This window comes from Arthrobacter sp. 01T419 (genome assembly GCF_056398865.1).
Genome location: NZ_JBFTQF010000008.1, coordinates 1 through 57,053, shown reverse-complemented (window position 1 = coordinate 57,053; position 57,053 = coordinate 1). Strand labels below are relative to the sequence as shown.

Annotated in this window: 51 protein-coding genes, 2 pseudogenes and 1 riboswitch (1 of these 54 running past the window's edge); of the genes and pseudogenes, 23 read left to right on the top strand and 30 right to left on the bottom strand. The window is 63.1% G+C overall.

What is annotated here, in order from left to right:
- The 3 genes from AC1DLO_RS13365 to AC1DLO_RS13355 form a co-directional block, all read right to left on the bottom strand.
- A protein-coding gene (locus AC1DLO_RS13365) for a MarR family winged helix-turn-helix transcriptional regulator (protein ID WP_184736496.1) crosses the window boundary here: on the bottom strand, nt 1–401 show its 5' portion. 34 nt of this gene lie to the left of the window's left edge; the window shows 401 of its 435 coding nt (coding positions 1–401); its start codon is at nt 399–401; its stop codon lies off the left edge, out of view.
- Nucleotides 402–586: 185 nt separating this feature from the next.
- On the bottom strand, nt 587–1,786 hold the full coding sequence (locus AC1DLO_RS13360; protein WP_476890262.1) for an amidohydrolase: 1,200 nt from the start codon (nt 1,784–1,786) through the stop codon (nt 587–589).
- A 78-nt stretch (nt 1,787–1,864) separates the two neighbouring features.
- Complete coding sequence (locus AC1DLO_RS13355; protein ID WP_184736500.1) at nt 1,865–2,998, bottom strand: mannose-1-phosphate guanylyltransferase; 1,134 nt, start codon at nt 2,996–2,998, stop codon at nt 1,865–1,867.
- Between the two features lie 238 nt (nt 2,999–3,236).
- On the opposite strand from AC1DLO_RS13355, the gene sdhC reads away from it, so the two are divergent.
- From sdhC to AC1DLO_RS13330, 5 genes are all read left to right on the top strand, one after another.
- Complete coding sequence (gene sdhC, locus AC1DLO_RS13350) at nt 3,237–3,617, top strand: succinate dehydrogenase, cytochrome b556 subunit (protein ID WP_265978566.1); 381 nt, start codon at nt 3,237–3,239, stop codon at nt 3,615–3,617.
- A 3-nt stretch (nt 3,618–3,620) separates the two neighbouring features.
- Nucleotides 3,621–4,100: a succinate dehydrogenase hydrophobic membrane anchor subunit gene (locus AC1DLO_RS13345; RefSeq protein ID WP_476890261.1), complete on the top strand. Its 480-nt coding sequence runs from the start codon at nt 3,621–3,623 to the stop codon at nt 4,098–4,100.
- Nucleotides 4,101–4,194: 94 nt separating this feature from the next.
- Nucleotides 4,195–5,994 carry a succinate dehydrogenase flavoprotein subunit gene (sdhA, locus tag AC1DLO_RS13340; protein WP_476890260.1) on the top strand — a complete coding sequence of 600 codons (1,800 nt, stop codon included), beginning with the start codon at nt 4,195–4,197 and terminating at the stop codon, nt 5,992–5,994.
- Nucleotides 5,994–6,776: a succinate dehydrogenase iron-sulfur subunit gene (locus tag AC1DLO_RS13335; protein WP_476890259.1), complete on the top strand. Its 783-nt coding sequence runs from the start codon at nt 5,994–5,996 to the stop codon at nt 6,774–6,776. The genes sdhA and AC1DLO_RS13335 overlap by 1 nt, the downstream gene beginning before the upstream one ends.
- A 114-nt stretch (nt 6,777–6,890) precedes the next feature.
- Nucleotides 6,891–7,655, top strand: a complete 765-nt coding sequence (locus tag AC1DLO_RS13330; RefSeq protein ID WP_476890258.1) for an alpha/beta hydrolase family protein — start codon at nt 6,891–6,893, stop codon at nt 7,653–7,655.
- Between the two features lie 11 nt (nt 7,656–7,666).
- Here AC1DLO_RS13330 and AC1DLO_RS13325 read toward each other — a convergent pair.
- The 8 genes and pseudogenes from AC1DLO_RS13325 to AC1DLO_RS13290 form a co-directional block, all read right to left on the bottom strand.
- A pseudogene (locus AC1DLO_RS13325) lies at nt 7,667–8,386 on the bottom strand (IS5 family transposase).
- 169 nt (nt 8,387–8,555) lie between these two features.
- Nucleotides 8,556–9,137, bottom strand: a complete 582-nt coding sequence (locus AC1DLO_RS13320) for a cadmium resistance transporter (protein WP_476890257.1) — start codon at nt 9,135–9,137, stop codon at nt 8,556–8,558.
- Between the two features lie 224 nt (nt 9,138–9,361).
- Nucleotides 9,362–10,453 carry a PfkB family carbohydrate kinase gene (locus AC1DLO_RS13315; RefSeq protein ID WP_476890256.1) on the bottom strand — a complete coding sequence of 364 codons (1,092 nt, stop codon included), beginning with the start codon at nt 10,451–10,453 and terminating at the stop codon, nt 9,362–9,364.
- A gap of 173 nt (nt 10,454–10,626) precedes the next feature.
- On the bottom strand, nt 10,627–10,863 hold the full coding sequence (locus tag AC1DLO_RS13310) for a hypothetical protein (protein ID WP_476890255.1): 237 nt from the start codon (nt 10,861–10,863) through the stop codon (nt 10,627–10,629).
- 247 nt (nt 10,864–11,110) lie between these two features.
- Complete coding sequence (locus AC1DLO_RS13305; RefSeq protein WP_476890254.1) at nt 11,111–12,028, bottom strand: carbohydrate ABC transporter permease; 918 nt, start codon at nt 12,026–12,028, stop codon at nt 11,111–11,113.
- A complete protein-coding gene (locus AC1DLO_RS13300; RefSeq protein ID WP_476890253.1) occupies nt 12,025–12,894 on the bottom strand; it encodes a carbohydrate ABC transporter permease in 870 nt (289 codons plus the stop codon). The genes AC1DLO_RS13305 and AC1DLO_RS13300 overlap by 4 nt, the downstream gene beginning before the upstream one ends.
- Before the next feature lie 69 nt (nt 12,895–12,963).
- Nucleotides 12,964–14,280: an ABC transporter substrate-binding protein gene (locus AC1DLO_RS13295; protein WP_476890252.1), complete on the bottom strand. Its 1,317-nt coding sequence runs from the start codon at nt 14,278–14,280 to the stop codon at nt 12,964–12,966.
- Nucleotides 14,281–14,450: 170 nt separating this feature from the next.
- On the bottom strand, nt 14,451–15,467 hold the full coding sequence (locus tag AC1DLO_RS13290) for a LacI family DNA-binding transcriptional regulator (protein ID WP_476914494.1): 1,017 nt from the start codon (nt 15,465–15,467) through the stop codon (nt 14,451–14,453).
- Between the two features lie 208 nt (nt 15,468–15,675).
- Here AC1DLO_RS13290 and AC1DLO_RS13285 point away from each other — a divergent pair, with 208 nt between their 5' ends.
- The 3 genes and pseudogenes from AC1DLO_RS13285 to AC1DLO_RS13275 all read left to right on the top strand — a co-directional run.
- Nucleotides 15,676–17,028, top strand: coding sequence for a glycoside hydrolase family 172 protein (locus AC1DLO_RS13285; RefSeq protein ID WP_476890250.1), 1,353 nt, complete (start codon nt 15,676–15,678; stop codon nt 17,026–17,028).
- Nucleotides 17,028–18,272: a glycoside hydrolase family 32 protein gene (locus AC1DLO_RS13280; protein ID WP_476890249.1), complete on the top strand. Its 1,245-nt coding sequence runs from the start codon at nt 17,028–17,030 to the stop codon at nt 18,270–18,272. The genes AC1DLO_RS13285 and AC1DLO_RS13280 overlap by 1 nt, the downstream gene beginning before the upstream one ends.
- Nucleotides 18,273–18,760: 488 nt before the next feature.
- A pseudogene (locus AC1DLO_RS13275) lies at nt 18,761–18,993 on the top strand (IS5/IS1182 family transposase); the annotation flags it as partial.
- Between the two features lie 225 nt (nt 18,994–19,218).
- Here AC1DLO_RS13275 and AC1DLO_RS13270 read toward each other — a convergent pair.
- The 13 genes from AC1DLO_RS13270 to glyA form a co-directional block, all read right to left on the bottom strand.
- Nucleotides 19,219–20,163 carry a YihY/virulence factor BrkB family protein gene (locus AC1DLO_RS13270; RefSeq protein WP_476890358.1) on the bottom strand — a complete coding sequence of 315 codons (945 nt, stop codon included), beginning with the start codon at nt 20,161–20,163 and terminating at the stop codon, nt 19,219–19,221.
- Nucleotides 20,164–20,248: 85 nt separating this feature from the next.
- The gene (locus AC1DLO_RS13265; protein ID WP_476890248.1) at nt 20,249–20,929 is read right to left on the bottom strand and encodes a 2'-5' RNA ligase family protein; all 681 of its coding nucleotides are present in this window, start codon (nt 20,927–20,929) and stop codon (nt 20,249–20,251) included.
- Between the two features lie 4 nt (nt 20,930–20,933).
- Nucleotides 20,934–22,025, bottom strand: coding sequence for a tryptophan--tRNA ligase (gene trpS, locus AC1DLO_RS13260; RefSeq protein ID WP_476890247.1), 1,092 nt, complete (start codon nt 22,023–22,025; stop codon nt 20,934–20,936).
- A gap of 18 nt (nt 22,026–22,043) precedes the next feature.
- Nucleotides 22,044–22,877 (bottom strand): exodeoxyribonuclease III, encoded by an 834-nt coding sequence (locus AC1DLO_RS13255; protein WP_184736529.1) that lies wholly within the window; start codon nt 22,875–22,877, stop codon nt 22,044–22,046.
- A 10-nt stretch (nt 22,878–22,887) separates the two neighbouring features.
- On the bottom strand, nt 22,888–23,460 hold the full coding sequence (locus AC1DLO_RS13250) for a hypothetical protein (protein WP_476890246.1): 573 nt from the start codon (nt 23,458–23,460) through the stop codon (nt 22,888–22,890).
- A gap of 79 nt (nt 23,461–23,539) precedes the next feature.
- Nucleotides 23,540–24,385, bottom strand: a complete 846-nt coding sequence (locus AC1DLO_RS13245; protein ID WP_476890245.1) for an ABC transporter permease — start codon at nt 24,383–24,385, stop codon at nt 23,540–23,542.
- Entirely contained in the window at nt 24,382–25,236 is an 855-nt protein-coding gene (locus tag AC1DLO_RS13240; protein WP_476890244.1) for an ABC transporter permease, read from the bottom strand. Before AC1DLO_RS13240 ends, AC1DLO_RS13245 begins: the two co-directional genes overlap by 4 nt.
- A gap of 52 nt (nt 25,237–25,288) precedes the next feature.
- A complete protein-coding gene (locus AC1DLO_RS13235) occupies nt 25,289–26,218 on the bottom strand; it encodes an ABC transporter ATP-binding protein (RefSeq protein ID WP_476890243.1) in 930 nt (309 codons plus the stop codon).
- 225 nt (nt 26,219–26,443) lie between these two features.
- The gene (locus AC1DLO_RS13230) at nt 26,444–26,743 is read right to left on the bottom strand and encodes an SHOCT domain-containing protein (RefSeq protein WP_441428587.1); all 300 of its coding nucleotides are present in this window, start codon (nt 26,741–26,743) and stop codon (nt 26,444–26,446) included.
- Nucleotides 26,744–26,877: 134 nt separating this feature from the next.
- Nucleotides 26,878–27,543, bottom strand: a complete 666-nt coding sequence (locus AC1DLO_RS13225; RefSeq protein ID WP_476890242.1) for a response regulator transcription factor — start codon at nt 27,541–27,543, stop codon at nt 26,878–26,880.
- Nucleotides 27,540–28,631, bottom strand: a complete 1,092-nt coding sequence (locus tag AC1DLO_RS13220) for a histidine kinase (RefSeq protein WP_476914493.1) — start codon at nt 28,629–28,631, stop codon at nt 27,540–27,542. Before AC1DLO_RS13220 ends, AC1DLO_RS13225 begins: the two co-directional genes overlap by 4 nt.
- 72 nt (nt 28,632–28,703) lie before the next feature.
- The gene (locus AC1DLO_RS13215) at nt 28,704–29,615 is read right to left on the bottom strand and encodes a bifunctional methylenetetrahydrofolate dehydrogenase/methenyltetrahydrofolate cyclohydrolase (protein WP_476890240.1); all 912 of its coding nucleotides are present in this window, start codon (nt 29,613–29,615) and stop codon (nt 28,704–28,706) included.
- An 8-nt stretch (nt 29,616–29,623) separates the two neighbouring features.
- Nucleotides 29,624–30,919, bottom strand: coding sequence for a serine hydroxymethyltransferase (gene glyA / locus AC1DLO_RS13210; RefSeq protein ID WP_476890357.1), 1,296 nt, complete (start codon nt 30,917–30,919; stop codon nt 29,624–29,626).
- 106 nt (nt 30,920–31,025) lie between these two features.
- Nucleotides 31,026–31,111: riboswitch (ZMP/ZTP riboswitch) on the bottom strand.
- Between the two features lie 36 nt (nt 31,112–31,147).
- Between glyA and purU the strand changes: the two genes are divergently transcribed.
- From purU to AC1DLO_RS13195, 3 genes are all read left to right on the top strand, one after another.
- Nucleotides 31,148–32,008: a formyltetrahydrofolate deformylase gene (purU, locus tag AC1DLO_RS13205; RefSeq protein WP_184736550.1), complete on the top strand. Its 861-nt coding sequence runs from the start codon at nt 31,148–31,150 to the stop codon at nt 32,006–32,008.
- A gap of 97 nt (nt 32,009–32,105) precedes the next feature.
- Nucleotides 32,106–32,795, top strand: a complete 690-nt coding sequence (locus AC1DLO_RS13200) for a class I SAM-dependent methyltransferase (protein WP_476890239.1) — start codon at nt 32,106–32,108, stop codon at nt 32,793–32,795.
- Nucleotides 32,796–32,877: 82 nt separating this feature from the next.
- The gene (locus AC1DLO_RS13195) at nt 32,878–33,402 is read left to right on the top strand and encodes a gamma carbonic anhydrase family protein (RefSeq protein ID WP_476890238.1); all 525 of its coding nucleotides are present in this window, start codon (nt 32,878–32,880) and stop codon (nt 33,400–33,402) included.
- Nucleotides 33,403–33,470: 68 nt separating this feature from the next.
- Here the strand turns inward: AC1DLO_RS13195 and AC1DLO_RS13190 are convergent, their stop codons facing one another.
- Nucleotides 33,471–35,195, bottom strand: a complete 1,725-nt coding sequence (locus AC1DLO_RS13190; RefSeq protein ID WP_476890237.1) for a flavin monoamine oxidase family protein — start codon at nt 35,193–35,195, stop codon at nt 33,471–33,473.
- The gene (locus AC1DLO_RS13185) at nt 35,192–36,622 is read right to left on the bottom strand and encodes an amino acid permease (RefSeq protein WP_476890356.1); all 1,431 of its coding nucleotides are present in this window, start codon (nt 36,620–36,622) and stop codon (nt 35,192–35,194) included. Before AC1DLO_RS13185 ends, AC1DLO_RS13190 begins: the two co-directional genes overlap by 4 nt.
- A 204-nt stretch (nt 36,623–36,826) precedes the next feature.
- Here AC1DLO_RS13185 and alr point away from each other — a divergent pair, with 204 nt between their 5' ends.
- The 3 genes from alr to AC1DLO_RS13170 all read left to right on the top strand — a co-directional run bounded on the left by alr (nt 36,827) and on the right by AC1DLO_RS13170 (nt 40,385).
- A complete protein-coding gene (alr, locus tag AC1DLO_RS13180; RefSeq protein ID WP_476890236.1) occupies nt 36,827–38,047 on the top strand; it encodes an alanine racemase in 1,221 nt (406 codons plus the stop codon).
- Nucleotides 38,037–39,644: a PucR family transcriptional regulator gene (locus tag AC1DLO_RS13175; RefSeq protein ID WP_476890235.1), complete on the top strand. Its 1,608-nt coding sequence runs from the start codon at nt 38,037–38,039 to the stop codon at nt 39,642–39,644. The genes alr and AC1DLO_RS13175 overlap by 11 nt, the downstream gene beginning before the upstream one ends.
- A 306-nt stretch (nt 39,645–39,950) precedes the next feature.
- Nucleotides 39,951–40,385, top strand: a complete 435-nt coding sequence (locus AC1DLO_RS13170; protein ID WP_476890234.1) for a hypothetical protein — start codon at nt 39,951–39,953, stop codon at nt 40,383–40,385.
- A 668-nt stretch (nt 40,386–41,053) separates the two neighbouring features.
- On the opposite strand, the gene AC1DLO_RS13165 is transcribed toward AC1DLO_RS13170, so the two are convergent.
- Complete coding sequence (locus tag AC1DLO_RS13165; RefSeq protein ID WP_476890233.1) at nt 41,054–41,863, bottom strand: nitrilase-related carbon-nitrogen hydrolase; 810 nt, start codon at nt 41,861–41,863, stop codon at nt 41,054–41,056.
- Nucleotides 41,864–42,105: 242 nt separating this feature from the next.
- Between AC1DLO_RS13165 and AC1DLO_RS13160 the strand changes: the two genes are divergently transcribed.
- From AC1DLO_RS13160 to AC1DLO_RS13135, 6 genes are all read left to right on the top strand, one after another.
- Nucleotides 42,106–43,296 carry an ROK family transcriptional regulator gene (locus AC1DLO_RS13160; protein ID WP_184736575.1) on the top strand — a complete coding sequence of 397 codons (1,191 nt, stop codon included), beginning with the start codon at nt 42,106–42,108 and terminating at the stop codon, nt 43,294–43,296.
- A gap of 138 nt (nt 43,297–43,434) precedes the next feature.
- Complete coding sequence (mmsA, locus tag AC1DLO_RS13155) at nt 43,435–44,991, top strand: multiple monosaccharide ABC transporter ATP-binding protein (RefSeq protein ID WP_476890232.1); 1,557 nt, start codon at nt 43,435–43,437, stop codon at nt 44,989–44,991.
- A 44-nt stretch (nt 44,992–45,035) separates the two neighbouring features.
- Entirely contained in the window at nt 45,036–46,304 is a 1,269-nt protein-coding gene (gene mmsB / locus AC1DLO_RS13150; protein WP_184736579.1) for a multiple monosaccharide ABC transporter permease, read from the top strand.
- A gap of 51 nt (nt 46,305–46,355) precedes the next feature.
- Complete coding sequence (locus AC1DLO_RS13145; protein ID WP_476890231.1) at nt 46,356–47,456, top strand: substrate-binding domain-containing protein; 1,101 nt, start codon at nt 46,356–46,358, stop codon at nt 47,454–47,456.
- A 201-nt stretch (nt 47,457–47,657) separates the two neighbouring features.
- A complete protein-coding gene (locus tag AC1DLO_RS13140) occupies nt 47,658–49,100 on the top strand; it encodes an ABC transporter permease (RefSeq protein WP_476890230.1) in 1,443 nt (480 codons plus the stop codon).
- 2 nt (nt 49,101–49,102) lie between these two features.
- Nucleotides 49,103–49,804, top strand: coding sequence for an ABC transporter ATP-binding protein (locus AC1DLO_RS13135; RefSeq protein WP_476890229.1), 702 nt, complete (start codon nt 49,103–49,105; stop codon nt 49,802–49,804).
- A gap of 134 nt (nt 49,805–49,938) precedes the next feature.
- On the opposite strand, the gene AC1DLO_RS13130 is transcribed toward AC1DLO_RS13135, so the two are convergent.
- Genes AC1DLO_RS13130 through AC1DLO_RS13120 form a run of 3 tightly spaced genes read right to left on the bottom strand, consistent with a single transcriptional unit; the run spans nt 49,939 to nt 52,993 of the window.
- Complete coding sequence (locus AC1DLO_RS13130; RefSeq protein WP_476890228.1) at nt 49,939–51,120, bottom strand: ABC transporter permease; 1,182 nt, start codon at nt 51,118–51,120, stop codon at nt 49,939–49,941.
- Nucleotides 51,117–51,890 carry an ABC transporter ATP-binding protein gene (locus AC1DLO_RS13125; protein ID WP_476890227.1) on the bottom strand — a complete coding sequence of 258 codons (774 nt, stop codon included), beginning with the start codon at nt 51,888–51,890 and terminating at the stop codon, nt 51,117–51,119. Before AC1DLO_RS13125 ends, AC1DLO_RS13130 begins: the two co-directional genes overlap by 4 nt.
- A gap of 2 nt (nt 51,891–51,892) precedes the next feature.
- A complete protein-coding gene (locus AC1DLO_RS13120) occupies nt 51,893–52,993 on the bottom strand; it encodes an efflux RND transporter periplasmic adaptor subunit (protein WP_476890226.1) in 1,101 nt (366 codons plus the stop codon).
- Nucleotides 52,994–53,140: 147 nt separating this feature from the next.
- Between AC1DLO_RS13120 and AC1DLO_RS13115 the strand changes: the two genes are divergently transcribed.
- The 3 genes from AC1DLO_RS13115 (at nt 53,141) to AC1DLO_RS13105 (ending at nt 56,775) form a co-directional block, all read left to right on the top strand.
- Nucleotides 53,141–54,211 (top strand): Gfo/Idh/MocA family protein, encoded by a 1,071-nt coding sequence (locus tag AC1DLO_RS13115; protein WP_476890225.1) that lies wholly within the window; start codon nt 53,141–53,143, stop codon nt 54,209–54,211.
- 132 nt (nt 54,212–54,343) lie between these two features.
- Nucleotides 54,344–55,348 (top strand): hypothetical protein, encoded by a 1,005-nt coding sequence (locus tag AC1DLO_RS13110; RefSeq protein WP_476890224.1) that lies wholly within the window; start codon nt 54,344–54,346, stop codon nt 55,346–55,348.
- A gap of 119 nt (nt 55,349–55,467) precedes the next feature.
- Complete coding sequence (locus tag AC1DLO_RS13105; protein WP_476890223.1) at nt 55,468–56,775, top strand: hypothetical protein; 1,308 nt, start codon at nt 55,468–55,470, stop codon at nt 56,773–56,775.
- The last annotated feature ends 278 nt before the right edge of the window (nt 56,776–57,053 follow it).

Genomic DNA, 57,053 nt, shown 5'->3' with positions numbered 1-57,053 from the left:
CCCAGGGTGTCGTGAAGCTGCGCAAGCTCGGCGGCGCTCAACCCCGCGGCGTCGGCGAGTCGCTGTGGGACGGCCCCCGCCCGGGCACTGAGGGCGCGGCCTGAGTCAGTCAGGTGGATTTCGACGCGCCGCTCATCTTCGGCCGAACGCCGGCGCTCCACCAGGCCCAAGGCTTCAAGCCTCTTGAGCAGAGGCGACAGGGTGCCCGAGTCGAGTCCGAGCTCTGTGCCCAGTTCCCGGACGCTTCGCGGCTCGTTTTCCCAGAGAACCAGCATGACGAGGTACTGCGGATACGTCAGCCCAAGCTCATCCAGCACTGGCCTGTACACCGCCGTGGCCGCCTTCGATGCGGAGTAGAGGGCGAAACAGACTTGGTGGTTGAGACGGGGAGCTTCACTCATAAAAATAACGATAGCCCACAATTAGATTGTGCACAACTCAATTGGGGCCGCGACCCCCGCTCACAAACAAGCCCAGCCCCGGTAACGCCCGCTCACAAACAAGCCCAAAAGACAGGATCCTCCTGCAAATGATCTGCAGGAGGATCCCAGGGCTTTCGACCAAAAGTGAGCGAGCGACCGCCGTCTTAGAGGTCCCGGATGGTGCGCAATGCGGCGGCGGCCAGGACTTGGATCGCAAAGCCGAGGGCACGTTCGTCCACGATGAAGTCACCGCGGTGGAGATCGTATTCTTCACCGCCAGGCGTGTGGGTTCCGAGTCGCATCATGGCGCCGGGCAGGTCCGCCAGGAACCAGGCGAAGTCTTCGCCGCCCATGGACTGCGGCGTCAGGACGACGGCGTGCTCGCCGAGTTCGGCCCGGGCAGCGGCTTCGATGAGGGCGGTCTCGTGTTCCGAGTTGACCACGGGAGGGACACCCCGCGTGTGCTCAAGGTGGACGTCGACCCCGTATGGCGCGGCAACTTGCTGGACAACGTCATCCAACAGCTCCCCCGCGCTGTGCCATGCATCGCGGTCCAGGCAGCGCATGGTGCCGGCCATGTAACCGTTGGCAGGGATGGCGTTGGGCGCCGAACCTGCCGTGATCTGGCCCCACACCACCGAGACACCGCTGCGGACATCCACGCGACGAGACAGGACGGCCGGGACGTTGATGGCGATCTGGGCCAGCGCGAAGACCAAGTCCTCCGTCAAATGGGGCCGGGAAGTGTGGCCGCCGCGCCCGGTCAATTCGATCTTGATGGTGTCCGAGGCCGAGGTGATGGCCCCGATGCGCGTGCCGATCTGGCCAACATTGATGCGCGGATCGCAGTGCAGCGCCAGAATCCGCGGGACTCCCTGGAGGACGCCCTGCTCGATGCAGGACAACGCACCGCCGGGCATGGTTTCCTCCGCCGGTTGGAAGATGATGCGTACCGTGCCGCCCAGCGGCGATTCCTGGTGCATGGCGTGCAGCACCAGGGCAATCCCGAGCATGCTGGTGGTGTGGACGTCATGCCCGCAGGCGTGGGTCACGCCGTGGTTCTTCGAAGCGAACGGAAGCCCGGTCTCCTCGATGATGGGGAGGGCATCGATATCGCCGCGCAGCGCCGTGGCGATGGGTCCTTCGCCGACGTCGACCGTCACCCCCGAGCCTTCCAGGCGGCGAGGGTTCAGTCCGGCCGCCTCGAGCCGCTCAACGAGTTTGTCCGTGGTGCGGAATTCCTTGAAGGAAAGTTCCGGATGCGCATGGAGATCCCGCCGGAATTCAATGAGTTCCGGCAGGAGATCGTCAAGCCACGGCCTCACCACGGGGGTCGGCTGGGTTTCTGTAGTGAAATTGCGCACTCCACAACTCTAGCCATCCGCGCCCTTCGAATAACGAAAGGGGTCTCTTGGTTACGGACCGTGCCTCAGGCTCGCGAGCTAGAGGACGTCAGTGTCCCCACTTGCCTTGAGCGCGTCCACCGCTCCCTTGACCCGCTGAGCATGCTCCTTGGTGGTGACAAGCAAGGCGTCAGGGGTGTCCACGATCACGACGTCCTTGATGCCGATGAGCGCGATCACACGCTTGGTGTCGGAGACAACCACGCCGCTGGCGTTCTCGGTGAAGACACGCGCGCCTTCGCCGAGGACCGTCACTTCGTCGACGTCGCCGGCATTGTTGAGGCGGCCGATCGCGGCAAAGTCTCCGACGTCGTCCCACCGGAAGGTACCAGGCACGACGGCGACATCCCCCGCCGCTGCGGCGGGTTCCGCCACCGCATAGTCAATGGCGATCTTGGGCAGCGTGGGCCACACCCGGGCCGTCACTTCATCGCGCTCCGGAGTGTCCCAGGCTTCCGCAATTTCCTGCAAGCCCGCAAACAGAACCGGCTGGTTTGCTTCGAGGTGCTTGAGCATGAGTGCCACAGGGGCGACGAACATGCCGGCATTCCAGACATAGTCGCCGGTCTCGAGGTACTTCTTGGCGATGTCCTCGCTCGGCTTTTCGACGAACTCGACCACGGCATGCGCGTTCGGCGCGTTATCCACATTGAGCAAGTCGCCGGTGCGGATGTAACCGAAACCGGTTGAGGGATGCGTGGGCTTGATGCCGATGGTCACGATCTTCCCAGCGGCAGCGGTGTGGATAGCCTCGCGGACAGTCTCTTGGAAGAGGTTGTCCGGGCTGATGACGTGGTCAGCCGCGAAGGAACCCATGATGGTGTCCGGGTTGCGGCGGTGCAGGATGGCAGCCGCGAGGCCGATGGCCGCCCCTGAGTCTTTCGGTTCGCTTTCAAGCACCAGCTCGTCGTCGCCCACTTCGGGAAGCTGGCGGCAGACAGCAGCACGGTGCGCAACGCCCGTGACCACCAGGACGCGATTGCCGGCCAACGGTTCCAGGCGATCATACGTAGCCCGCAGGAGGGTGCTTCCCGAACCCGTGAGGTCGTGCAGGAATTTGGGCGCGGCCGCACGCGAAAGCGGCCATAGGCGCGTGCCCACTCCGCCGGCCGGAATGACCGCATGGAAGTGGCGCAATGGCGATTCAGTGCTTGCAGCGTTGTCTGTACTCACCGCAATACCTTATCGGACACCCGAGCAAGTCCCACTTTGTGGTCTTCGTCTCACCGTCGCCGCGAAAAGACCGGAATTCAGGCGAACACCCGCAACCTGATTACAAGAAGGGGCGCCTAAATTGAATAAGCTGTGAGCGAAGCCTAGATTTAGGCTGAGCTACGAGTGCTCTCGCAGCTGGCGTTCCCCCCGCATGGATCCCGTGCCAGCGCCGCTGTGTTGCAGGAAGGTTTATTCAGTGCCGACAAAACCAGCTGGCACCTTGTACCGCGGCCGTGAAGGCATGTGGTCCTGGGTTGGACACCGCATTACCGGTGTTGTGATCTTTTTCTTCTTGTTGGTCCATGTGCTGGACACCTCATTGGTGCGTGTGTCCCCGGAGGCCTATACGGCCGTCATCGGCGCCTACAAGAACCCCCTCATGGCCCTGGGCGAAACGGGCCTCGTCGCAGCGATCGTTTTCCACGCTTTCAATGGCCTGCGCATCATCGCCGTTGACTTCTGGAAGAAGGGCGCCAAGTACCAGCGCCAGATGCTGTGGGTCGTCCTGGCACTCTGGCTGGTTACCTTCGCCGCCTTCGCCATCCGTCACCTGTCCCTCGCTCTGGGAGGCCACTAAGCCATGAGTACTGATATTCAGAACCCACGCAGTGGAAAAATCAGTAGTGGAAAGATCGCTCCGCAGTACCGCCGCGGAACGGGTTCCAAGGGGAACTTCGAGATGTTCGCGTGGCTTTTCATGCGGCTCTCCGGCGTCGTGCTCGTAGTGCTGATCTTCGGCCACCTGTTCGTGAACCTGCTGGTCGGAGAGGGCATCCACGCCATCGACTTCGGCTTCGTGGCGGGCAAGTGGGCCGACCCGTTCTGGCAGTTCTGGGACCTGGCCATGCTGTGGCTCGCGATGCTTCACGGCACCAACGGCGTCCGCACCATCATCAACGACTACGCCGAAAAGGACGCCACCCGCTTCTGGCTCAAGGTGGTCCTGTACGCGGCCAGCTTCGTCATCATCGTTCTGGGCACCCTGGTGATCTTCACATTCAACCCGTGCCCCGTCGTCAACGGCGTTCAGCTGCCGGGCGGGTTCTGCCCGGCGCCGTAGCGGCTCCGCTGCACCACCGGCAATGTCCGGACGGTGCACAACACGCGGAGCAGGCTCCGCCGACCATCTGACTTAGAGAGAAAGAGCATCTGGTATGCAGGTCCATAAGTACGACGTCGTTATTGTCGGTGCCGGCGGCGCCGGCATGCGCGCCGCGATCGAATCCGGTCAGCGCGCACGCACCGCAGTACTGACCAAGCTCTACCCCACCCGTTCCCACACCGGCGCAGCCCAGGGCGGCATGTGTGCAGCCCTGGCCAACGTCGAAGAGGACAACTGGGAGTGGCACACGTTCGACACCATCAAGGGCGGCGACTACCTGGTTGACCAGGACGCAGCCGAGGTCATGGCGAAGGAAGCCATCGACGCCGTGCTGGACCTTGAAAAGATGGGCCTGCCGTTCAACCGCACGCCCGAAGGCCGCATTGACCAGCGCCGTTTCGGTGGCCACACCCGTGACCACGGCAAGGCTCCGGTCCGCCGTGCCTGCTATGCAGCAGACCGCACGGGCCACATGATCCTGCAGACGCTGTATCAAAACTGCGTCAAGCACAACGTTGAGTTCTACAACGAGTACTACGTCCTGGACCTGCTGCTCGTCGAAGAAGACGCAGTGCGCGAAGACGGCACGCTGTACAAGCAGAAGCGTGTAGCCGGCGTTGTGTCCTACGACCTCGCTTCCGGCGAACTGCACGTCTTCCAGGCCAAGTCCGTGGTCTTCGCCTCCGGCGGCGCGGGCAAGGTCTTCAAGACCACCTCCAACGCCCACACCTTGACCGGTGACGGTATGGGCATCGCTTTCCGCCGGGGTATCCCGCTGGAAGACATGGAGTTCTTCCAGTTCCACCCGACCGGCCTTGCAGGCCTGGGCATCCTCCTCACCGAAGGTGCTCGCGGCGAAGGCGCCATCCTCCGCAACTCGGAGGGTGAACGCTTCATGGAGCGCTACGCCCCCACCATCAAAGACCTCGCCCCCCGCGACATCGTGGCCCGAGCCATGGCGAACGAAGTCCGCGAAGGCCGCGGGTGCGGTCCGAACAAGGACTACGTCCTTCTGGACCTGACCCACCTTGAGCCCGCGCACATCGAGGCCAAGCTGCCGGACATCACCGAGTTCGCCCGCACCTACCTGGGTGTGGAACCGTTCACCGAACCAGTACCGGTGTTCCCGACGGCGCACTACGCCATGGGCGGTATCCCCACGAACATCTCTACCGAGGTGCTGCAGGACAACGACACGATCGTGCCCGGCCTGTACGCCGCCGGCGAGGTCGCCTGCGTTTCGGTCCACGGCTCCAACCGCCTTGGTACCAACTCGCTCCTGGACATCAACGTCTTCGGCAAGCGTGCCGGCATTGCCGCGGCGGAATACTCCAAGACTGCCGACTTCGTCGAGCTGCCGGAGGATCCCGAAGCACACACCCGCACCATGCTGTCCGGTCTGCTGGACGGCAACGGAACCGAGCGTGTCGCGCAGATCCGCAAGGAACTGCAGGAAACCATGGACACCAACATGCAGGTGTTCCGCACCAAGGAATCCCTGGACCAGGTCCTCAACGACATCGCCGAATTCGAAGCGCGATACAAGAACGTGGTGGTCCAGGACAAGGGGAAGCGCTTCAACCTGGATCTTCTGGAGGCCGTGGAACTGGGCTTCCTCCTCGACATGGCGAAGGTCATGACGGTCGGTGCACTGCACCGTGAAGAGTCCCGCGGCGGCCACTACCGCGAGGACTTCCCGGACCGCGACGACGAGAAGTTCATGAAGCACTCCATGGCTTACAAGGACAGCTCGGTCACCACCGAATCGTCAGCCGAATCCGTAGCGGGCATCCGTCTTGAGACCAAGCCCGTTGTCTTTACCCGTTACGAGCCAATGGAGCGTAAGTACTAATGACGACCGAAATGGCTGAGCCGGCCTCCAAGATCGAGCTTCCTGCAGGTATTGGCGGAGGCGGGGAGATCCCCACCTTCAACATCACGCTGCGCGTTCGCCGCTATAACCCCGAGGTCTCGGAAGAGCCCGTATGGGAAGACCACCAGCTGACAATGTACGGCACGGACCGCGTGCTGGACGCACTGCACAAGGTTAAGTGGGAGATCGACGGTTCGCTGTCCTTCCGCCGCTCCTGTGCACACGGCATTTGCGGCTCCGATGCCATGCGCATCAACGGCCGCAACCGCCTCGCCTGCAAGACCCTGCTGAAGGACCTGGACACGTCCAAGCCCATCACCGTTGAGCCGATCAAGGGCCTCCCCGTGGAGAAGGACCTGATCGTGGACATGGAGCCGTTCTTCCAGTCCTTCCGCGAGGTTATGCCGTTCTTGATCAACAAAGGCCACGAACCCACCAAGGAGCGCCTGCAGTCGGTCGAGGACCGTGAGCGCTTTGACGACACCACCAAGTGCATCTTGTGCGCGGCGTGCACCTCGTCTTGCCCCGTGTTCTGGACGGACGGCCAGTACTTTGGCCCGGCCGCCATTGTGAATGCGCACCGCTTCATCTTCGATTCCCGCGACGATGCCGGTGACATGCGTTTGGAGATCCTCAACGACAAGGAAGGCGTGTGGCGCTGCCGCACCACCTTCAACTGCTCGGAGGCTTGCCCCCGCGGCATCCAGGTGACCCAGGCTATCGCTGAGGTCAAGCAGGCCATCCTGGCACGCAAGATCTAGTTTCCGAAGTTAGAGTACGACGACGGTGTCCCCCCTGAGCGGGGTACGCCGTCGTCGTTGTTTAAGAGTCGCACGGGAAAAGCCGGGCAACTCGCAAAGCGAAAGGCGGACAGGGTGTCCAAATCCATGAAGATCAGCTTCGAAGGCAGCACCGGAGACCTCCTGGCGGGGGTCGTGGACGTGCCTGAGGGCCCGGTCCGAGGCTGGGGTGTGTTCTCCCATGGTTTGACCCTCGGCAAGGACAGCCCCTCCGCCTCGCGCATCTGCAAGGGCTTGGCCGACCTTGGCGTCGGGATGCTTCGCTTCGACAACCTTGGACTGGGCGACTCCGCCGGCGAATGGTCCGCGGGATCGTTCAGCGTCAAAGTGGCAGACACCATCCGCGCCGCCGAGTTCATGCGTACCTCGGACAAGGAAATCTCCCTCTTGGTGGGCCACTCCTTTGGAGGGGCTGCCGTGCTGGCGGCCGCCCTCAACCTTCCCGAGGTACGGGCCGTGGCGACGGTCGGCGCCCCGTTCGAGCCCAGGCACGTGGAGCACATGTTCGACGCCGAAGTGAGCACTATCCTCAGCGAAGGCCGTGCGGAGGTCAACCTGGGCGGCAGGCGGATGGAGGTTCGCCGCCACTTTGTGGAAGACGTGGAGCGGGCCGACCTCAGCGACTGCATCCGTACGCTGCACAGACCCCTCATGGTCCTGCACTCCCCCACAGACAACACCGTGGGCATCGACAATGCCAGCGAGATCTTCCAAACGGCAAGGCACCCCCGGAGCTTCGTTTCGCTCGAAGGCAGCGACCACCTGCTGACGGGCAAGGGACAGGCCGCCCGGGTTGCCCGGATCATCTCAGCTTGGGCCGGACAGTACTTAGGCGACTAGGGCGTGTCTCCTCATGCTGTCAGCCAGATGCTGATGGCGCGGAGGACCGCGCCGCCCCGGTAGGTGAAAACGAGCTTGTCGTAGCGGGTGGCGAGCCCCCGCCACTGCGTGAAGGTGTTGAAGTTCCGCTCGACGACGTTCCGGCCTTTGAAGTCTTCCTTGTCAGAGGCCGGAGGTCGTCCGCGATTGACCTTCAGATGCTTCATCAGATAGGGGAACATCGGCGCGTCCCCTCCCTGACCCGGTGCGACCAGCAAGGTCAGCGGCCGGCCCTTCCCGTCGACCAGGGCATGGATCTTCGTGCTCAGCCCGCCGCGGGAACGGCCAATGGCATGATCGGGCCGGTTTAGCAAACAGATTCATGTAATTCGACGGGGCCCCCTATGGCGCGGGGAAGGTTCGTGCCGTGCTGGTAGGCACGGTTCACCGTCGAATCGACCGAGACCGACCAAATCCACCTCGCCCCGGGAATCCGCCACCGTCAGCAGCTTGGCCAGGATCTTCTCCCATGTACCGTCGCCGCTGTAGCGGCGGTGCCGCTTACAGATCGTCTGCCAGGGGCCGAATCCGCCAGGAACATCACGCCATGCGATCCGCACCGATACCGGTAAATGATGCCCTCGACCACACGCCGGTCATCCCGGAACGGACGACCGGCGACCATCGGATGAGGGCAGCAAAGGCTGGATGCGGGCCCACTGCCCATCAGCCGAAACAAAATCACGAGACACCCGTCCAGCATCCGGACCACCAGCCCGGACTTTAGGAGACACGCCCTACGCGCCGGCGCAGGTTCCCCGCGGGACCCGGTCTTGGTGCTCCTCGTACGTCGACTTCGAACAGCTTCCGGTCGTTTGGACCTGATGGCCCAACTGTCTTTGCGCTGCCGGAGTGCTGCGCTCATGTAAGCGAGGAACGGATCAGAGCCGTGGCTCCAATGGCGATGTATGCGACCGGGGCGAGACCTGCCGGCATTCGCCGCGCTGTCCCCGGACCTGGCGCAGCACGGGTGAGGAGGCAGGCAGTTGTGCACCACAAGAGAGTCATTGCCAGGAAGCAGGCCGCTGTCACGACTCCCGCAGCTTCATCGACGCCGTGGAACAGCGGGATGTACAGGGCCATGTTGTCTCCTCCGTTGGCGACCGTGATGCCAACGACTGCGAGTGTGGACCCGGCATCTGTTCTCGGGCGCTCCGCGCGGGGCTGTCTGTCCCGGCGCCGGAGTGACTTGAGTCCGATGACGATCGGGATCAGGGACAAGTACCGGATCCAGGATGTCGGCACGTCGTTCAGGACTTTGGCCGCGAGGAATGCTGCGGCAGTGAGCAATCCGATGCCGATGATCTGGCCCGCCCAGATCCGCACCGTGTTCCTGGCGCCCGTTGCCCGGTCCAGTGCGAAGAGCGCTGTCAGTACCACGAAGTCGTCGAGATTGGTTGCGGCGTAGGTTCCTGCGGCGGTGGCGAGGATACCGGCGTCCATCGCTGCCTCTCAGAGCAGGGCGAAGACGGCGCAGGCGCTGCCTGCAAGGCACCCAACGCCAGCCCGGTCGGTTGAGAAAGCCCGGGCAGAAGCCATGATCTCGACGAGCTGATCCTCGGGCGCGGTTCTAATGGCTCGCTCGCCGCGCGGCATGGTCCGTTTGCAGCCGGGAACCTTCAGGGCGGTGCGCCTGGGCCTGTCGCCGCGCACTAGTCTCAACGTGTTCAGCAGCCCTTGATCAAACGAGCGGGTGCCAGACCGCTCGATGCCTGTGCGAGTCGGGGGCTGTGTTCTGCGATGCGAGCAGGCATTGCCGGCTGGTCTGAGCGCGCGATCTGCAGGTCCATGAGAGTGGGGGGCTCGGCGCCGGCCCGGGAGACCGTGACGGCGGCTGCCTGAGCCGCCAGGGTCCCCGCGGCCGCCAGTTCGGAATTCTTGAAGGGCGGTCGTCCCAGGCTGAGGAGTGCCGTGAGGAGGGCGGACATATAACTGTCTCCAGCGCCTACCGTGTCCTGAACTGTTGTTGAGACTGGCTCGATCCCGATGATGTCGCCGCCGGATACTAGGAAGGAACCTCCGGCTCCTGCCGTCACGGCGACAACAGGACCATTGCCGGCTATCGTTCTGGCCGCCTCTTGCGCAGTGAGGCTTGGGTAGAGGTAGGCGGCATCCTCGTCGCTGAGCTTGACGATATCGGAGAGGGCCACGAGGCGTTCGAAGCGGGCCAATGCGCTGGCCGGATCTCCGGTCAGGGCCGGTCGAATATTGGGGTCGAAGCTGACAGTCGCGTGCTGGCCGAGTTCGCGGACGATCTCCTCTACCCGGTCTGCGCCAGGGGCGAGGAATGCCGCCACCGAGCCGACGTGAATGTGATCAACTTCCGGGAGTGCAGCTTCGACCGGGAGGCACCAGTCCAAATCGAACGTGTAGCGGGCTGCACCATCGCTCTGGATGTCCGCCAGTGCCGTGGACGTCACCGGGAGGGACCAAGACTCGGTCAGGATCTCAACGCCGGAGGCGCGAAGGCGGGCCGCGATCGCCTCGCCGCGTGCGTCTCGGCCCAGAGCGGTGAGGAACGATGTTACGACGCCAAGCCGCGCGAGTCCGAGGGCCACGTTCGCCGGAGAGCCTCCAGGGTGTTCGCTGATCCCTTCGGCGGTGTCGATGATGTCTGTCAGGGCCTCGCCCACAACCAACACTTGCTTTCCTGGCCAAGCCCCGGACGCCATCTTTTGGGTGTTCCCGAGGCTGGTTTCGGTAACCTCCCGGCTCCCGCTATCGGGCGCCCGCTGATCAGCTACGGTCGGGTGTTGCATCTGGACTCCTTAAGTTGAATATGGTTCGAAGGTTGCCGCGGGCTCATGGCGCCGTGAAGGGGATCAGGCCCTCTCACACAAGACGCTGGCTCTCTGCTCCCACCCCGAGGACGCGGCCGTTGGCAGAGGATTCGTCCGGTCTGACTTTTCCGCAGGACGGACAGGCAGGTCCCTCAGGGGTGGTGCGTCCTCAGGTCGCGTTCCACGATTGTTCTGTGTGGAGCCTCTTCGCTCAGCTCTACGGTCAGCGTCTGACGGTCGTGGCGTGAAACAAGGATTCCCAGGCCAGGGTGCCCGTTGACTGCATCGATTGCGGCGTCGATGGCCTGGTCCAGTTTCACGTCAAGGTCCCTCCGTCGTGCCAAATGAATGGAAACCGAATAGATTGCCCCGTCTCGTTGGCCTGCCATTGAACTCCTTCTTCCGTGTGCCGCGCGTTGGGGCGTTGCTCTTTGTATGGCGTCTACGGGACCCGGCTTTTCGGCATAGGGGAATCAAGGCGTGCGAGCTGGCAGATCGCGGGCTGGTCCCACCCCCACGGTGGCTTGTTGGACATGGCTTCTTTGGCAGGACCCTCACGGGTTGTTCTCCGGTCCCCGCACCAGGCCTGCCTAACGGGGCGGGAACCTTCCATTCAATAGCGGCAGTCGCCGGAGTCTAGCCTTTGACCGCGCCGACAGTCATTCCGGCAATGACCTGCTTCTGGAAGAGCGCATAGATGACGAGCTGGGGCAACAGCACGAGAGTCGCGGCCGCCATCATGCCCCCGTAATCGACCGTGTACTGTCCTTGGAATCGCGATACTGCCAGCGAAACAGTCACCATATCCGGATTGTTGATCAGGATGGACGCGAAGGGGAATTCATTGAAGACATAGACCACGTTGAAGATGAGGATCGTCGCGATTACCGGTCGCATCAGCGGCAGCACGACGGTCCAGCAGAGCCTTCCGAGCCCTGCACCATCGATGATTGCCGCTTCCTCGAGTTCGGACGGAAACTCCCTCAGGAAACCGGTCAGCAGCAGTGTATTAAACGGAATGGACACCGCGATGTAGGGCAGGATCAGCGCTGCGTACGTTCCGAATACACCGAACGCCAGGTCGAGGCGGTAGACGGGGAAAAGCAGGATGTAAACAGGCACCGCAAGGCCGGCGAGGATGTAGAAACGCAGGCTCGACTGGACTCTCCGGTGCCGGAATATCATCCGCGTCAATGCAAACGCGGCCGTGAATGAGATCGCCGTTCCGACGGTGACAGCGACGACGGCGATCAGGACGGTGTTCCCGTACATTTTCAGCAGCGGCAGCGACCCGATGACCGTCAGGTAGTTGTCAAGAGTCAGATTGGTGAGTGAGAACGGGTTTCCGAGGATGTTCCCGCTTGGCTGGAATGAGAGCAGGACGATCCAGAGGAGCGGGAGGATGACGAGGAAGGTGATCAAGTAGGCGACGGCGCCCGAGGCGATCGCCGCGGCCCTCCGCCGGGTCCGTTTCGGCTTCTGATGGTCCGGGGTTGTCCCGGCCAAATCGGTGCTCATGGATTCATCGATGATGTCGGTCGAGGTGGTTCTCATGCTGTCTTCCGCTCGCGCGAGAGGGCCAGGTATGCAACGGAAACGACTGCGCCCAGCACCGTGATGATGACGGCCAGGGCCATGCCCAGGCCATATCTCTGGTTGGTGAAGGTGGTGAAGTACATGTAGCTGACGAGGGTTTCGGATCGGTGGACAGGACCGCCGCCGGTGAGCATGTAGACGAGTTCGAATATCTTGAAGACGCTTGTGATCATCAGGATTGTGACGATCGCAAATGTCTCGCGCATCATCGGAATGGTGACGTAGCGAAGCTGCTGAAACCCGGTGGCGCCGTCGAGTTCGCTGGCTTCCATGACATCCTCGGGCAGCACTTGCCGACCCGCGTAGAAGATCGTCATGGCGAAGCCGATGCTGCCCCAGATGAAGACCAGCGCAACCGCGTATGGCGTCAGGGTGTCCCCGCCGATCCATTGGACAGGCCCCATCCCCATGAAACCCAGCAGCCGATTGAGAAGGCCGATCTTCGGGTCGAGGATGAAGACCCAGATCAGCCCGACGAGGATCGGCGCGATGATAGCCGGACCGAAGACGAGGGCGCGAAGAGCCCCGCCGCCGGGGACCTTGCGGCGGAGGAGAAGCGCGAGAGCGAAGGATCCGGGGACCAGCAAGACGATGCTGACGATGAGAATGATGACGGTGTTCTGCAGCGCCCGCCAGAAGAAGGGGTCCTGCCCCAGCGAAATGTAATTCTGGAGGCCGATGAACTCAGGGTTTCCGAATCCTTGGAACTTGGTGAAGCTGAAGCCAAGGGAGTAGATGACGGGGTAGACGAGGAACAGGGTGAAGAGGATCAGCGCTGGTGCGATCATCGCGAGGATCTTCCAGCGGGAACTTATCCATGTCACGGGTTGACACTTTCTGCTGTAGAGGGACTGCCGGTGGCTCTGACCTCGAGAGCCAGAGCCACCGATCAGCTACTTGGACTGGACCGCGGCCTGTACCAGGTCGACGGCCTGCTGGGGCGTGAGTTGGTTCTGAATCACGCCGTAGATGCTGTCATACATTGCGTTGGCGACCGGGGTCGATACCAGGAGGTCAGGCTGGGACTCCGGGCTCGAAACGCCGGGGGCGTTGGCCGCGTCCAGGGCGGCCTTCAACGCACTCTGAGACGACGGGTCCACCTTCGGCTTGTAGGTCGTGACCGGGGGCTGTCCGTTGTCAACAAGCATCTGCTGGGCTTCGTCGCCGTAGTAGAAGGCGATGAACTTCTTGACGGCGGCGAGCTTGGCGTTGTCCTTTGAGACCTTCGCACTGACAACAAGGGGCGCGGAGGCGACGTTCATGATGATGTTCTGGTTGCCGACGCCGTCTTTGAACTGGGGACCGGCCCAGAAACCCACGTTCCCGGCAACGGAAGACTTCTGAATGGCGCCCGAGCCCCAAACGCCCGCGTCGAGCATGGCCGCCTTGCCGCTGGTGAACTGGTCCACTGCCTGCTGGTAGGTCTGGGTCGAGACGTTGGACGCGAATGCTCCTGCGTCCCGGAGCTCGGCAATGTGCTGGTAGAGGCGAAGGAAGTCCGCATTGTTGAAGCTTCCAGTGCCATTGAGGATGCCGTCGATCTTGTCGGCGTAGCCGAAGCGGTCCAGATCCGTGAGGAAGCTCCACACGCTGAAGGCAGACTGATTGGCCCCGTTAGAGATGGTGGTGATCCCCTTTTCCTTCAGCTTCTTGGCAACAGCCAGGAGATCGTCGAACGTGACGGGAACCTGGAGCCCGTTATCCTGCAGGATCTTCTTGTTGTACCAGAGGCCGGTGAGGAGTCCCTGGTAAGGGACTCCGTAGATGGCGTCGCCGGACGTGAAGTTGGACACCGTGCTCTTGGGGAACTTGTCGCTCAGGCCAAGCTCGCTGAGGACCGGGGAGAGATTCATCAGCTTCCCGCCCTTGAGCATGTCTTCGGCGTTGGACTTGTACACCCAGAAGACATCAGGCAGCGTATCGCTCTGCGCGGCAATGGAGAGCTTCTGCAGATGCTCGGCCACAGCCTCACCTGTGACCTCCATTTTGATGTTGGGATTCGCTTTCTCGAAGGCCTGGATGATGGCCCAGGTGGCAGGGTCGGCCGTCTTGACGTCGGGGTTCTGCATAGACAGCGAGATTGTGGTCGGGCCGTCAGATGCCGACGAATTCGACGAACAGCCTACGAGGCTGCCTATAGCGGCTGCAGTCACAAGGACTGCCGCGGCAAGGCGTCGGGCCCGTCCGGCGGTGGTGATTGAGAAGGACACTTTCATCTCCTTTGACGAGTGAGAGGGCGCTGGTGCCCTCTCGAATTCGGGTGGTTGGGTGCCCGCCGAAGGGGGAGTGAACGAGCTACCCAAAGTCCTTTTTGTCGAAACGTTTGCGCGAAACGTTTGTCTGACGTTAGAACGCGGTGCTGTGATTGTCAAGCATCGGACTAGTAGATGGCCGGTTGCCGGCGGTAGTCTTCCGTGGACTCGCGCCATTCGATGCGCTGCTGCAGTCTGACGGTGCGCGGACTTGCCTCGGGGTTGCGGAGCCGCTCAACGAGCAGGTGCACTGCCGCAGCCCCCATGTCGAAGGCGGGCTGCCTGGCGGTGGTGAGTCGCGGCTGGAACAGGTCCGAATTGTCAAAGCCATCGAAGGTTGCGAAAGCGACGTCGTGGGGTGTCGATATTCCCGCACGGGCCATGGTCCGCAGGCTGAGGGCAGCCAGGGGGGTGCTGCAGGCTATGATCGCGGTGATTTGCCCGGTGTGGAGGGAGTTTTCGAGCTCCTCCGCCAGTGCTTCTCTGTCTGTTCCGGTGATGATGAGCTGTTCGTCAGGGGCGAGGCGCCCCTCGTGCGAGGCATCCGTAAAGCCGCCCATGCGTTCCTGGAGCACTGGCACGCGGACGTCTCCGGCCACGAGGGCGAAGCGCCTGTGGCCGGAGGCGATCATGTGCGTTACCAGCTGGCGCATGGTTTCCCGGTTGTCTGCGCCGACTTGGTCGAAGGGGAGTTGGGAGAAGATGCGGTCCAGGAGGATCGTGGGCGGCTTCTCCTGTTCCAGGGCCTGGAGCAGGGCGGGGTCCGACTCCGCTGCCCTGGCGAGGATCAGTCCGTCCACGCGTCGGTTCAGGAGGGTCTGGACGGCTTTCCTTTCCCGGTCGGCGTTCTCGGCAGAGTTCGCCAGAACGAGGGTGAGGCCGTTTTCGACGGCGGCATGCTCGACTCCGTGGACCATTTCGGCGAAGGCCGGCTCGCCGGCATCTGAAACCACGAGGCCGATGGTATCGGTCTGGGAACGCCGGAGTGCTCTTGCCAGTGCATCCTGCCGGTAGCCAGTGGACGCAATTGCCGCAAGGACGCGCTTTCGCGTCTCCGGCTCCACGTTGCGGGTTCCATTCAGCACGTGCGAGACCGTGGATATGGACACCTTGGCCTTGCGTGCAACTTCAACCATGGTCGCCATTGCTCACCTCATCATCTAGCGGCGCATCGTTTGCGCAAGTTTGGCACTACCTTACTCCAGCTCTGGAACCTCCATGTCGCCGGGGAAACGGTGGCCCAGTTGCGCTTGTTACTGGAATGAGCCTATCATCCAGTCACGCAAACGTTTCGATGCTTCCGACCCTTTGCAGAAGGCAGAGACGGACCCGGGAGTACAAGGAAGGACAACGGTGACCGAAAACCACACGCCAGCGGGCATCCTCGGGGATTTGACCCGGGCCCATCGCGCACGCACAGCACGGGCGTCAAGCTTTGACCAGACTGGCCGGAACAGGGACAACTGGATCGTCATGCCCGGTGAGGAAAGGACGCTGGCCGATATTGAAGGCCCGGGGTACATCACTCACATCTGGATGACCCAGTCATGCCGGAACCAGCCGGGGCCCGGACAGATCGATCCGAACGTCGTCGGGGTCCCGATGCTGGAGATCCATAACGCCCTGGGCGTGAGTTGGGAAGTCGTTGACCCTGACTACTACCGGAAGATTGTTCTGAAGATGTATTGGGACGACCAGGAGACGCCGAGTGTGGTCGCGCCGCTTGGTGATTTCTTCGGCCTGATGAACTCCCTCTCCGGCTCGTATGACTCACTGCCGCTTTCTGTCTCCGCCAAGGAACCGGAGCTTCACACCTTCGGCGGGTCCGCAGCCTTCAACAGCTACTTCCGCATGCCCTTCGGAAAGCGTGCGAGGATCGTCGTCGAGAACCAGAACGACATCCCGTATCTTCAGTATTTCTACATTGACTACGAGCTCGTCAAGGAGCCGCTTCCCGAGGACACTCTCTACTTCCACGCACACTGGCGTCGTGCCCTACCCAGCGGCTGGGCACCTGACCTGCAGGCCAACAGCATCGAAACCACCGTGGCGAATCTCGACGGCAAAGACAACTACGTCGCGCTCGAGACTGAAGGCCGCGGCCACTACGTCGGGTGCACACTGGCTGTCCGCCACTTCCAGGGCTCCTGGTGGGGTGAGGGTGACGACATGATCTTCATCGACGACGACACCTGGCCCCCGAGCCTTCACGGAACAGGAATGGAAGACTACTTCGGGCACGCCTGGGGCATGCAGCACAACGCGTACCAATTCAACGGAACCATCGTCCACGAAGAGAACGTTCCCGGGTTCCACCACAGCTACCGCTTCCATATGGTCGATCCCATCCGTTTCGAAAAGCGGATCAAGGTCACTTTCGAGCACGGTCACGGCAACCATCTCTCGGACGACTGGTCGTCAACCGCGTATTGGTATCAGACTCTTCCCTCGCCGATCCTAGGCATTCCCGGTGTGGAGGAGCGGCTGCCGCTGCGGCCGATCGACCGCGTGATCCAGGCTCCTCTTCCGGAACTGAACGAGGAACAACAGCTGGCCCGTGCCGCCGCTGCCAAGCGAATGGAGGATTTCGTGGCCAAGCGCGATGCCCTTCGTGAAGAGCGGCGTCTGCAGGTCGATGAATGGGAGCAGGGAAACGTCGAGATTGCCCGCGCCATCCGGGCCCGTTTCGATGGGGAGGAAAGCTGATGCGGCCGGCATTCCATTTCGTCGCCGAGAGTGGCTGGATCAATGACCCGCACGGCATCACCGTCAAAGACGGTGAATACCATCTCTTCTACCAGTATGTTCCCGACAGCACCATTTGGGCCCCCAACTGCCACTGGGGTCACGCCCGTGGATCGGACCTGTTCTCGCTTGAACAGCTGCCGGTCGCGATCGAACCAGGCGACGGCGACGAGGGTATCTGGACGGGCTCTCTCGTCACCGATGACAACGGAGATACCCGCATCTTCTACACCTCGACGGCACAACCGAACATCGGCATCGGCCGCATTCGAGTCGCTTCCCCCGTGGACACGTCTTGGATCGAATGGCAGAAGGGAGACTTTGTCGCCGACGCACCCCCGGGCCTCGACATCGTCGCGTATCGAGACCCGTTCCTCGTCAAAGAGGCAACAGGCTGGCGGATGTTCGTTGGAGCGGGGTCATCTGATGGCACCGCCATGGCGCTCAGCTACAGCTCAGCCGACCTTGATACCTGGGAATACGAGGGTGTTGCCCTCCACCGTTCGACCGATGATCGAGAGCCGGTATGGCTGGGGGCACTGTGGGAATGCCCGCAGATCTTCGACATCGACGGCCGCCATCTGATGGTCTCCTCGGTCTGGGATGATGACGTACTGCATTACGCAGGCTATGCCGTGGGCAGTTACGCCGACGGACGCTTCGAGGCGAGTTCCTGGGGTCGCCTTACCTACGGCCCCAGCTACTACGCGCCGTCATTCTTCCGTGATGCACAAGGCCGGCCGTGTCTGACGTTCTGGATGCGTGGCGTCGCCGATCTGGATTCGGGCTGGGCAAGTGCCCACAGCGTCCCTCATGTGCTCACCCTCGAGGAGAACCGGCTGGTCGCGACTCCGCATCCGGACCTCGAGAAGTACAGATCCTCAGCCGTTGTCGGTGGCGATCTTCCCGGACTTTCCGGGGACATCGTATGGTCTCCCTCGACCGGGGAATCGCTGCGAGTCACATCGGCCGGGATAACCGTCTTCGTTCTCGACGCCGATTCCCAGAATCTCATCGCAAAGACCGAGGCCGAAACCTTCGAAGTCCCCTACCTTGGGGGTGATGTCCGGATCATCCTCGACGCTCAAGCAATCGAGGTCTCGTCGACGTGGGGAATTCTCGCGTTCGCAGCTGCGCCAGAGGGCCCAACGTACAGCGTGGACGCGCTCGACGCGACGGTCTACCCTCTAGTCCGCCGGGGATGAGCGACGGCCACGGCAAGTCGTCATCATTGTCTGGAACACCCCCGGCGTCCGCCGACAGGCACGGACCAGCCGACAAGAGGGCGTCCTCCTGGCAAGAAAGTCCGCAAAAGCAGCCGGTAGCACAGGCCCGAAGAATGGACACACAGGGCTGACCCACGGAAGGGGTGGGTTGGCATGGTCGTTGCAACACCCAGAAATTTTGGGTCTTGCAACGACCATGCCTCGTTAAAGATTCCGGAAGGGGGATGCCCCGAATTCCGCTCACGGCTTCCTCCCATTAGACAACGCCACGGGGACTAACGTCGGGACGCCCTGTCGGAGGATCTTATATCCAATGTTGTCTCGGGTCCGGCGGTTCCTGCACGGAACCGACCTTGTTTATGGGCTGGTCTTGTCCACGTGCTTCCGCATCCAGCCTTTGCTGCCCTCATCCGATGGTCGCCGGTCGTCCGTTCCGGGATGACCGGCGTGTGGTCGAGGGGTGGATTTGGTCGGTCTCGGTCGATTCGACGGTGAACCGTGCCTACCAGCACGGCACGAACCTTCCCCGCGCCACAGGGGGCCCCGTCGAATTACATGAATCTGTTTGCTAAACCGGCCCGATCATGCCATTGGCCGTTCCCGCGGCGGGCTGAGCACGAAGACCCATGCCCTGGTCGACGGGAAGGGCCGGCCGCTGACCTTGCTGGTCGCACCGGGCCAGGGAGGGGACGCGCCGATGTTCCCCTATCTGATGAAGCATCTGAAGGTCAATCGCGGACGACCTCCGGCCTCTGACAAGGAAGACTTCAAAGGCCGGAACGTCGTCGAACGGAACTTCAACACCTTCACGCAGTGGCGGGGGCTCGCCACCCGCTACGACAAGCTCGCCCTCACCTACCGGGGCGGCGCGGTCCTCCGCGCCATCAGCATCTGGCTGACAGCATGAGGAGACACGCCCTAGGCCCTACTTGCCCCTCGCGGGGAAGGAATGGGGCGGAAGGTGCCGAGATCCGAGGGCGGCCTTGCGGTGCGGCTCGTGTGCGTCCGCGTCCACTTCCCTGATGGTCGACCACGCCGCGGACACCAGATAGACCTGGCTGACCAGGTTGAACCAGATGAGAAGCCCGATGATGATGGCGAAGGGTGCGAGGACGGGGTTCTGCCCCGCGCGGGCCAGGAGTTCGGTGCTGAAGACTTGGAGAGCGGTGGTGCCGACCGCGGCGATGACGGTTCCCTCCAAGAAGGCCTGCCGCCCGAGCGGAAGGCCCCCGGCAAGCCGGAACAGGATGGCCGCCGTCGCCCAGTTCAGCAGCAATGGCACCACCAGTTTCACGACGCCGATCACGGGTCCCGCTATGCCTTCGTCCAAGCCGAGCAGGGCAATCATCCAACTGGCCGCCGTCCCGAAGACCAGGGAGACACCTGCGCTCAGGACAAGCGCCACGCCGAGCAACAGGAGCGTCCCGGCGTCGAACAATTTAGCCAGGACCGGGTTGCGTGGAAGGGGCGGCAATTCCATGACCCCGCGCAATCCCTCGCGCACGCTCGCGATCCAGCCCAAAGAGGTAAGCACCGTGACCACAGCGGCGATGACCGCGGTCCAGCCCAGGCCGTTCGGATTGAGCAGGTCATGTGGATTGACCAGGCCTTCGCCACCGTCTACCTTCAAGAGTCCCGGGGCACTCTTGGATATGTTCGCGATGATGGCGTCCACCAAGAACGGTTGGCCGCTCAAGACGAGTCCCGCAACGGAAAATCCCGTGGCCAGCAACCCGGTGATGGAGAAGAACATGGTGAACCCGATGCCGGCGCTCATGAGCGGCCCGTGCCGCAAGGCGTAGTGCTGCCACGCCCGCATGGGCCGGAAGGTGTTCAGCCGGGCAAGGAACAACTGCACGAAGGCCATCAGCTTCGGCACGGTGCCGGCGTTGGAGCGCCGCGCGTGGCCCCAGTCGAGCCTGCGGTGGATGAGTTGCAGCCTGAGTTTGGCAAGCTCAGTTGGTTGGGGAGGAGTCTCCGCTGTTGGCTGTGCTTTCCCGTGCTTGATCTGTGTCCCCGCCAAAATCGAGCTCTTCCCGTAGCTGCCAGATGCCATTGTTGTCGTGCTCGTAAAGTCCCATGCTAACCACAGGGAAGGTGGCGGTGTAGTTCTTGAGAACGGTTTCGGCCTCATCCAAGCTTTCTGGAGCGACGTCGTGGGCTACCGTCACGTGGGGATGGTAAGGGAAAGGAAGATCCCGTTCGAGGGGACCTGTCTGCAGTTGTTCGTGCAGGCCCACGCACTCCGTGAAGCCGTCTTCGACGTTCAGGAACACCACTGGGGACACGGGACGGAAGGAGCCCGTGCCGGAAATGGTGATCTTGAACGGCGCCTGGCGCCTGGCGATCTCCCGAACGTGCTCCCGTGTGGCTTCCCAATCCTGCGCCGGCGTGGTGGTGACCAGTGTGATGTGGGCAGGGATGACCTCGGCCATGGGATCACCGAAGGAGGCGCGCCACTGCTGCAGCTCCTGCGCCACATCCGGGGGGAAGCCCAGGATGACACCCACGCACATGCTGTCGCCGCACGGGCTGGCAGACTGGTGTGCGCCCGCGTCCGGGCGGGCATCAGCGGCCCGGCCGGCTCCCCCTCTAAGGGAGCCAGCCTGGACGCTGAGCTTGCCAGCCGCGCACATGGGTTTAGCGGATTCCCTGTGCCCCGCCGTAAGGCAGGAAGCCCACCTTGGCGTAGACGTCGGCTAGGGTGGCCGAGGCGATTTCACGGGCTTTGTCCGCCCCATGAGCCAGGAGCCGATCGAGCTCTGCCGGGTCCGCGAGGAGTTCGTTGGCGCGGTCCCTGATGGGCCCGAGGTGGCCGGCAACGAGTTCGGCGAGATCGACCTTCAGGTGGCCGTACATCTTGCCTTCGTAATCCGCCACGATCTTTTCCACCGGTTGCCCACTGATGGACGAGTAGATGCTCAGCAGGTTGGAGACGCCGGGCTTGGCCTCACGGTCGAAGCGGATTTCCGTCTCGGTATCCGTGACAGCGGACTTGATGCGCTTGGCCGTGACCTTCGGATCATCCAGCAGGTTGATCAAACCGGCCGGCGACTCTGCGGACTTGGACATCTTGGCCGTAGGGTTCTGGAGATCGTAGATCTTGGCCGATTGCTTCTGGATGAAGGCCTGCGGCACCTGGAACGTCTCGCCATAGCGGCTGTTGAAACGCTGGGCCAGGTCGCGGCTGAGCTCAATGTGCTGCCTCTGGTCTTCACCCACGGGCACTCCGTGCGGCTGGTACAGGAGGATGTCGGCTGCCTGCAGGATCGGGTATGTGAAGAGCCCGACGCTGGCGTGATCCGAACCATGTTGCAAGGACTTGTCCTTGAACTGGATCATGCGCGAGGCCTCGCCGAAGCCGGTGATGCAGCCCAGGACCCAGGCGAGCTGGGCGTGTTCAGGAACCTGGGACTGGACGAACAGCGTGCACTTCTTCACGTCTACGCCGCCGGCGATGTACTGGGCAGCAGTGACGCGCGTCCGGCGTGCCAGCTCGGCGGGGTCCTGCGGCACAGTGATCGCGTGCAGATCCGGGATGAAAAAAATGGCGTCGTACTCGTCCTGCATCCGGACCCAAGGGACCAGGGCGCCCAGGTAGTTCCCCAAGTGCAGAGAGTCCGCGGACGGCTGCATTCCCGACAGGACGCGGTGCTTGGCACCGACTGGGAGTTTGGTGGATGATGCCTTGGCTGCGGCTGCAGCGGGTTCAGTCGTGGTTGAACTGGTCATGAGGAAACTTTCGAAAGCCTAGAGCTGGTAGTCGACTACCAGCGGTGCGTGGTCGGAGAAACGGGTGTCCCACGACGGCGCCCGGTCAACGACGGCCGAAAGAGCGGCTGCCGCGAGTCCAGGAGTGGCCATGTGGTAGTCGATGCGCCAGCCTGTGTCAGTGTCAAAGGCCTTACCGCGCTGGGACCACCAGGTGTAGGGGCCATCGACATTTCCTGCCAGGCCCCTGTGGACATCCCTCCATCCAATCTCGTCGCCAAAGAAACGATCGAAGTACGCACGCTCCTCGGGAAGGAAGCCGGCACGCTTGGTGTTGCCCTTCCAATTCTTGATGTCGAGCTCCGTGTGGCCGACGTTGAGGTCGCCAACCACCAAGGCGTGGTCACTATGCTTGGCGAGCTCGGGGAGCCGCGTGATCATGACATCAAGGAAGCGGTATTTGTCCACCTGCTTGGGGGTGTCTACCTCGCCGGAATGCACATAGGCGCTGACGACGGTCAGGGTAGTGTCCTTGCCGCCGCCATCCCGAACGACGTAGTCGGCTTCCACCCAGCGCCCGGTGGTGGCGAAGTAGTCGTCGCCAATACCCACGCGGGTAGCAGTGGGTTCCTGACGGGAGGCAATCGCTACGCCGGCGCGGCCCTTGGCCTCGGCTTCGGCGTGGAGGATGTGCCAGCCTTCGCCGATGAGCTGGTGAACCACCTCATCGGGCGCGCGGACCTCCTGCAGACAGAGGATGTCGACGTCGCGCGGCTCCAGCCACTCCGCCATCCCCTTCTTGTAGGCGGCGCGAATGCCGTTGACGTTGACCGTTGCGATGCGAAGGAAGTCCTTCTTCAATGCCGAGCTCACCCCGCCTACTCTAGTCGATGATGGTGCCCGAGACGGGCTCGTCGGTTCCGCCGGACGACTTGATCATGTCCCTGGCGTTGCTTGACGTGATGGCGATGGTCTCCAACGCGCGGTCGATGGTGTCCTGATCAGCTGATTCGCCTTTGGCACGCTCCGCCTCCACCACGCGAACCTGCACCTGGACGATCTTGAACGAGTGGTCCAGTTTGAGGTCACGGATTTCATCCGCTTCGCTGCGTTCCGCCACCACCCGTGTGCCGCCGTGGTCGGCGCTCGACGACGACGGCGCCCGGCCGGTTGCCGCGTTGAAGGCGTTCTGCGCTTCGGTGAGTTTCTCTCCGGCCCGCTTGGCAGCCTTCTGGATGCTGAAGACCACGAAAGCGGCGAGGGCGAGCCAGCCAAAGGAAACTACGGCGACGATCCAGCCGACCACGTCGTTCTGGTTGGCCGCGAAGATCACGGCCACTAGGAAAGCGATGAGCACCACAGTCATGCCCAGTCCACCGATGCGGAAGCCTTTGAAAGGGCTCTTGGCGGAAGCGGACGGGGGAACAGATGACGGGGAGTCGCCGAGAGATTGCATGCACCCATTGTCGCAAACTCCGCAGGGCGAGCCAGCCGCTTCCACCCCCGGCGAACAGCGCGGTCTTCGAGGGTCGAGGCTATTTCAGGAAGAGTTTCCGCAACCGCCCGGTGGTGAGCATGATGCCGAGTGCGATCATCACAAGGTAGTAGGCGATATGGACCGCCGTGGCAGGGCTGAAGGAACCAATGCTGATCTGCCTCAAGAGCTCCACGCCATGCCACAGCGGCATCGCCTGGATGAGCCACTGAATGTACTGCGGATAGACGGTTATCGGGTAGAAGGTGGCGCTGAACAGGAACATGGGCAACATGAAGAAGTTGATCCAGTCCATCTGCTGGAAAGTCTTCATGAAGCTCGTGATGCCCATGCCGAAGCTCGCGAAGCCGAAAGCGATCAGCACGGACGCCGGGACAACCAGGATGGCCCAGGGCGTGGTGATGAGACCCATGATGCCCATGACTGCGGTGAAGCCCGTTGCGTACAGGAGTCCACGCAGCAGGGCCAAAAAGATCTCCCCGATGGCTACATCCAACGGCCCCAGGGAGGTGTAGAGCATGCCTTGGTACAGCTTGGCGAAGTTCATCTTGAAGAAGACGTTCCACGTTGAGTCGTAGACGGCGCCGTTCATCGCAGACACCGCCAGGAGGGCTGGCGCAATATAGGCCGCGTAACTGATTTCCTGGCCGCCCGGCCCCGCCACGGTACCCACGATCGGACCCAGTCCAACGCCCATGGAGATCAGGTACAGCACCGGTTCGAAGAACCCGGAGACCAGGATCAACCAGGTACTGCTTTTCGCCGCCATGAGCCCCCGGGCCACAACGGCAAGTGCATTGCGGGAGTACAGCGGGCCAAAGGTGCGTTCGCGGGCAGCGTCCGTGGCGCTTTGCGGTCCGGTCTGGCCTTCAGCCAGGGCACTCATGCCCCCATCCTCCTAACGAACTGCCGCCGCGTCAGCGTCCACCCGGTGGCGGCCGCGCCAACAAGGAACAGGACGTGGATCAGGGTCAGCACAGGGCTCTCCTCAAGACCGTAAGTGAAGACGCGGCCCAGCTCCGTGCCGTGCCACACCGGAGAGATCCAGCCGATCCAGCGGACCCCTATCGGCAGCGAGTCCAGCGGGAAGAAGGTCCCCGAAAACAGGAACAAAGGCACCACGATGAATCGCTGCACGAGTGCGAACTGGCCGGCGTCCTTGGTGATGGTCGACGCATAGGCCATGAGCGGCAGCCCGAAGGACAGCCCGGCTACCGTGGCAACCACGGCCGACACCCAGCCCCAAGGGCTCGGCGAGGCGCCGAACATGGCCACGATGACGAAGTAGACCACCGATTGCACGAGGAACTTCAAGGCACTGGCCATGATGTGGCCCGCGGCAATCTGCTGGGGAACGAGCGGGGAAGCGTGCGGGCCGTAGAACACACGGCGCCACTTGAAGCCGTCCATGATCGGGTAGGAAAAGTCCCCCGATGCCGTCATGACCGCGGATGAGACCAGGAGTGCGGGCGCAATGAAGGCCAAGTAGCTCACACCGCCGAATACCGCCGCACTGTTCGCGTCCACCAGGCTCGCCAGCCCGATGCCCATCGCGAACAGGTACGCCACCGGCTGCCCCACGCTGTACAGGAACACGGACCAACCGTAGCCACGCATCACTCGAAGTGCCTGCTCCGCGTAGAAAAACGATCCCCAGCGTCGCGCCCGGCTGGCCGAGACGGCCGGCGAGTGAGCGCGTAAGGGATGAACCGCCGTCGGGAGCTGCGCGTCAGTCATGTGCCCTCCTCGTCTGCTCTCCGCTCATCAACTGTCCCAAGCCAACCGCCCGCTAATCAACAAGGCTCCGTCCGGTCAGCCGGAGGAAAACGTCCTCCAACGAAGAACGCCGCACCAGCGAGGTCAGGGGGCGGAGCCGGCGCGCGGAGACTTGCTCCAAGGCCGATTCACCGTCGTCCGCGTAGATGAGCACGCGATCAGGCAGCGTCTCGACGCGTTCGCCGACGCCTTCGAGCTCGACGCCGATGGTGGCATTGCGCTCAGAGCCGAAGCGGAGCTCCAGGACCTCTCGCGTGGAGTATTCGCGGATCAGGCTGGCGGGCGATCCTTCGGCCATGATCCGGCCCTTATCCACCACGATCAGCCGGTCGCAAAGCTGTTCGGCCTCGTCCATGTAGTGGGTAGTGAGGATCAGCGTCACGCCCTGTTCCTTGAGCCTGAACAGCCGGTCCCAGAGGATGTGGCGGGCTTGCGGATCCAGGCCCGTGGTGGGCTCATCCAGGAGTAGGATCTTGGGCTCGTTGATCAGCGAGCGGGCAATCGTCAGGCGCCTTTTCATGCCGCCCGAGAGGGCATCGACCCTGGACTTGGCCTTGTCCGACAGTTGCGCAAACTCAAGCAGTTCATCGGCCTTGGGACGCAAGTAGCTCAAGGGCAGCCCGAAGTAGCGGCCGTAGACGATCAGGTTTTCGCGGACCTTCAGTTCCTCGTCCAGGTTGTCCTGCTGGGGCACTACGCCCAAATGCGCGCGGACTTCCGGGCCGTGGGTTTCCGGGTCCAGGCCCATGATGCTGAGCTTCCCTGACGTGCGCTGGGAGACTCCGCCGATCATCTTCATGGTGGTTGATTTGCCGGCGCCGTTGGGCCCCAGCAGCCCGAAGGACTCCCCCGCCGAAACCTCGAAGGAGATGCCGTCGACGGCGGTGAGCTCACCATAGGTCTTGGTGAGGTTTTCGGCTGTGATGACTGCGGGTGGGTTCATCTGTCGGCTGGCTGACGTGGAGAAAGAGCGGGTGGCTTCATTGTGCACCCACAGCAGACTAGTAGAGCCAACGAATACGTGAAAGAGGTATTGCGCAATTTTCTGGAATAACCCGGCAACGTGACATTTTGCTGGATCATCCCACGCGTCAAGCCCCGAAACCGCGTGTTTCGGGGGCTTGACGGTTGAGCGAAGGCGAATGTTCCAGCAGAATCCGCCGGCGCCTCACTTCGTCGGATGTGCCCGCAGCACTTCCAGGCGTTGGCGGTACTCCGTCTCGTCGATTTCGCCCCGCGCGTAGCGTTCCCTCAGTACGCTTTCGGCGCCCTGGGTTGCGGCCCAGTAGTGGTTCCGGCGCCACATGCGGCGGCCAAAGAAGATGAAGAATCCGATGACCAGGATCCAAAACAGCGGAATCAGGAGGAAAAACGGCCAGAAGACGAATCCGTCCCCGGGTCCATGGACGACGTCGGCAGGCAGCTGGGCGGCCGCGGCGCCGATGGTGGTGCTTAGTGATGTCAACATGTCCAGTCCCAAACTCTCAACAGGCCGTATCTCGGCTCTGGTTCCAGTCTGGTTTTTGGCCCATCGAAACGCGTCGGCCACCGGGAGGCACTTGCGTCCGGCCGCCTACTCCCCCGGGAGACTGCGCGGAACGGCTAGCTGCTCCACCCGGGCCGGACCAAGCCTGATTCGTACGCCAGGACCACCAATTGCGCCCGGTCCCGCACGAGCAATTTGGTCATGATCCGGGAAACATGGGTCTTTGCCGTCAGTGGGGTGATGAACAGTCTTTCGGCGATCTCCGCGTTGTTCAGGCCTTCGCCTACCAGCGCCAGGACTTCCCGTTCGCGCTCGGTGATTTGGTCCAGGGGTATTGTCTTTGACGCCGCCTTGCTCTGCACGGCGAGCTGGGCCATGATGCGGCGTGTCACCGAAGGCGAAAGCAGGGCATCGCCTTCGTGCACCACCCGCACGGCGCGGATCAGTTCCTCCGGTTCGGTGTCCTTGACGAGGAAGCCGGCGGCGCCCGCGCGCACCGCCTCAGCGATGTATTCGTCCAACTCGAACGTGGTGAGGATGATGATGCGCGTGTGCGCGAGGCGGGGGTTGGCCAGGATTTGCCGTGTCGCGGCCAGTCCGTCGCCATCAGGCATGCGGATGTCCATCAGGACGACGTCGGGCGCCTCACGCTCGGCCAGCCTGACGGCATCCCGGCCAGTACCAGCTTCCGCGACCACTTCCATGTCCGGTTCAGCGTCCAGGAGCGCCCGGAATCCCGCCCGGATAAGGTTCTGGTCGTCGGCCAACAACAAACGGATCATGCCTGGTGTCCTCCTTGGTTGGGGTTCAGCGGGAGGTTCGCTTCCACACGCAGCCCGGGCTCCAGCGGCGTCAGGCTAAGTGTCCCGCCCAAGGCGTCGACGCGCTCGTGCATACCTGTCAGCCCGTTGCCGGCGGCCGCTCCCCGCATGCCTGCACCGTCGTCGTCGATCCTCACCCTCAGCGCGTTCCCCGCCAATTCGAGGAGTACGACGGCGGACGCCGCGCCTGAGTGCCTGCGGACGTTGCTCAGCGCTTCCTGGACAATCCGGTAGGCCGTTTCCTGTTGTACCGTACCAACTCGTTCCGGGGACACCGAGTTTTCGAGTCGCACCTGCAGGCCGCCGCGCCGTGCGTCCTCCACGAGTTCCGGGATCCGCGCCAGACTTGGTGGTGCCGCAGGACTCAACGGAGCGTCGTCGCGCAGTACGCCGAGGAGCTGACGGACCTCGGCCAAGGATTCCTTGCTGGCTGCCTTGATGGCTTCCAGCGCCGGGCGGAGCTTCTCGGGATCGTTGGTGCCCAAGTGGAGCGCCACGGAGGCCTGGACGTTGATCATCGACAGGGAGTGGGCCACCACATCGTGGATATCCCGGGCGAGCGTGAGCCGGTATTCGTCCCGTTCGGCCTGTTTCGCGGCCTCGCGCCGTCGCCGGTATTCGGCCATCCGCTCGCCCCGCCGTCGGAAGCCTTCACCGATCAGCACGAGGATCGCCGCCCACGCGACACCGGCGGAGGACCGGACAAGCCCCGCCTCATCCCCGGCAATGACGGCAAACAGCACGATGGCCGCCGCGCAGATCCCTGCCCCAATCCAGGCCTGCCAGCGCAGCCCCGCCGCCGCCGTCAGGATGATCGACAACGCGAGGGACAACACGATCGGGCCCCAGGCGTAACCAAGGAGCACATAGCTGAACGTGGCCGCCAGGGTCACGGGCAGCATGACCACGGGCCTGCTGGTCCGGAAAGCCAAGGCCACGGGTCCTGCCAGCAACAGGATGAAGGCGAGCGGGTCCAAGGGACGCAGTGCAGTCTGGTGGCTCGCCGAAAAGACGGTCCCCAGGACCTGGATCAGGGCCACCGCGATCACGATGAAACTCGTGGGGGGACCCTCGCCTACTCCGGAGGGAGTAGGCGCCCTACACGCTGGTGGGGAGCAAAATCAGGCGACGCCGGAGACGCTTCCCGCTGCCAATTGGCGTTCCGCGGCTTCGACGACGTTGGTCATGAGCAGCGCCACGGTCATGGGACCAACGCCACCGGGGTTCGGCGAAATCCAGCCGGCTACATCGGCAACGGCGGGATCGATGTCGCCGTGGACCTTGCTCTTGCCCGTCTCGGGGTCGGTTTCACGGGTGACACCGACGTCCAGCACGGCCGCGCCCGGCTTCACGTCCGCAGGCTTGACGATGTGCTTTGCACCCGCCGCGCCTACAATCACGTCCGCCTGCCGCAGCAGCTCCGAGAGGTTCTTGGTGCCGGTGTGCGTCAGCGTCACGGTGGCGTTCACGGCCCGCCGGGTGAGCAGCAGGCCGATCGAGCGGCCGATCGTGACGCCGCGGCCGACTACCACAACGTGCTTACCTGCGAGGCTGTAGCCGTTGCGCTCCAGGAGCTCGATGACGCCACGGGGCGTGCAGGGCAGCGGCGAGGTGATCTCTCCGTTGACGTTGAGCACCAGCCGGCCCAGGTTGGTCGGGTGCAGGCCGTCGGCATCCTTGGCGGGGTCGATCCGCTCGAGGATAGCGTCGGTGTCCAGGTGCTTGGGCAGCGGCAGCTGCACGATGTAACCGTGGCAGGCGGGGTCCGCATTGAGTTCGTCGATGAGGGCCTCAACCTGGGCCTGAGTGGCATCCGCCGGAAGCTCACGCTGGATCGAGTTCATCCCGATCTCCACAGACTGCTTGTGCTTCATGGACACGTAAAGCTGCGAGGCAGGGTCCGCACCGATGAGCACAGTGGCAATGCCCGGAGTCACGCCGCGGGCCTTCAGCGCAGCGACACGCTCAGTAAGCTCAGCTTTGATGGCGGCGGCGGCGGTTTTGCCGTCAAGGATCTTCGCGGTCTGCGCCATGGACGGGTTCACCACTGCTCGTGCTGCGGGTACAGCGGGAAGTCAGCGGCGAGCTTGTCGACGCGGGCCTGCAGGGCTTCAACATCGGTAGCGGAACCGGACTTCAGCGCCGAAGCGATGATCTCGGCAACCTCGGTGAACTCGGTAGCACCGAATCCGCGGGTAGCCAGTGCCGGGGTACCGATGCGCAGGCCGGAGGTGACCATCGGGGGGCGGGGGTCGAACGGAACGGCGTTGCGGTTGACGGTGATGCCCACCGAGTGCAGAAGGTCTTCGGCCTGCTGCCCGTCCAGCTGCGAGTTGCGCAGGTCCACGAGGACCAAGTGGACATCGGTGCCGCCGGTCAGGACCGAAATGCCGGCTTCGGCAACATCAGCCTGGTTGAGGCGATCGGCGATGATCTTGGCACCTTCGAGGACGCGTTGCTGACGCTCCTTGAATTCCTCGCCCGCGGCGATCTTGAAGGCAACGGCCTTGGCTGCGATGACGTGCATGAGCGGACCACCCTGCTGGCCCGGGAAAACGTTGGAGTTGAGCTTCTTCGCCCATTCTTCCTTCGCGAGGATCACACCGGAACGGGGTCCAGCCAGCGTCTTGTGCACCGTGGAGGTGACGACGTCGGAGTGCGGCACCGGGCTCGGGTGCAGGCCTGCTGCCACGAGGCCGGCGAAGTGGGCCATGTCCGTCCAGAGGAGGGCGCCAACTTCGTCGGCGATGGAGCGGAAGGCCGCGAAGTCGAGGTGGCGCGGGTAAGCGGACCAGCCGGCGATGATGACCTGCGGCTTCTCGGCAATCGCTTGCTCGCGGAGCTTGTCCATGTCCACGCGGAAGGTGTCCTGCTCCACCTGGTAGGCAGCCACGTTGTAGAGCTTGCCGGAGAAGTTCAGCTTCATGCCGTGCGTCAGGTGGCCGCCATGAGCCAGGGACAGGCCGAGGATCTTGTCACCGGGTGTGATCATGGCAGACAGCGCTGCGGCGTTGGCCTGTGCACCCGAGTGCGGCTGGACGTTGGCGTACTCTGCATCGAAGAGAGCCTTAACGCGGTCGATGGCCAGTTGCTCGGCAATGTCCACGTATTCGCAGCCACCGTAGTAGCGCTTGCCCGGGTAGCCTTCGGCGTACTTGTTGGTCAGGACCGAGCCCTGGGCCTCCATGACGGCGCGGGGCGCAAAGTTCTCGGAAGCGATCATTTCCAGGGTGCCGCGCTGGCGGCCGAGTTCCTGTTCCAGAACCGCTGCGATCTCGGGGTCGAGTTCGGCAAGCGGCTGGTTGCTGATGGTCGCGGAGGTGATGGTGGTGGTCACGAAGATCTCCTGGATAGGCAACGGGTATTTCTACAGGTCAGGCTACCGGCTGCGTTTTTTCCATGTCCTTTGATTACGGGGCATGGCACAGCGACAGTAAAACGTGACCCTCGGCCCAGGCGTACGATCCGTGGTCTTCATCAATGCCGCTCCCTGGTGGTACACCACCCAACGCCAGTCGCGACGACTTAAACAGTACAACAGGTGCGCAACGGTAGGCTTGACTGTGTGACTGACTCCACCCTGCCCACGTCTTTTGTTGTAACCCTGTCCTGCCCGGACCGGCCCGGAATTGTGCACGCCGTTGCAGGCGCCTTGTTGGAGGCTGGCTGCAACATCGCCGATTCCCAGCAATATGGCAGCCCCACCACGGGAAACTTCTTCATGCGGGTGGAAGCCACCACGTCCTCTGCCCAGGCTGAACTGGGTTCGGCACTGGCCCCGGTGGCCGAAGAATTCGGCATGAAGTGGCAGATCAACCCGGTAGGCCAGAAGGTCCGTACCCTGATCCTGGGTTCAAAAGACGCGCATTGCCTCAACGATCTGCTCTTCCAGCAGCGTTCCGGGACCCTCCCCATCGAGGTGCCGGCCATCGTGTCCAACCACCGGGACCTCGAAGGACTGGCCGAGTTCTATGGCATCCCCTTCCACCACATCCCGGTCACCCCGGACACGAAGCCGGAGGCCGAGGCGAAACTCCTCGAGCTCATCCGTGAACACGGCATCGAGCTGACTGTCCTGGCGCGCTACATGCAGGTCCTCTCCAACGAGCTCTGCACCGAGCTCAACGGCAAGGCCATCAACATCCATCACTCCTTCCTGCCGTCCTTCAAGGGCGCCAAGCCCTACCACCAGGCACATGCCCGCGGTGTGAAGATCATCGGCGCCACCGCCCACTACGTCACGGCGGACCTCGATGAGGGTCCCATCATCGAGCAGGAGGTCATCCGTGTGGACCACGCCCGCACCGCTGAGCAATTCGTGCAGATGGGCCGCAACGTCGAGGGTCGCACGCTCGCACAGGCCGTGCAGTGGCACGCCGAACACCGCGTCCTCCTGGACGGCACCCGCACGGTGGTCTTCAACTAGCGCCCCCCGCCGCACCCAACTGACTCGCAGTAGATGTCGTTTTGACGCCTCATAACGACATCTACTGCGAGTTAGTTGGGTGTCCTACGCTGGGTGCATGGACGGGACCCGGAGGGCATTCAGCGACGAAGCCGACAATCACGAAGCGGACCTCGCCGCGTTCTACGACCGGCAGGCCCCTCTCCTGCACACCCGCGCCCTGACGCCGCACCGGGTGGAATGCCGCGATTGGTTTATCCGTCTACTCAAGGACGAGCACAGGCATTCGCTGTTCGAACTGGGCTGCGGGACCGGAATCGAGGGCCTCAAGTTCGTGGAGGCAGGAATCCACTACACGGGCGTCGACCTTTCCGAGGAGAGCATCCACGTCGCCCGTGCCAAGGGCTTGGACGCCAGCGTGGCGAGCGGCCGGTCCCTGCCGTTCGCCGACGCCACTTTTCCTGCCGTGTGGACCATGAGTACTCTCCTCCATGTCCCCAACACTCGAATCCACGACGTCCTCAGCGAACTCGTGCGGGTCGCGGCGCCCGGTGCGCCAATCGGCGTCGGGCTCTGGTCGGGTGACGATGAGGAAGTTCTCAATCCGGAAGACGAAGACGAGCCGCGACGGTTCTTCAGCCGGCGGAGCGACGCCGCCGTGCGCCACATCTTCGGTGCGCACGGCACGGTGGAACACTTTGAGACCTGGCCCGAAGGCACGGGTGCAGAGTCCGGGCCGGGTGCGGGAAAATGGATCCAGCACTACCAGTTCCTGGTCCTCCGGACGCCTTCCGGCCCAACTGGCTAGCAGTAGGTGCCGTAATAAGGCGTCAAAACGACACCTACTGCGAGTGAGTTGGGCTGGGGCCAGCATGTTCTAGGCTTGGCCCATGGCTCCCATTTACTCCTTCGCCGGCGACACCCCGGTCATCCATGACACTGCCTTCGTGGCTCCCACGGCGTCCATCATCGGCAAGGCCACCCTTGGCGAGGACTCCAGCGCCTTCTACGGTGTGTCCGTCCGGGCAGACACCGCTGCCATCAGCGTCGGCGCCGGCTCGAACCTGCAGGACAACGTGGTCCTGCACGCCGACCCCGGCTTCCCCTGCGCCATCGGCGAGCGCGTCAGCGTCGGGCACAGCGCAGTCGTGCACGGATGCACGGTGGAGGACGACTGCCTCATCGGCATGAGTGCCACTATCCTGAACGGCGCCGTTATCGGCACCGGTTCGCTCGTGGCGGCGGGCGCCGTCGTGCTTGAGGGGACTGTCATCCCGCCGCGATCCTTGGTTGCCGGCGTGCCTGCCAAAGTGCGTCGCGAACTGAGCGAGGAAGAACTCGACGGCGTGAAACACAATGCGGCCCACTACCGGGAGCTGGCAGCTGCCCACCGAGAGATGCATGCACAGGATTAAGAGCGAAATGCCCGGCAGGAGGGTTCTCCTGCCGGGCATTTTCGTGTCCGAGATAGGGCCGGATACGGCTAGTCCAGGCTGATCGGCCCTAGTTCGTCCAACAAATCACCGGGACCGGGGTTGCCTGCCACCGACGATCCACCCAGGTGGTTCACCACACCCCACACAGCGTTGAGCCCTGTGGTGACGGCGCCTTCGGCCCAGCCCGCGGTGAACGAGACGTCGTCGCCGGCCAGGAAGATCCCGCGCTGGCTCTCGGGCAGCTTGTCCTGCTTGAAGTGCGTGAACAGGCGCTGCTGGTAGCGGTAGTGCCCGGGCAGGTTGGCCTTGAAGGCACCCATGAAGTTGGGGTCGGCCTCCCAGGAAACGGTGATGGGCTGGCCTACGATGTGGCTCGCGATGTCCACGCCCGGGTAGATCTGCTCGAGCGAGTGCAGCATGAGTTTGACGCGTTCCTCGGCGCTGAGCGAGAGCCACTTCAGGGCGTCGTCGTTCCACGTGTAGGAGAGCAGGATGACGGCAGGCTTGTCCGGGCCGTCGTCGAGCAGGTACGTTGCCCGGTTGAGCCGGTCGGTCAGGGTCATGGACAACACTTCGCGGCCCGTTTCGGGGTCGATGTCCTTCCAGAACGGCCGGTCCACCATGACGAAGGTCTTGGACGACTGCATGTAGTGCGAGCGCTCGATCGCTGTCCATAGTTCCGAGGGGAACAACGCTTCCTGGGTGTGGATGCGAGTGGACAGCAGCCAGGACTGGCACGTGGTCACAACGGCGGGGTAGCCGGTTTCTCGGCCCCAACGTTCGCGCACCATGAGGTCGCCGTTCTCTCCGCGCTCGATGCGGTCCACGGCTCCGCGCGGGGAACCGGAATGCAACGATGCCAGCGAGGTGCCCTCGGGCCAGTGAGCCATGCCCGACGGCGCGTGGTGCCAGAGTGCCTCGGGGAGCCGTTGCGCTCCTCCCGCGATGAGCCGGTGCTGGTCATCGGCGTCGGTGTAGACGACGCGCAGGATTTCGAGGATCGAGTTGGGGAAGTCGGTGTCCCAGCCGCCTGTGCCGAAGCCCACCTGCCCGAAGGCCTCGCGGTGCGCGAACCCGGCCTCCTTGAAGGACTTGCTCGCGGCGATGAAGCCGTAGAAGGTCTGCTCATCCAAGAGCGGCAGCAGCTCGTTCCACAGTTCCTTGATCCGGGTAGTGTCGCGGGCCCGGATCGCCTCCTGCATTTCCTGGAACGCAGCGCCGTCATTTACTGCGGCCTTCCAGGCTGCGGCAACCTCGTGGAAGAACTCCGGCAGGTCAGCAGAAGTGGCAGCGTAGTGCTTTTGCCCGGCCAGCTCGATCACTGTGCTTGAAGTTGCGGGCGCGAGCGGGTTGGGGAATTCCTGGGTGTCCAGGCCAAGGAGATCCACGTAGTGGTAGAACGCCTTACCTGAGACGGGGAAGCGCATGCCGCCGAGGTCTGCCACCACTCCTGGAGCGGAGGGGAAGCTCGCAGTGCGCAGCCGCCCGCCGATCTGGTCAGCCTCATAGACCACGGGGCGCAGCCCGAGCTTCATGAGCTCATAGGCCGTGACGAGTCCGGACAGGCCTGCACCGATCACCGCGACCTCCGTGCCGTGCAGTTCCGGCGGAACAACCGCCAATCCATCGGGGTGGGCCAGGTAGTGGTCGTAGCTGAACGGGAAGTCCGGATTCAGCATAGTGATGGGAGCGTCGGCCGGCGTTGCTTGGGAAATTCCCGTGTCCCCTGCGCGGGGTGTGGGTTCCGTGGGCAATTCGGTGGCGATGGTCATGAAAGTTCTGCCTTCACAGTTTCCGGGTCGGCGACCCTGGCGGATAGTTCACGGTATTCCTGTTCGGTCAGGGCCGCTACCTTGGAGTTCCGGCGTCCATAGCCGAAGTAGAGCGCGATCCCCACGAGCATCCAGCCACCAAACACCACCCAGGTGTCGGCGCCCAAGTTGGCCATGAGGTAGGCACACATCAGCGTGCCGAGGACGGGGGTGATCGGGTAGAGCGGCACGCGGAAGCTGCGCTTGAGCTCCGGGCGGTTGCGCCGCAGGTAGATGACGGCGACGTTCACCAGCGCGAACGCGAAGAGGGTGCCGATGCTGGTGGCGTCGGCCAGCGCGCCGAGCGGGACGAGCCCCGCGGTGAGTGCGACGGCGGTGCCCACGATCAGTGTTCCGGCCACCGGAGTGCCGGTTCGCGGGGAGATACGGCCGAAGACCTCCGGTACCAGTCCGTCGCGGGACATGGAGAGCAGGATACGGGTCTGGCCGTAGAGCACGGTCAGGACGATGCTGGCAATGGCGAGCACGGCCCCGATGGAGAAGACGAGCGCGATCCAGGGCTGGTGGGTGGTTTCCTCGAGGATCTGGACGAGGGCCGCCTCGGTGCCGCCGAACCATTCCCACGGCCGGGCGCCGATGGCTGCCACAGCGACCAGGACGTAGATGCTGGTCACGATCACCATGGAGAGCAGGATGGCGCGTGGCAGGTCGCGCTTGGGGTTGCGTGCTTCTTCGCCGGCGGTGGAGGCGGCGTCGAAGCCGATGTAGGAGAAGAAGACCCTGGACGCAGCGGCCGAGACGCCTGCGGCACCCATCGGCATGAGGGGTTCGAAGTTGCCGGCGTTGAACGCGGTGAAGGCAACGGCGCAGAAGAACAGCAGGATGACAATCTTGATGGTCACGATCGCGGTGTTGATCCAGGCGCTCTCCTTGGCGCCGCGCACCAGCAGGATCATGGCGAGGACCACGATCGCCATGGCGGGGACGTTGACCACGCCGCCGCTGCCCGGCGGCTGGGACATGGCGTCCGGCAGGACCTGCCCGAACGCTGCCAGGGTCTCGTTCACGTATTGCCCTGCGCCGACGGCCACAGCAGCTACGGAGACGGCGTATTCAAGGACGAGGCACCAACCACAGATCCAGGCCATGCCCTCGCCCATCGTGGCGTAGGAGTAGGAGTAGCTGGAGCCGGCCACAGGCACGAGGCCCGCCATTTCCGCGTAGGCCACGGCGGAGAACAGGGCAGCGAGGCCCGCCACCACGAAGGAAATCCAGACCGCGGGGCCGGCCAGCGGCACGGATTCTCCCAGGATCACCAGAATTCCCGTGCCCAGGGTGGCGCCAACGCTGATCATGGTCAGCTGGAGGACACCGAAGCTGCGGACCAGTGGCGTTCCGCTTTTGCTGCTTCCGGCTTCRCTGACCATCTGACCGATGGGCTTGCGGCGCAGCAGTTGCGCACCGAGCCCCGGACGGCGAGCGGCCTCTGCGGCATGTATTGGCTTGGTCTGGGTGGTGGTAGGCACAGTCACCGTTGACGTCCCTTCAGAGTAGTTTGCGGTTTCCCCTGTCCACCGTAAGCCTGTGAGCCAGCTCTCAGGACGGTGCAAAATGACCTATAGTGATCAACCATGAGACGTATTGCACAATCAGAAACGACGCCGGAAGCGGCGCTTTCGGGGCAGGTCGGCGTTGACCTGTCCGCGATTTCAGACAACATCAAAGCCCTTAAAAAGCGCACGGCGGCGCCGCATTTCATGGCCGTCGTCAAGGGGAACGGCTACGGGCACGGCCTCGTGGATGTGGCCCGCACCGCCGTGGAGGCAGGGGCAGACTGGCTGGGAACCGCCCAGTTGAGCGAAGCCATCACCTTGCGCCAGGCGGGCATCGCCGTGCCGGTCTTGTCCTGGCTCTATCTGGCATCCCAGACCAGCGCAACCATCCGTGAGGCACTTGAGTACGACGTCGACGTTTCGCTTGGGAGCGTCCGTCAACTTGAGGTCCTGGCGGGGATCGCGAGGCAATTGGGCCGCCCCGCCGTCGTGCACCTGGAGCTGGACAGCGGCCTCAGCCGCGGCGGCGCGCGAAAGGAAGACTGGCCAGAGCTCGTTGCCCACGCACGCGAGGCTGAACAAGACGGCACCGTGCTGGTCCGCGGTATCTGGACCCACTTGGCGTGGGCCGATGTTCCCGCCCACCCCGGCAACGCTGCAGCCGTAGCGGAATTCGAAGACGCCGTTCTCGAAGCCCGCACCGCCGGCCTGGACCCACAACTGCGGCACGTATCCAGCTCGGCAAACATCCTGGACCGGCCCGAATTCCATTTCGACATGGTCCGTGCGGGACTGGCCATCTATGGGTTGGCCCCCGCTGACCACCTGAATCCCGCCGACTTTGGACTGCGCCCCGCCTTGAGCGTCACCGCACCGCTCGTCATGGTCAAGAAAGTCCCGGCGGGGACGGGTGTCAGTTACGAACACCAGGCCATCACGCACGAGCCGCGCTTTCTCGGACTCATCCCTCTCGGCTACGCGGACGGCATCCCCAAGGGCATCAGCGGCCGGAGCCTGGTACAAATCGCCGGACGGAAAGTTCCCGTGATCGGCAAGGTATGCATGGACCAGTTCATGGTGGACCTCGGCCCGGATGCTTCCGGGATCGACGTCGGAGATACGGCGGTACTGTTCGGCGATCCGGCCGGAGGGGCTGCGAGCGCCGACGATTGGGGCGCCGCGATCGGCAGTCACGGAGACGAGATCATCAACCGGATCGCACCGCGACTCCCCCGTGTGTATGAGTCCGGTGCCTACGAGTGCCCCGACTACCAGGAGGCAGCGAGCGATGTCTCCTGAGCCGACCCCCGGCCGCCTGAGTTTCGTCACGCTTGAGCAGTTCCTGAAGCAGCTGCCGCCCGAGTTGGAGATCCTCCACGACGGCGGCAGCGGCGGGGAGTTGCTGCGCTGGGTTGAACCCAGCGAACTGGACGATCCCACGCCCTACCTGCCGGACGGGGAGTTCCTGCTGACCGCGGGGCTCCCTTTCCTGGGTGCTGGCGGGTCCAGGGAGAACGTCGACGCCTATGTGAAGCGGCTGGTGGGGGCCAAAGTGGCGGCGCTGGGGTTCGGGATCAGGCCGTATTTCGATGCCGTCCCGGCCGAGCTACTCAAAGCGTGCCGTCGGCACAAGCTCACCCTGATCGAGATTCCGGAATCCATCCCGTTCGCAGCGATCGGGCTGGAGTTCTCCCAACTCCTGGAATCGGACAATGCGAAGGTCTTCCGCCAACTCGCGGAGACCAACAGGCAACTCATGCGGGCAGTCCTCTCCCCTCGTCCGGAACACGAACTGCTCGCCGCTCTGGTCCAAAAAGCGCCTGTCTGGGCCCTGCTGATCGGCGCGGACGGGCGGATCCGTGCACGCGCCCACGCCGCCGGCGGCAGCACCGGCGTCGAGCATTCACTGCTGGACCCGATGCTGGAACGGCTCCTTTCGGGCAGCGGACCGCGCGTTGAGGTGGACGGCTTTGAGCAGCCGGGCTCCGCGATGGTCTTTGGCCACCCGCTGCGGAGCACCAAGGACGCCAACCTCGGCGCCCTGATCCTCGGATCCGACGTTGCGCTGACTCCCGCCCAGAACAGTGTGGTGCAGTCTGTGGTGGGGCTGCTGGAGTTGCTCGTCCGGCAACGGACCAGCGGCTCGCTCGCGCCGAGCCAGCTGGCTACAGCGTTGCTCCTGCACCCGGAGAGCCTTGCCACTGGGGGTACGCGGCACATCAATGCACTCAAGGACCTGCTTGCGCAAAGCCTGTCCTCCACGCGTTCCGCTCCCCTGCGCGTCGTGCAAGGCATCAAAGTGGACTCTCCGGAATGGCCCGCGGGCGACAGCCCTGTGCGCGAGCTGCTTCAATGGCGGCGCCTCTTCGACACCAAGCTGGTGGAAATCACCGATTACGGATTCGCCGCGATCACGCGTTTGAAGGTTGATGACTCTTTGCTGGGCGACGTCGAGAAGCTGGGCTGGCGCTTAGTCATCGGAGATCCCACGGAACTGACGGGGCTCGCGGCAGCGCACCAGCGGGTGACATCGCTCCGCAGCCGAGTGCAATCGAGTGGCAAGAGCGCCAGGGTGGACGAAGTGACATGGTCAGTGACCGGACTCCTGGGGCGCGAAGCGGGGTCCATGTTGGCGGCGCGGCTTCTTGAACCGGTGCTCTCTTTGGAAGCCGACCGGCGCGATCCGCTCTTGGCCGTGCTCCGGGGCTGGTTAAGCGAGAACGGCAGCTGGGATGCCTCAGCCAAACTGTTGGGCCTACACCGCAACAGCGTGCGCCGCCAGATTGGCCTGCTCGCGGAACTGCTTGATACCGACCTGAACCAGGCCCAGGTGCGGGCAGAACTATGGATCGCGCTGCAGTACACGGACGGGTTGGTGGGCGGAGGGGACGTCTAGCGATCCTTAATCAACCACCCATCCACAAGTGTCAAGCGTTTTTCTCATTTTGAGTGGTGATTACCCGAAATTGAGTACATAAAGACCTCAAATTGAGTGTTGTCAAGATCGGGATTGAGTAGTGAGTAAAACTGCCCGAAAGATCAAACATTTCTGATTTTAGAGTCTTTAAATTAAATCCCTCTGACCTGTTATTAAAAGGTCTTGACTTATTTATATCGCCTGTGAGAATGTCAATTTGATTCGGGTACGGTCAAGAAACGACGACGTAGGGATTATCCCCTTGTCGCATCGTAAGGAGACGAGATGAAACTGAAATCGCGAACTCTGATTGCTGCGGTGCTGGGTCCGTTGTTTGCACTTTCAGCGACAACGGCGTTAAGCGGCGGCGCGCAAGCAGCACCCGCCGGGGGAAGCTCTTACCAGGATCCGCTGACCGTGGTGGAGCAACAAGGGTTGGTGGGGCCTGCAACAGTTGCGGCCAAGAACGCTGCTGACACGCGGGACAAGGCGGCAAAAGATGCCGCATCGAACGGGACTCCTTCCCATCTTCAGCCAGTCGCCTTGACTGCACACATTCCTGAAGCACAGAATGCCACGCAGGATGGAGTGATCGTTCATCGGGCTCCCAAATGGTCAGCAGATGAATTACATTCAGCCAGCCTGGGCCACGGACTCCAATGGGAACCAAGTATCGACCCGATACGCGGTATCTGGGAACGTGATCACGCAGACAGTTGACCACAAGGGGGCGCGGTACCCTGTAACAGCGGATCCTCAGACCGGGTGTGGCATCGGTTGGTGCTCGATTTACTTCAACAAGTCAGAGACGAAGGACATCGCAACGGCGGGCTTTACCGCGCTGGGTGGCGCTGCGGTTGCCTGCGCTATCGGCGGTCCAATGGCTGCAGCCGCTTGTGCTCTGGCGGCCGGATCCGTTGGTTCAACGGCCCAGTACGCCGAGAATCATGGCCAGTGCGTAGGGCTCTCGTTCTGGGGCGTGTACCCGGCCGTTGGATGGAATCCGTTCGCGTATACGGGCCCCCAGCGCCAGTAGTGACTCAGACCAGAACGGATAGCATCTTGAACATGCCTCTAAAACAAGAACGACGCATACTCTTCATTCTCTGGGCTATCACTGTTGGCGCGGGTATATTCGGGGGCCCATACCTTGCCTCCGTAACTGGTCAGCCTGGCTGGGTGTTTTTCGGACTGATGATCCTGGCGGCAGTCCTGGGCCTTTGGCACAGCAGTTTCCGTCGACGCACTCGGGGGCTCACTAGAAGAACCGAACAGCGGGAAGCTTCTTAACAGCAGTAAGTATCGGCCGCAACCTGAGGTCCTGGGGAAAAGCCCGGCTGGCTGACTTACGCCCCGCCGTGGTCCGCTAAGCGGTCGCCCTTCGTGCCTCAAGCGTTCCCGGCAGAGTCTTCCCACCCGCGGTACAGCTCCGGGCGGCGTTCGCGCAAGTAGGGCACCTGTTCCCTGGCCGTCTTGACGCTTTCCGTGGAAATCTCCGCGAACAGCAGCGCAGCTCCCTCCCCGGCAGCAGCAAGCAATGACCCGTCCGGACCAGCGACCACGCTTCCGCCGAGGAAGTCACAGCCATCCTCGTGCCCGGAATGGTTGGCGTAAGCCACGTTGAGCTGGCTTTCCAGAGCCCGCGCACGGATCAGTAGCTGCGGTACGGCGTCGAAACCCGCAGATAGCGCAGTCGGCACAAGAAGAAGTTCCGCACCGCGCGTGGCTACGGCCCGGACAGTTTCGGGGAATTCCACGTCGTAGCAAATCAGCAGCGATGTCTTGATGCCGTTGAAGTCCACGACGGCGGGGGCTACTTGGGCGGCGGAGAACGCCTTGCGCTCGTCCCCACCGAAGAGGTGCACTTTTTTGTAGTCCAGGAGCGCGCCTCCATGTGCGTCCAGGAGAGTGGCGGAGATGTGCCAGCCGCCATCGGCGGCCGGTGCCGGGAGGCTGTAGACCAGTCCGATTCCGTGCGTGCGGGCAATGCCGGCAAGGCGTTGCCGGATGCCGGGAAGGGCCGCCGGGTCAAATTCACTGTGGAGCCTGAGAGGCGCATATCCGACGGGGAAGAGCTCCGGAGTCAGCAGAAGAGCGGACCCGGCCGCGGCAGCACGTTGTGCCGCGGCGTCGATTGTCTCCAGATTGGCGTCGATGTCTAGGACAACAGCGTTGGCCTGCAGGACAGACAGCAGCATCTTTACCACCTCAATAGCACCTTGCATCCCCCGGCAAGCATTCTTTGGGAGCCGCACCCGGGATTCCTCGTGATTCCAGCGTAGCCAGCACGCCGGCCGGTCCCGGAGGACAAATGGACCTGCGGAGGGGCGAACGGGGATGGTTCGTACACATCGGGGGCATAGTGCATGATGACAACGCAAGTTTAGAACGTTGCGTTAACTTCTTGACTGCAACTGTGATTTGGGGCACGCTTCATGTCATGCCTGCAACATCCCGCTCGACGAAGAGCCACCGCAAAAACCCTGGCTCGCAATCAGCGCTGCGCCACCTGAACCAACAGCGGCTCATCGAATGCCTGCTGAGCGGCCCATCCACCCAAGCCGAGCTCGCCAGGCAAACCGGTCTTTCCACGGCCACGGTGTCCAACATCGTCAAAATCATGCAGGACGCCGGGCTTGTCTCCACGGAACCGATCACCAGCTCCGGACGGCGTGCGCTGAACGTCAGGCTCAACAGCAACGGCGCCGTGGCAGTTGGAATCGATTTTGGCCGGCGCCACCTGCGGGTGGTCCTGGCGTCGCTGGGATATCACATCATCATCGAGGAAACAGTCACTCTGCCCCTTGGCCACCACGCCGAACAGGGCATCAGCGCCGCCGTCGCGCTCCTCGACAAACTGCTGCTGGAAAGCGGTGTTGACCGAAGCGCGATAGTAGGCGCCGGCGCCGGCATCGCAGGCCCCATCGACCGCCGTTCCGGTACGGTGGCGCAGGGTGCCATCCTGCCCGAATGGGTGGGAATCCAGATCCTCGAACGGCTCGAGGAAGCCCTCAATCTGCCCGTGTACGTTGACAACGACGCCAATCTGGGCGCCCTGTCCGAGGTCACTTGGGGCCCTCATAGCGGGATCAGCAACCTCATGTTCCTCAAGATCGGCTCCGGCATCGGCGCGGGCCTCATCATCAATGGTGCACCCTACTACGGGGCTGTGGGAATCACGGGAGAGATCGGCCATGCGACCATCCACGAATACGGTGCCATCTGCCGCTGCGGCAACCGGGGCTGCCTGGAAACCATGGCCTCCACCACCACCATGATCGAACTGCTCGGCAAGGGTTCGGGCCTCCACCTCGAGCCCGGGGACATCGTCCGAAACGCCCTGGCCAGGGATCCCGCGACCCTCCGCGTGGTGGATGACGCGGGACTCGCAGTGGGGCGCGCGCTGGGCAATGTGGCCAATCTCATCAACCCGGAAGTCATCGTGGTGGGCGGTCCCCTGGCCGGCCTCGGGGACGTCCTCCTCGACCCGATCCGGCGCGGCCTCGTCCGCCATGCGGTGCCCGTGATCGGCGAGACAACGCACTTGGCCATGTCATCGCTCGGCGCCCGGGCGGAGGCCCTCGGGGCGGCCGCTTTGGTGTTCCAGCACGCCGGAATCAAGCAGTCCTGAATATTTCGTTACCACGCTGTTATCGCCGTCTTGCGTTAAAGTCTTGACGACAAGCGGTGTGATCCAGTTTACTTTCACATCAGGTAGGCTCGCCATCCGCGGGCCGACAACGACGTCAAACATTGGAGGCGCGAGGGTATGTCGACCCCCACAACGCACCCGGACCCGATCCTTCTCGAAATGCGGTCCATCACCAAGGAATTCCCCGGCGTGAAGGCGCTCTCGGACGTTAGCCTCCGGGTCAAGGTGGGCGAGATCCACGCTATCTGCGGCGAAAACGGCGCAGGAAAGTCCACGTTGATGAAGGTGCTTTCAGGGGTCTACCCCTACGGCAGCTACGACGGCGACATCGTGTACCAGGCAGAAGTCCAGCAGTTCAGGGACATCCGGGCGAGCGAGCAGGCCGGAATCGTCATCATCCACCAGGAACTCGCGCTGATCCCGGAACTGTCCATCACGGAGAACATCTTCCTCGGCAACGAGCCCGTCCGACGCGGAATCATCGACTGGGCCGAGGCCCGCAAACGCTCAGTCGAGCTGCTCGCCCGGGTTGGTCTGCGCGAGGATCCGGACACCCCCATCAAGGAAATCGGCGTCGGCAAACAGCAGCTGGTGGAAATCGCCAAGGCCCTGAACAAGTCGGTCAAGCTGCTCATCCTGGATGAGCCCACTGCCGCCCTCAACGAATCAGACTCCCAGCACCTTCTGGACCTCATCCTTGGCCTCAAGGGACGGGGCATCACGTCCATCATGATTTCCCACAAACTCAACGAGATCGAGCAGATCGCGGACGAGATCACCATCATCCGCGACGGCAAATCCATCGAAACGCTCAACGTGAAGGAAGACGGCGTCGACGAGGACCGGATCATCAAGGGCATGGTCGGCAGGACGCTCGAGTCCCGCTTCCCGGACCACACGCCGAAGATCGGTGAGGTGTTCTTCGAAGTCAAGGACTGGAATGTCGGGCACCCCCAGATCCAGGACCGCTTGGTCTGCAAAAACTCCAGCTTCCATGTACGCCGCGGCGAAATCGTGGGATTCGCAGGCTTGATGGGCGCCGGACGCACCGAGCTTGCCCGCTCCGTCTTCGGCCACTCCTACGGCCGGTTCATCTCGGGTCAGGTGTACAAGGACGGAAAGCCGATCACCATGCGCAGCGTACGCCAAGCGATCGACGCCGGTCTTGGGTACGTCACCGAGGACCGCAAAAGCCTGGGGCTGAACCTTTTGGACGACATCAAGACCACCACGGTGTCTGCCAACTTGAAGAAGATCAGCCGGGGAATCGTTGTGGACACCAACAAGGAATTCATGGTGGCCGAGCAGTACCGGAAGTCGCTGCGGACCAAGACCCCGTCGGTGGAGGAAGGCGTCTCGAAGCTCTCGGGCGGCAACCAGCAAAAGGTTGTCCTTGCCAAATGGATGTTCACCGATCCGGACCTTCTCATCCTGGATGAACCGACCCGCGGAATCGACGTCGGGGCCAAGTACGAGATCTACGGAATCATCCAGCAGCTGGCCAACCAAGGGAAGGGCGTGATTGTCATTTCATCCGAACTCCCCGAGTTGCTGGGCCTCTCGGACCGCATCTACACCATCTTCGAGGGCTCCATCACTGGCGTACTGAACAAGGACGAAGCCAGCCAGGAGAGCCTCATGAAGCTTATGACATCCAGCCGCAAAGCCGCCTGACCCCGGTCATCTCCAGAACCACACGGACACAAGGACCCAAAACAATGAACGCGCTCAAGAAGCTATTCGGTGGCAACACCCGCCAATTCGGCATGATCTTCGCCCTGGTTGCACTCGTCATCTTCTTCCAGATCTTCACCTCGGGCCGCACGCTCACCCCGGGCAACGTCATCAACCTCTTCAACGGCAACTCCTACATCCTGATCCTGGCTATCGGCATGGTCCTGGTGATCATCGCCGGCCACATCGACCTCTCCGTAGGTTCGGTTGCGGCCTTCGTCGGTATCTCGGTGGCACTGGCCATCAGGGACTGGCACCTCCCCTGGTACGCAGCTGTGCTGTTCGGGCTCCTGCTCGGTGCCCTGATCGGAGCCTGGCAAGGATTCTGGACGGCGTACGTTGGCATTCCGGCATTCATCGTGACCTTGGCGGGCATGCTGCTATTCCGCGGTTTCAACCAGTTCGTCGGAAAGTCCAACACCGTTCCGGTCCCCGAAGACTTCCAGTACTTGGGCTCCGGCTACCTGCCCGAAGTGGGGCCAAGCACCGGGTTCAACAACCTGACGGTCCTCTTGGGGCTCATCGCCGTTGCCTTCGTGATCACCAGTGAAATTCGTTCCCGCCGCACCGCCCAGGCATTGGGCGCAGAAGTTCCTGAAGCCTGGGTGATGATCACCAAGCTTGTCCTCGTCAACGGAGCCATCCTCTACGCGACGTACCTGTTCGCCACAGGCCGCACCGGCACTTCGTTCCCGATCCCTGGCCTCATTCTGGCCGTGCTGGTCCTGATCTATGGTTTCATTTCCGCCAAGACCGTCATTGGCCGCCACATCTATGCTGTCGGCGGCAACCGCCACGCGGCCGAGCTCTCCGGAGTTCAGTCCAAGAAGGTCAATTTCATGGTCATGATGAACATGTCCATCCTGGCCGGACTCGCAGGCATGATCTTCGTTGGCCGCTCCACCGCTTCGGGCCCGTTCGACGGCGTCGGCTGGGAACTGGATGCCATTGCTGCTGTCTTCATCGGTGGCGCCGCCGTCACCGGCGGTGTGGGTACCGTGATCGGCTCGATCGTCGGTGGTCTGGTCATGGCTGTCCTTAATAACGGCCTTCAACTCCTCGGCGTCGGTGCAGACCTGACCCAGATCATCAAGGGCCTGGTGCTACTCGCCGCAGTCGCCTTCGACGTCTACAACAAGACCCAGGGCAAGAAATCGATCATCGGAATGATGATGAAGAACTTCGGCCGGAGCAGCGAAATCGCTCCGGACGAGACGACCTCAACCAAGGAAGTCATCTCGAAGGAAGCCTGATCGGCTTCAGGACAACTTGTTCCATCCACAACAAAGAAAGCGAACCAAGTTATGCGAATGTTTGGTAAAGCAGGAAAGGCAGCAGCAGTAGCTGCGATCGCGGCACTGGCGCTGACGGCCTGCGGCCGTACGGACAGCGGCAGCTCCGGTGGTTCATCAAGCGGCGGTGAGGCATTCCCCAAGGGTTCCTCGATCGGCGTCGCGCTCCCCCAGAAGACCAGCGAGAACTGGGTCCTGGCGGAGAAGCTGTTCAACGACGGGCTCACGAGCGCAGGCTTTAAGCCGGATGTGCAGTTCGCCAACGGCGGCGTTTCGGAGCAGCAGAACCAGATCAGCGCCATGGTCACCAAGGGCGACAAGGTCATCATCGTCGGTGCCATCGACGGCGCACAGCTTGGAACACAGCTCAAGCAGGCCAAGGACGCGGGCGCTACGGTCATTGCCTACGACCGCCTCCTGCTGAACACGGCAAACGTGGATTACTACGTGGCCTATGACAACTTCAAGGTCGGCGTGCTTCAGGGCCAGGCCCTGCTGGACGGGCTGAAGACCAAGAAGGCGAGCGGCCCCTACAACATCGAGCTGTTTGCTGGCTCCCCCGATGACGCCAATGCGAAGGTCTTCTTCGACGGCGCCATGAGCATCCTGCAGCCGAAGATCGACGACGGCACCCTCAAGGTGGTATCCGGACAGAAGACGTTCGAACAGGCCGTGACCCAGGGCTGGAAGGCAGAGAACGCCCAGAAGCGCATGGACACCCTGCTCGCCGGCACATACACCAGCGCCTCCCTTGACGGCGTGCTGTCCCCGAACGACACCTTGGCCCGGGCCATCCTGACCTCGGTCAAGGCAGCTGGCAAGCCGCTTCCGATCGTCACCGGTCAGGACTCGGAAGTCGAGTCGGTCAAGTCCATCCTTGCAGGTGAGCAGTACTCCACCATCAACAAGGACACCCGCAAGCTCGTTGAGCACGCGATCACCATGATCAAGGACCTGCAGGCAGGCAAGCAGCTGGAAATCAACGACACCAAGTCCTACAACAACGGTGTCAAGACCGTCCCGGCATACCTGCTGCCTCCGGTTATCGTGACCAAGGACAACGTGAAGACGGCCTACGTGGACGATCCGGTACTCGGCCCGCTCACCAAGTAGTACTACCGCTTCAAGCACCACAACGACGGCGGCCATCCCCACTGAGGGGGTGGCCGCCGTCGTCGCGTCCGGATCCATCCGCCGCTCGGGCAAAGCTTCACAGGCCCCGCATAGCAACATCAGCACATCAGCACAGCCGCGATGAGCACTGTTAGGTGAGCAGGCGCGCCGCTGGGGCGGGCCAGGTCCAAAAGGAGAAACGTGAGCGTCCTCGCCCGGAGCGTAGGCAATGCCTTCCGCAACAAGATAAGAACCGCGGCAGTAGTGGCAGTGCTGGCCGTCGCGATCGGCCTGGCCCTGGCGATGCTCGTGGCCAACCAAGCCGTTGGCGGCAAAGTCCAGGAGCTCAACGCGTCTGTGGGCACGGTCCTGACCGTGAACCCCGCCGGTGCACAGGGCTTCGACGGCGGCGGCGAGCCGCTCACCACGGCCCAGACAGCGACGGCGGCAGCCGTTCCGAACGTCGTTTCCGTCGTGGGCACGAAAGCACTGCGGTTGCAGACCGAACCAGCAGCTTCAAGCTCAACTACCGGCACGACGACGCAGCAGGCCGGACCGGGAGGCGGTCCCGGCGGCGGCACCAGCGTAGTCACAAACCTCCAGGCGGCCATCGACGCCGGCACGCTCGGCAATCGCAACAACACCAGCGGCAGCACCGGTACGGGAAGCACGGGCACCACCGGAACCGGTAATGCTGGAACGGCGCCCGCGTTCTCACTGCCCATCACCGCCACCGGTATTGGCGCCGAGGTGGACACCGCCGGCAAGGCCCTGAACATCACCAGCGGCACAGGCCTGGGCGACTACACCGTGGCCAGCACCAAGGCCCTCATCGGCACGACGCTCGCGGAGAAGAACAGCCTCAAGGCCGGCTCTACGTTTACCATTGCCGGCACGACGTTCACGGTGGCAGGCATCTTCGATGCAGGCACCACCTTCGGCAACAACGCCGTCTACACGACCTTGGCAGAGGCCCAAGCCCTCGCCGCAACTCCAGTCGAACTCTCCAGCATGGTGGTGACAGTCAACAGCATGGAGAACGTAGACGCTGCCAAGACGGCGTTGCAGGCAGCCCTGGGATCAGGCAAGGCCGACGTGACTCAAGGCCAGCGAAACCTCCAGACCGCCGTGAGTTCATTGGACAGCGTCAAGAACATTTCCCTGGTAGCCTTCATCGCCGCCCTCGGCACGGCGGGCCTGATCATCTTGCTCATCATGGTCATGCTGGTCCGCGAGCGCCGTCGTGAGATCGGAGTCCTGAAGGCCATCGGCGCGCGCAACCGGACCATCGGCGTGCAGTTTGTGCTCGAAGCACTGGTCCTCGTGGCGCTCGGCAGCGTCGTGGGTGCTGCCATCGCCTCGTTCGCCAGCGGCGGCATCGCATCGGCGCTGATCAGTTCCAACAGCACGACGGCGGCCACGAACCAGCGCGGCCCCGGGGGCGGAGGCTTCGGCGGTGGCTTAGGTGGCGGCGGTCCCTTCGGAGGGGCATCCCAGTTGCTCACCTCGGTTACCGCTAGCGCATCCCCCGGCGTCATCGCTGCCGGAGTCGCCGCGGTCTTCGGCGTCGCCGTCGTGGGCGCCTTGGTACCAGCGCTTCTCACAGCCCGCATCCGCCCCATCGAAGTCCTCCGAGGAGAATAGCCATGATTGAAGTCAAAGACCTGGTCCGCCAATTCAAATCCGGCGACCGAACCATCAAGCCCGTCAACGGCGTGAGCTTCGAACTCGAAAAAGGCACCCTCGCCTCAATCGTGGGCAAGAGCGGCAGCGGCAAGAGCACCCTGCTCTCCCTGCTCGGCGCGTTGGACAAACCCACCAGCGGGGACGTGGTGGTGGATGGCGTCAGCCTCGCCGGACTGCCCGCCAGCAAACTCACCGAGTACCGCCGCCGAGATATCGGCTTCGTTTTCCAGCAGTTCAACCTGATCCCCAACCTCTCCGCCGTGGACAATGTGATGCTGCCCATGGAGTTCGCCGGAATGCGGAAAGCTGCCCGCTTGGAGCGGGCGCGGTCGCTGCTGGAACAAGTGCAGCTGGACCCGGAGAAGCAGTCCCGCCGCGTCAACAAGCTTTCGGGCGGTGAGCAGCAACGTGTTGCGATCGCCCGTGCGCTGGCCAACGAGCCCAAACTCATCCTGGCCGACGAGCCCACCGGCAATCTCGATGAGCAGACAGGCGAGCACATCATCGAACTGCTCAGTTCGTTGAGCCGGGACCACAACACCACCATCCTTGTGGTGACGCACGACCGGAGCCTGGCGCAGAAAACCGAGCGCAGGTTCAGGCTCCAGCAGGGCAAACTGAGCGAGGAAACTGTGCGGCCGAGGGTCGACGCAGGGGCCTGAACACGTTTCCCAAACAACGGAAAGAGGCCGGGAATCGGATGGTTCCCGGTCCCTTCCCGTCCGCCCGGGCAGACCAGGACGGACCAAGGCCGACCAGGGCTGCCAGGGCTGCCGAGCGCGTCCCTGGATGTCCCTTAGAAGCGAATGGCGTCAATGACCTTGACGCGCACCGCTACAAGCGCGGGGATGGCACCGGCCAATGCACCCACCAGCACAGCTGCCCCGAAACCGAGCATGGCCGCTTCGATGGGGAACGGCGGGTACTGGCTGAGTGCCGGGGCAACGATTGACTGGATCCAGGGGTGTTTGACCACCGCCACAGCCAGCATGACGCCCGCCAGTCCGGCTACCGCCGTAGCTACGACGGACTCCATCATCACGCCCAGGAAGATCCGCCCGGAGGTCGCTCCGAAGCTCCTCCGGATCCCGATTTCCCGCACCCGGTAGCGGACGGTGACCATCGAGATGTTCAACATCCCCACCGCGCCCAGCAAGAGGACCAGGCCTGCAATACCGCCCACCACAAGCTGCACGGGAGCCAGCGGATCTCCGTGGGCGGCAAAGTCCATCCGCTGCGCCATGATGTTCATTTCCGGGAACTGCTGCGCCAAATCGGATTGGATGGCTGCCGAGAGCATTTCTGCTTGCGCGTCCTGCACCCACACCTTGAATTGCCCACCGAGCTGGTTGACTCCCATTTGCTTGGCGGCGCCGGACAATATGTACGCCGCCGGGGGCGCTTCCCGCCAAGTGTCCGGCACGACGCCGATAATCACCGTATTCGCTTCCTGCTCGCCTGCTGTCTTGATGCCCGGTTGCAAGGTCAGATCGGGCCTCCCGGCCGCGTTGTAGAACGCTTCAGAGACGACGACGGCGGGGGCGAGCCGCTGTTCGTCGTCGCTCGCAAACCAGGATCCCTGCTGCAGTTCCAGACGGTGGATGACGCCATACCCGGGGTCCACTACCGTCAATTGAACAGACTGGACACCGCGGGGGAACTGGAACGGCTGCTCGGCATGAACCTCGTGCGAGGAGAAGGCAATACCGTAGCGCTCAACAATGGACTGATAGGCCGCATCCAGACGCGCTGGCTCCGGCTGGCTTGGACCGTTGACTCCGAGTGCGAGGGTGGCCGAGCGTCCGCCGGTTCGCTCGGACGAAGCTTTGAAGCCCTCGCGCGCGAGATTGCCGACGCCCACCACGGAGGTGAGTGCCGCGACAGACAACGCTACCCCCAGGAGAGCCAGCAGGATCCGGACTTTGTTGATCCGCAACTCTTGCCAGGCCTCCACCATGGCGGACATGAAGCCGGTCATGGACGGACCGCCGACGTGACCGGCTCAGACTGGGGTGGTTCCAACCGGACTGGATCCGACGTGACCGGCTCAGGCGTTGTCAGGCGGTCAAGGGGCTGCAGAACGCCGGAGTCCAGACGGAAACGGGACCTCGCAAGTGCAGCCACATTGCTGTCGTGTGTGATGGTCACGAGTGCCGCTGCAGACTCTGTGGCGACCTGGTCCAGAAGTGCCATGACCGATTGTCCGGTCTCCACATCGAGCGCGCCCGTGGGTTCGTCGGCGAGGATCAGCCGGGGCTTCCTGACGAGGGCACGGGCGATCGCCACCCGCTGTTGCTCACCGCCCGAGAGCATGTTCGGCATGGTCCGCGCACGGCCAGCAAGTCCCACGCGGTCCAACATGTCCATCGCCAGTTCACGGCGCCGCAGGAAATCGCGGCCGCGAGCGTAAAGAAGGGGCGTGATCACATTGTCCAAGGCGCTGCGGCCCGGCAAGAGGTTGAATTGCTGGAACACGAAGCCCACAGTGGAGCCTCGCAGCCGGGCGCGTGCGTTGCCACGGAGTTGTAGCACAGGTGTGCCAAGAAACCGGAGTTCACCGGACGTCGGCACGTCCAGTAAACCCAGGAGGTTGAGCAGCGTGGACTTTCCGCATCCGGATCGGCCGATGATCGCGGTGTGGTCACCACGGGAAATCTCAAGGTCGATTCCGCGGAGGATATGAAGCTTCTGCTCGTCGGGGAGCACCACAGTACGGGTGACTCCGCTCAGGCTGACGAGGGTTTCCATGCCTAGCCGCCCGCCGGACCGTAGGGTACCGCGCCTGGCCCGTAACCTTGCTGGGAGGGGGCGGCCGGAGCGCCGGGGACGAATTCAAGCACCCGCTCGCCTTCGGCGAGGCCAGAGAGCACTTCCACTTTGGAGCCGTCGTTGAGGCCCAGCTTCACAGCCCGTTGTTCTGGCGCTTTTCCCTCGACCACGACGCCGGCCATCCAGACAATGCCTTCTTTGACGCTGCCCTTCACGGAGGTCAGCGGAACGGTTACCACGTCCTTGGCCTCGCCCGCGCTCACCGTCATGGTTGCGCCCAGGCCGGCGAAGACTTCCGTTCCGGATGGAACAGGGCAACTGAGCGTCCCGGTGCTCGCGCCGCCATTCTGTGTTTCCCCGCCCGGTCCAGCCGCGGCCAGCGGTAGTGCGGCAGCTGGCGCGGCCATCCCAACGCCGCCGGTACCGTTCCCTCCGGCAGTGGCTCCGGCGTCGTTGGCGTTGTTCTTCAGCGTCACCGCAGGGCAGGCGAACGGAGCTGGCCCGCCCACCAGGGAGATCTGCGCTGAGCCCGGCTTGGCAAGAAGCCGATATTGCTGGGCGGCGTTGACCGGACCGAAAACCGTGAAGGTCCCGGGATCGACCTTGCCCACCGCCTGGCCCACGCTCAATTGCTGGTCGAGGAGGGCTGTCAGTTCATTGAGCTTTCCGGAAGCGGGAGCAAGCACGTCCGCGTAAACGTACACGGGTTCTGACGCGGCCTTCTCTCCTGGCGTAGTGGCAGTAGTAGCAGGCTTGGTCCGCTCGGCCTTGACTTGGAAGAGCTGGTCCCCCTTGGCCACGGCCGCGCCGGACTCAACATAGATATGGACAACCATTCCCTCTGCCGTGCTCCGGACGCCGATGACGGGGTCGCTCTGAACGGTAGCTTTGACCTGGACGGTATTGGTGACCGTTGCGCGCGCGGCGGGCACAACCGGCGTCTCCACCCTGGCCATCGGGGCCGGCTCGGCACCCTGCGGCTTGAGCCCATCCACAAAGGCGATCTTCACCAAGGCCACAGCGATCACTGCAAAAACCAGCAGCCATGCCACAGGCAAAATGACGCGTCGAAAAACACCCATCCCTGCTCCATTCGGTAACTCCCCACAGAACCTCTCTGCGAGGGATGATGCCCCTTAGCCTAGGCGATGGCTCCGACGAAATTGAGATGGCTCGTGACTTGGGCGCGTGCTGTATGACCCATGCGGCGGAATGAGAGGATAGGGCGCATGAGTCTGCATATCGCCAAGCCGTGGTTGTTCAGCCAGCCGAACCAGGATCCCCGCGCCGCCACCGGCAAGGCCCTGAACTGGGGCATTATCGCCACGGGAGGGATTGCCAAAACCGTGAGCGGCGACCTCGCCCAGCTCGAGGACGCAAACCTTTACGCTGTGAGTTCCCGGCGCCAGGAATCCGCGGATGCCTTTGCTGCCGCGCATGGAGTCACGAAGTCCTACGGGGACGACGGCGGTGTGCCGGGCTACCAGCGGCTACTCGCCGATGACGCCGTCGACGTGGTCTACGTGGCCACCCCGCACGCCCAACATTTCAACATCGTCAAGGATGCCCTCAACGCCGGCAAGCACGTCCTGTGCGAGAAGGCCCTCACCATCAACGGCCGCGAGGCGGCAGAACTGGTCAGCTTGGCCCGGGAACGGAAATTGTTCCTCATGGAGGCAGTATGGAGTCGCTTCCTGCCCAGCATCCAGAGGGCATTCGCCATTGCCGCGTCCGGCGAACTGGGCGAAATCAAGTGGGTCAGCGCAGACTTGGGATTCCCCGCCCCCTATGACCCCGCCGCCCGGATCTGGGCCCCGGCAGACGGCGGCGGGGCTCTTCTGGACCTCACGGTGTATGCGCTGCTGTGGCCTTTGGGCACCCTTGGTTTCCCGCAATCAGTCAGCGCTGTAGGCGCTTTGACGGACGACGGCGTCGACTCCCAGAATGCGCTCACTCTGGCCTACGACGGCGGCGCCATCGCCCAACTGACCTCTTCGCTGTTGGCCCATGGGCCAAGATCGGCTTCCGTTGCTGGTACCCTGGGGTTCCTCCAGACGCAAGGGTCCATCAACAATCCGCGCGAACTACTGATTCGAACCGGCTGGGATGAGCCGCGGACCGAACGCTTCGATGCGGTCGGGATCGGCTACACCTACGAACTGCGCGAGGTCACACGCTGCGTCCAGCAGGGGTTGACTGAGAGTCCGGTGATGCCCTTGGACGATTCACTGAACACGATGCGCCTCTTCGACGGGGTGCGCTCCCAGCTCGGAGTGCGTTATGCGAACGACGCACGGTGACCGAATGACGACGTCGTCCATGTGAGCCGATTCCATACCGTCGGTTGGTTTTTGTCACGTTTCCCTGCCTGCGTGACAGTTGTGGTAATTACCCGTCCGACGTCTGGACTAATTAACTAGTCCAGTCCTACGATGGGAGCGATCGTCAATCCAAGCGGACGCCTGGGGGGTGTCGAGATGGAAGCTGAGCGGGGAAAACCGCGCGTTCTTCATGTTCTCCGCTCCGTCATGCTGGCTGGCGCCGGAGCCGTCGTTTGGCTGGCCCTCTCTTCGACAGCTGCCAACGCTGATTCCAGTAGCGTCAACAACCACACGCTTCTGGGCGGCGCAGAATCCGCCGTAACAAACGTTGCGCACAACGCGACCTCGGGGATTACTGAACCTCTCGGCAGCGCCGTTTCGGTGAGCGTCGCGTCCTTGCCGGCTCCGACGATTGCTTCCACTCCTGCTCCGGCAGTCCATCTACCTGTGGTCCAGGCACCAGTGGCTGTTGTGCGCCAACTATCGCAACTGACTGAGGCAATCGACCGGAGCGTGGCTAGTACGCCCATCGTCGACGTCATCATCCCTGAAGGCACCGTTGGCGCCGTGACCGCACCTGTTTTGTCTCCGGCGGCCAATGCGATTGATGGAGCTGGATCAGGTGTTGGCTCCTTGGTCGGAGGCGTTGTTGCCCCCGCCTTGGGTGCAGTCGGCTCTACCGTGGATGCGCTTCCGATCGGCAGCCTGCCTGCAATCCTCCCCGGCGAGCCCGTGTCGGTTACGGATGCTTTAACGACTTCCACAACCTCGTCGCTTGCGCAGGCCGTCGCGGTTCCGTTAGCCGGCCTCGCTGGAACCTATGGCCCGCCGGGCCTGGGGAAGGCGCCTTGGAATGCGACGGTCCAATACGTCGGTTACAGGAATCTTGAAGCGCCCGCGTCTCCGTATATGGGGATATTCCCCGACGGCGTTCCAGGCAGCAGCGACGCCGGAAACGGCTCGGCGGCCCTTCCAAACAATCCTTCGGGAGCGGCTATCGCCTGGCTCCCGAGCATGAACCTGATTTACCCACTTGCCGGTGCCCTCGTGCCCCTGGCTGATCCCGGTAGAGTTCCGGCCCCGGTGTCGTTTGACCCGGGTTCTTCTCCTGACTAGTTCCGAGCCTCGCCGCTTTCCCAGAAGCCAATTCTGGACGGCGGCAGAAGGCCGATCGGGGCGTACACGCAGGCTTCTGCGTACGCCTTTAGGAACTATTCGTTCAGGAGAAAAACAAAATGCACAGCATTGTTCGCAAGGGGCTGCTCGGCACCCTCTTTGCCGGTGGGCTGATAGCCCTCGGCGCGACTGCCGCGAATGCGGCAGACGCCACTACAAGTGCACAAGGCACAGCCTCAGGCACTCAGGTCGTTGCACCGGCGTCAATTTCGGTCAACATCGGCTCGACATCGCTCACGCTACTTGGAACTTCGAGCGCTACGACCGCCACCCCTGCACTCGCCCAGGTTGAGGCCTCGGCGACTAATTCCGGCGGACCAGCCGTCCCGTCCGGAACCCAGGCGGTGGCTCCGATATCGGTCCCTGTTAATATCGGAGCCGCCTCTCTGGCAATTCTTGGCAATTCCGCCCCTGGAACAGCCTCTGGCACGCAGGTCACCGAACCAGTCACCGTCGGCGACACCTCGGTCAACCTCCTCGGAACCACCCCGGCAGGCACCACCACCGGCACCGGCATCACGGCACCGGTCACGGTCGGCGACACCTCGGTCAACCTCCTCGGAACCACCCCGGCAGGCACCACCACCGGCATCACCGCMCCGGTCACCGTCGGCGACACCTCCGTCAACCTCCTCGGAACCACCCCGGCAGGCACCACCACCGGCACCGGCATCACGGCACCGGTCACCGTCGGCGACACCTCGGTCAACCTCCTCGGAACCACCCCGGCAGGCACCACCAMCGGCACCGGCATCACGGCACCGGTCACCGTCGGCGACACCTCCGTCAACCTCCTCGGAACCACCCCGGCAGGCACCGGAGACCTCGGATCCCTCCTGAGTACCGGCATCACCACACCCATGGATCTCCTCGGCACCGTCCCGGCGGGCACCGGAGACCTCGGATCCCTCCTGAATACCGGCATCACCACACCCATGGATCTACTCGGCACCGTCCCGGCGGGCACCGGAGACCTCGGATCCCTCCTGAGTACCGGCATCACCACACCCATGGCCGTGCCGATCACCGTAGGCACCGCCTCGGTGGGCCTGGGACTGCCTTCAGTAATCGTGAACCCACCGGCCATGAATCCGCCGGCAGCCAACCCGCAGGTTGCTCCTTCCGGAATAGTCGAGCCGACTACCGTCGTTCCTTCGGTTGAGACACCGTCGCTTGTTGTATCAGGCGCTGCGACGCAAGCCGGCGTCGCAGCGGCAACCACAGCAGTGGTTGTTGGAGCGGGAACTGCTGTTCTCGCTAGCACTGGATTCAATGGCCTCTGGTTGCTGTTCGCAGCTGCCCTGCTGCTAGGCGGACTCATCGTGTTGGTGGGCAGCCGGAAGATCCGGGCCACCATTCCCGCATAATCACCGGCCAGGGCTGCTCCACCGCACTGGATCGCAGCCCGCTCCCCGGCTCCTCCGCAGGCCAAACAGACCTGCGGAGGAGCCGATGCGTGGGCATCGCCCGGGACCTACAGCCGCTAGGGGGTTGCAAGGGGACTGTCTGAATAACGGTGTGTGAGGTCCGGCCTGATCCGAAAGGAGACGGCCGTGTCAGAGTCCACGACCGCAATGACAGGGGTGATGATCGATCCTGTGACGGGAGAGATCATCGATCAGAAGGAGCTTGCGGAGCGGTTGCT

Excerpts from the sequence above, each read along its gene's own strand:
- AC1DLO_RS13280 (WP_476890249.1), top strand. The coding sequence starts at position 17,028 with ATGCGGCCGGCATTCCATTTCGTCGCCGAGAGTGGCTGGATCAATGAC.
- AC1DLO_RS13315 (WP_476890256.1), bottom strand. The coding sequence starts at position 10,453 with ATGCAACACCCGACCGTAGCTGATCAGCGGGCGCCCGATAGCGGGAGC.
- AC1DLO_RS13115 (WP_476890225.1), top strand. The coding sequence starts at position 53,141 with ATGAGTCTGCATATCGCCAAGCCGTGGTTGTTCAGCCAGCCGAACCAG.
- AC1DLO_RS13110 (WP_476890224.1), top strand. The coding sequence starts at position 54,344 with ATGGGAGCGATCGTCAATCCAAGCGGACGCCTGGGGGGTGTCGAGATG.
- AC1DLO_RS13320 (WP_476890257.1), bottom strand. The coding sequence starts at position 9,137 with ATGGACGCCGGTATCCTCGCCACCGCCGCAGGAACCTACGCCGCAACC.
- AC1DLO_RS13335 (WP_476890259.1), top strand. The coding sequence starts at position 5,994 with ATGACGACCGAAATGGCTGAGCCGGCCTCCAAGATCGAGCTTCCTGCA.
- AC1DLO_RS13310 (WP_476890255.1), bottom strand. The coding sequence starts at position 10,863 with ATGGCAGGCCAACGAGACGGGGCAATCTATTCGGTTTCCATTCATTTG.
- AC1DLO_RS13250 (WP_476890246.1), bottom strand. The coding sequence starts at position 23,460 with ATGCAATCTCTCGGCGACTCCCCGTCATCTGTTCCCCCGTCCGCTTCC.
- AC1DLO_RS13165 (WP_476890233.1), bottom strand. The coding sequence starts at position 41,863 with ATGCTGCTGTCTGTCCTGCAGGCCAACGCTGTTGTCCTAGACATCGAC.
- sdhA (WP_476890260.1), top strand. The coding sequence starts at position 4,195 with ATGCAGGTCCATAAGTACGACGTCGTTATTGTCGGTGCCGGCGGCGCC.
- trpS (WP_476890247.1), bottom strand. The coding sequence starts at position 22,025 with ATGACCAGTTCAACCACGACTGAACCCGCTGCAGCCGCAGCCAAGGCA.
- mmsB (WP_184736579.1), top strand. The coding sequence starts at position 45,036 with ATGAACGCGCTCAAGAAGCTATTCGGTGGCAACACCCGCCAATTCGGC.
- AC1DLO_RS13290 (WP_476914494.1), bottom strand. The coding sequence starts at position 15,467 with ATGGCGACCATGGTTGAAGTTGCACGCAAGGCCAAGGTGTCCATATCC.
- AC1DLO_RS13225 (WP_476890242.1), bottom strand. The coding sequence starts at position 27,543 with ATGATCCGTTTGTTGTTGGCCGACGACCAGAACCTTATCCGGGCGGGA.
- AC1DLO_RS13130 (WP_476890228.1), bottom strand. The coding sequence starts at position 51,120 with ATGACCGGCTTCATGTCCGCCATGGTGGAGGCCTGGCAAGAGTTGCGG.
- AC1DLO_RS13230 (WP_441428587.1), bottom strand. The coding sequence starts at position 26,743 with ATGTTGACATCACTAAGCACCACCATCGGCGCCGCGGCCGCCCAGCTG.
- AC1DLO_RS13160 (WP_184736575.1), top strand. The coding sequence starts at position 42,106 with ATGCCTGCAACATCCCGCTCGACGAAGAGCCACCGCAAAAACCCTGGC.
- AC1DLO_RS13135 (WP_476890229.1), top strand. The coding sequence starts at position 49,103 with ATGATTGAAGTCAAAGACCTGGTCCGCCAATTCAAATCCGGCGACCGA.
- AC1DLO_RS13305 (WP_476890254.1), bottom strand. The coding sequence starts at position 12,028 with ATGAGAACCACCTCGACCGACATCATCGATGAATCCATGAGCACCGAT.
- AC1DLO_RS13195 (WP_476890238.1), top strand. The coding sequence starts at position 32,878 with ATGGCTCCCATTTACTCCTTCGCCGGCGACACCCCGGTCATCCATGAC.
- AC1DLO_RS13240 (WP_476890244.1), bottom strand. The coding sequence starts at position 25,236 with ATGACTGACGCGCAGCTCCCGACGGCGGTTCATCCCTTACGCGCTCAC.
- AC1DLO_RS13245 (WP_476890245.1), bottom strand. The coding sequence starts at position 24,385 with ATGAGTGCCCTGGCTGAAGGCCAGACCGGACCGCAAAGCGCCACGGAC.
- AC1DLO_RS13215 (WP_476890240.1), bottom strand. The coding sequence starts at position 29,615 with ATGGCGCAGACCGCGAAGATCCTTGACGGCAAAACCGCCGCCGCCGCC.
- AC1DLO_RS13200 (WP_476890239.1), top strand. The coding sequence starts at position 32,106 with ATGGACGGGACCCGGAGGGCATTCAGCGACGAAGCCGACAATCACGAA.
- AC1DLO_RS13120 (WP_476890226.1), bottom strand. The coding sequence starts at position 52,993 with ATGGGTGTTTTTCGACGCGTCATTTTGCCTGTGGCATGGCTGCTGGTT.
- AC1DLO_RS13345 (WP_476890261.1), top strand. The coding sequence starts at position 3,621 with ATGAGTACTGATATTCAGAACCCACGCAGTGGAAAAATCAGTAGTGGA.
- AC1DLO_RS13265 (WP_476890248.1), bottom strand. The coding sequence starts at position 20,929 with ATGTGCGCGGCTGGCAAGCTCAGCGTCCAGGCTGGCTCCCTTAGAGGG.
- AC1DLO_RS13170 (WP_476890234.1), top strand. The coding sequence starts at position 39,951 with ATGAAACTGAAATCGCGAACTCTGATTGCTGCGGTGCTGGGTCCGTTG.
- alr (WP_476890236.1), top strand. The coding sequence starts at position 36,827 with ATGAGACGTATTGCACAATCAGAAACGACGCCGGAAGCGGCGCTTTCG.
- AC1DLO_RS13145 (WP_476890231.1), top strand. The coding sequence starts at position 46,356 with ATGCGAATGTTTGGTAAAGCAGGAAAGGCAGCAGCAGTAGCTGCGATC.
- AC1DLO_RS13125 (WP_476890227.1), bottom strand. The coding sequence starts at position 51,890 with ATGGAAACCCTCGTCAGCCTGAGCGGAGTCACCCGTACTGTGGTGCTC.
- AC1DLO_RS13235 (WP_476890243.1), bottom strand. The coding sequence starts at position 26,218 with ATGAACCCACCCGCAGTCATCACAGCCGAAAACCTCACCAAGACCTAT.
- AC1DLO_RS13190 (WP_476890237.1), bottom strand. The coding sequence starts at position 35,195 with ATGACCATCGCCACCGAATTGCCCACGGAACCCACACCCCGCGCAGGG.
- AC1DLO_RS13175 (WP_476890235.1), top strand. The coding sequence starts at position 38,037 with ATGTCTCCTGAGCCGACCCCCGGCCGCCTGAGTTTCGTCACGCTTGAG.
- mmsA (WP_476890232.1), top strand. The coding sequence starts at position 43,435 with ATGTCGACCCCCACAACGCACCCGGACCCGATCCTTCTCGAAATGCGG.